General features: G+C 40.9%; 43 protein-coding genes. 27 read left to right on the top strand and 16 right to left on the bottom strand.

Translation table 11 applies throughout. The features are described from left to right. The first annotated feature begins 80 nt into the window (after window positions 1–80). The 3 genes from ABWK04_01520 (at window position 81) to rph (ending at window position 5420) form a co-directional block, all read left to right on the top strand. Entirely contained in the window at window positions 81–3173 is a 3093-nt protein-coding gene (locus tag ABWK04_01520) for a DEAD/DEAH box helicase family protein (GenBank protein ID MEZ0360565.1), read from the top strand. A gap of 67 nt (window positions 3174–3240) precedes the next feature. After that, on the top strand, window positions 3241–4662 hold the full coding sequence (gene atpD / locus ABWK04_01515; GenBank protein MEZ0360564.1) for a F0F1 ATP synthase subunit beta: 1422 nt from the start codon (window positions 3241–3243) through the stop codon (window positions 4660–4662). After that, window positions 4659–5420 carry a ribonuclease PH gene (gene rph, locus ABWK04_01510; protein ID MEZ0360563.1) on the top strand — a complete coding sequence of 254 codons (762 nt, stop codon included), beginning with the start codon at window positions 4659–4661 and terminating at the stop codon, window positions 5418–5420. Before atpD ends, rph begins: the two co-directional genes overlap by 4 nt. 1 nt (window position 5421) lies before the next feature. On the opposite strand, the gene hisIE is transcribed toward rph, so the two are convergent. Genes hisIE through ABWK04_01490 form a run of 4 tightly spaced genes read right to left on the bottom strand, consistent with a single transcriptional unit; the run spans window position 5422 to window position 8320 of the window. Beyond that, complete coding sequence (gene hisIE, locus ABWK04_01505; GenBank protein MEZ0360562.1) at window positions 5422–6039, bottom strand: bifunctional phosphoribosyl-AMP cyclohydrolase/phosphoribosyl-ATP diphosphatase HisIE; 618 nt, start codon at window positions 6037–6039, stop codon at window positions 5422–5424. A 4-nt stretch (window positions 6040–6043) separates the two neighbouring features. Continuing rightward, window positions 6044–6508, bottom strand: coding sequence for a hypothetical protein (locus ABWK04_01500; protein ID MEZ0360561.1), 465 nt, complete (start codon window positions 6506–6508; stop codon window positions 6044–6046). A 17-nt stretch (window positions 6509–6525) separates the two neighbouring features. Continuing rightward, window positions 6526–7875: an ATP-dependent protease ATPase subunit HslU gene (hslU, locus tag ABWK04_01495; GenBank protein ID MEZ0360560.1), complete on the bottom strand. Its 1350-nt coding sequence runs from the start codon at window positions 7873–7875 to the stop codon at window positions 6526–6528. Continuing rightward, window positions 7853–8320: a hypothetical protein gene (locus ABWK04_01490; protein MEZ0360559.1), complete on the bottom strand. Its 468-nt coding sequence runs from the start codon at window positions 8318–8320 to the stop codon at window positions 7853–7855. The genes hslU and ABWK04_01490 overlap by 23 nt, the downstream gene beginning before the upstream one ends. A 21-nt stretch (window positions 8321–8341) precedes the next feature. Here ABWK04_01490 and tsaE point away from each other — a divergent pair, with 21 nt between their 5' ends. Further along, the gene (gene tsaE / locus ABWK04_01485) at window positions 8342–8731 is read left to right on the top strand and encodes a tRNA (adenosine(37)-N6)-threonylcarbamoyltransferase complex ATPase subunit type 1 TsaE (protein MEZ0360558.1); all 390 of its coding nucleotides are present in this window, start codon (window positions 8342–8344) and stop codon (window positions 8729–8731) included. Here the strand turns inward: tsaE and ABWK04_01480 are convergent. Then, entirely contained in the window at window positions 8724–9335 is a 612-nt protein-coding gene (locus tag ABWK04_01480) for a histidine phosphatase family protein (protein ID MEZ0360557.1), read from the bottom strand. The two genes, tsaE and ABWK04_01480, sit on opposite strands and share 8 nt — an antisense overlap. Window positions 9336–9418: 83 nt before the next feature. Here ABWK04_01480 and ABWK04_01475 point away from each other — a divergent pair, with 83 nt between their 5' ends. Genes ABWK04_01475 through ABWK04_01455 form a run of 5 tightly spaced genes read left to right on the top strand, consistent with a single transcriptional unit; the run spans window position 9419 to window position 16849 of the window. Next, the gene (locus ABWK04_01475; protein ID MEZ0360556.1) at window positions 9419–9844 is read left to right on the top strand and encodes a DUF2231 domain-containing protein; all 426 of its coding nucleotides are present in this window, start codon (window positions 9419–9421) and stop codon (window positions 9842–9844) included. Next, window positions 9844–11010 (top strand): TolC family protein, encoded by a 1167-nt coding sequence (locus tag ABWK04_01470; protein ID MEZ0360555.1) that lies wholly within the window; start codon window positions 9844–9846, stop codon window positions 11008–11010. The genes ABWK04_01475 and ABWK04_01470 overlap by 1 nt, the downstream gene beginning before the upstream one ends. Then, window positions 11007–12035: an efflux RND transporter periplasmic adaptor subunit gene (locus tag ABWK04_01465; GenBank protein MEZ0360554.1), complete on the top strand. Its 1029-nt coding sequence runs from the start codon at window positions 11007–11009 to the stop codon at window positions 12033–12035. The genes ABWK04_01470 and ABWK04_01465 overlap by 4 nt, the downstream gene beginning before the upstream one ends. Further along, entirely contained in the window at window positions 12032–15067 is a 3036-nt protein-coding gene (locus ABWK04_01460; GenBank protein ID MEZ0360553.1) for a CusA/CzcA family heavy metal efflux RND transporter, read from the top strand. The genes ABWK04_01465 and ABWK04_01460 overlap by 4 nt, the downstream gene beginning before the upstream one ends. Continuing rightward, window positions 15068–16849 (top strand): SulP family inorganic anion transporter, encoded by a 1782-nt coding sequence (locus ABWK04_01455; protein MEZ0360552.1) that lies wholly within the window; start codon window positions 15068–15070, stop codon window positions 16847–16849. It abuts the gene before it with no gap. On the opposite strand, the gene nadD is transcribed toward ABWK04_01455, so the two are convergent. Beyond that, window positions 16827–17441 carry a nicotinate (nicotinamide) nucleotide adenylyltransferase gene (gene nadD / locus ABWK04_01450; protein ID MEZ0360551.1) on the bottom strand — a complete coding sequence of 205 codons (615 nt, stop codon included), beginning with the start codon at window positions 17439–17441 and terminating at the stop codon, window positions 16827–16829. The genes ABWK04_01455 and nadD overlap by 23 nt on opposite strands. After that, a complete protein-coding gene (locus ABWK04_01445) occupies window positions 17434–18825 on the bottom strand; it encodes an FAD-dependent oxidoreductase (GenBank protein MEZ0360550.1) in 1392 nt (463 codons plus the stop codon). The genes nadD and ABWK04_01445 overlap by 8 nt, the downstream gene beginning before the upstream one ends. Before the next feature lie 27 nt (window positions 18826–18852). On the opposite strand from ABWK04_01445, the gene ABWK04_01440 reads away from it, so the two are divergent. From ABWK04_01440 to ABWK04_01420, 5 genes are read left to right on the top strand one after another with little or no spacing between them, the layout of a single operon-like run. Further along, window positions 18853–19782, top strand: a complete 930-nt coding sequence (locus tag ABWK04_01440) for a histone deacetylase (protein ID MEZ0360549.1) — start codon at window positions 18853–18855, stop codon at window positions 19780–19782. A gap of 8 nt (window positions 19783–19790) precedes the next feature. Continuing rightward, entirely contained in the window at window positions 19791–19985 is a 195-nt protein-coding gene (locus ABWK04_01435) for a hypothetical protein (GenBank protein ID MEZ0360548.1), read from the top strand. Window positions 19986–20014: 29 nt separating this feature from the next. Beyond that, window positions 20015–21184: a hypothetical protein gene (locus tag ABWK04_01430; protein ID MEZ0360547.1), complete on the top strand. Its 1170-nt coding sequence runs from the start codon at window positions 20015–20017 to the stop codon at window positions 21182–21184. Further along, entirely contained in the window at window positions 21181–21639 is a 459-nt protein-coding gene (locus ABWK04_01425) for a TIGR00725 family protein (protein MEZ0360546.1), read from the top strand. The genes ABWK04_01430 and ABWK04_01425 overlap by 4 nt, the downstream gene beginning before the upstream one ends. After that, entirely contained in the window at window positions 21602–22030 is a 429-nt protein-coding gene (locus tag ABWK04_01420) for a hypothetical protein (GenBank protein ID MEZ0360545.1), read from the top strand. The genes ABWK04_01425 and ABWK04_01420 overlap by 38 nt, the downstream gene beginning before the upstream one ends. Here the strand turns inward: ABWK04_01420 and ABWK04_01415 are convergent. Together ABWK04_01415 and moaD are read right to left on the bottom strand one after the other, a co-directional pair. Beyond that, window positions 22022–22939, bottom strand: a complete 918-nt coding sequence (locus ABWK04_01415; protein ID MEZ0360544.1) for a glycosyltransferase family 9 protein — start codon at window positions 22937–22939, stop codon at window positions 22022–22024. The genes ABWK04_01420 and ABWK04_01415 overlap by 9 nt on opposite strands. A 7-nt stretch (window positions 22940–22946) precedes the next feature. Next, window positions 22947–23180: a molybdopterin converting factor subunit 1 gene (gene moaD / locus ABWK04_01410; protein MEZ0360543.1), complete on the bottom strand. Its 234-nt coding sequence runs from the start codon at window positions 23178–23180 to the stop codon at window positions 22947–22949. Window positions 23181–23301: 121 nt separating this feature from the next. On the opposite strand from moaD, the gene ABWK04_01405 reads away from it, so the two are divergent. Genes ABWK04_01405 through ABWK04_01370 form a run of 8 tightly spaced genes read left to right on the top strand, consistent with a single transcriptional unit; the run spans window position 23302 to window position 29129 of the window. After that, window positions 23302–24093: a pirin family protein gene (locus tag ABWK04_01405; GenBank protein ID MEZ0360542.1), complete on the top strand. Its 792-nt coding sequence runs from the start codon at window positions 23302–23304 to the stop codon at window positions 24091–24093. 29 nt (window positions 24094–24122) lie between these two features. Then, entirely contained in the window at window positions 24123–24650 is a 528-nt protein-coding gene (locus tag ABWK04_01400; GenBank protein ID MEZ0360541.1) for a phospholipase D family protein, read from the top strand. Between the two features lie 46 nt (window positions 24651–24696). Continuing rightward, window positions 24697–25233 carry an ATP-dependent protease subunit HslV gene (gene hslV, locus ABWK04_01395; GenBank protein ID MEZ0360540.1) on the top strand — a complete coding sequence of 179 codons (537 nt, stop codon included), beginning with the start codon at window positions 24697–24699 and terminating at the stop codon, window positions 25231–25233. Beyond that, window positions 25234–25941 carry a C4-type zinc ribbon domain-containing protein gene (locus ABWK04_01390; protein ID MEZ0360539.1) on the top strand — a complete coding sequence of 236 codons (708 nt, stop codon included), beginning with the start codon at window positions 25234–25236 and terminating at the stop codon, window positions 25939–25941. After that, window positions 25931–27037 carry a rod shape-determining protein RodA gene (gene rodA / locus ABWK04_01385; protein MEZ0360538.1) on the top strand — a complete coding sequence of 369 codons (1107 nt, stop codon included), beginning with the start codon at window positions 25931–25933 and terminating at the stop codon, window positions 27035–27037. The genes ABWK04_01390 and rodA overlap by 11 nt, the downstream gene beginning before the upstream one ends. Next, window positions 27034–28137 (top strand): radical SAM family heme chaperone HemW, encoded by a 1104-nt coding sequence (gene hemW / locus ABWK04_01380; protein MEZ0360537.1) that lies wholly within the window; start codon window positions 27034–27036, stop codon window positions 28135–28137. Before rodA ends, hemW begins: the two co-directional genes overlap by 4 nt. Before the next feature lie 4 nt (window positions 28138–28141). Next, the gene (locus ABWK04_01375) at window positions 28142–28687 is read left to right on the top strand and encodes a class II aldolase/adducin family protein (GenBank protein ID MEZ0360536.1); all 546 of its coding nucleotides are present in this window, start codon (window positions 28142–28144) and stop codon (window positions 28685–28687) included. Continuing rightward, window positions 28680–29129, top strand: a complete 450-nt coding sequence (locus ABWK04_01370; GenBank protein ID MEZ0360535.1) for a glycine cleavage system protein H — start codon at window positions 28680–28682, stop codon at window positions 29127–29129. Before ABWK04_01375 ends, ABWK04_01370 begins: the two co-directional genes overlap by 8 nt. Here ABWK04_01370 and selA read toward each other — a convergent pair. The 4 genes from selA to ABWK04_01350 are packed head-to-tail and all read right to left on the bottom strand — an operon-like array spanning window position 29124 to window position 34129. After that, window positions 29124–30470 (bottom strand): L-seryl-tRNA(Sec) selenium transferase, encoded by a 1347-nt coding sequence (selA, locus tag ABWK04_01365; GenBank protein ID MEZ0360534.1) that lies wholly within the window; start codon window positions 30468–30470, stop codon window positions 29124–29126. The genes ABWK04_01370 and selA overlap by 6 nt on opposite strands. Then, window positions 30467–32191, bottom strand: coding sequence for a selenocysteine-specific translation elongation factor (gene selB, locus ABWK04_01360; protein MEZ0360533.1), 1725 nt, complete (start codon window positions 32189–32191; stop codon window positions 30467–30469). Before selB ends, selA begins: the two co-directional genes overlap by 4 nt. A 6-nt stretch (window positions 32192–32197) precedes the next feature. Next, on the bottom strand, window positions 32198–33463 hold the full coding sequence (locus ABWK04_01355) for a nicotinate phosphoribosyltransferase (protein ID MEZ0360532.1): 1266 nt from the start codon (window positions 33461–33463) through the stop codon (window positions 32198–32200). 9 nt (window positions 33464–33472) lie between these two features. Next, the gene (locus tag ABWK04_01350) at window positions 33473–34129 is read right to left on the bottom strand and encodes a phosphoribosyltransferase family protein (protein ID MEZ0360531.1); all 657 of its coding nucleotides are present in this window, start codon (window positions 34127–34129) and stop codon (window positions 33473–33475) included. A gap of 105 nt (window positions 34130–34234) precedes the next feature. On the opposite strand from ABWK04_01350, the gene ABWK04_01345 reads away from it, so the two are divergent. From ABWK04_01345 to lpxI, 3 genes are read left to right on the top strand one after another with little or no spacing between them, the layout of a single operon-like run. After that, window positions 34235–35320 (top strand): cytochrome-c peroxidase, encoded by a 1086-nt coding sequence (locus tag ABWK04_01345; protein MEZ0360530.1) that lies wholly within the window; start codon window positions 34235–34237, stop codon window positions 35318–35320. A gap of 44 nt (window positions 35321–35364) precedes the next feature. Continuing rightward, window positions 35365–35925, top strand: a complete 561-nt coding sequence (gene folE, locus ABWK04_01340; protein MEZ0360529.1) for a GTP cyclohydrolase I FolE — start codon at window positions 35365–35367, stop codon at window positions 35923–35925. Continuing rightward, entirely contained in the window at window positions 35922–36704 is a 783-nt protein-coding gene (lpxI, locus tag ABWK04_01335) for a UDP-2,3-diacylglucosamine diphosphatase LpxI (GenBank protein ID MEZ0360528.1), read from the top strand. Before folE ends, lpxI begins: the two co-directional genes overlap by 4 nt. Here lpxI and ABWK04_01330 read toward each other — a convergent pair. Then, a complete protein-coding gene (locus ABWK04_01330) occupies window positions 36692–38356 on the bottom strand; it encodes an ABC transporter ATP-binding protein (protein ID MEZ0360527.1) in 1665 nt (554 codons plus the stop codon). The genes lpxI and ABWK04_01330 overlap by 13 nt on opposite strands. Before the next feature lie 24 nt (window positions 38357–38380). On the opposite strand from ABWK04_01330, the gene ABWK04_01325 reads away from it, so the two are divergent. Beyond that, a complete protein-coding gene (locus tag ABWK04_01325; GenBank protein ID MEZ0360526.1) occupies window positions 38381–38590 on the top strand; it encodes a hypothetical protein in 210 nt (69 codons plus the stop codon). 3 nt (window positions 38591–38593) lie between these two features. Then, on the top strand, window positions 38594–39805 hold the full coding sequence (locus tag ABWK04_01320) for a bifunctional 3,4-dihydroxy-2-butanone-4-phosphate synthase/GTP cyclohydrolase II (GenBank protein MEZ0360525.1): 1212 nt from the start codon (window positions 38594–38596) through the stop codon (window positions 39803–39805). Here ABWK04_01320 and ABWK04_01315 read toward each other — a convergent pair. Then, complete coding sequence (locus ABWK04_01315; protein MEZ0360524.1) at window positions 39793–40782, bottom strand: ATP-binding protein; 990 nt, start codon at window positions 40780–40782, stop codon at window positions 39793–39795. The genes ABWK04_01320 and ABWK04_01315 overlap by 13 nt on opposite strands. Continuing rightward, on the bottom strand, window positions 40783–43092 hold the full coding sequence (gene metE, locus ABWK04_01310; protein ID MEZ0360523.1) for a 5-methyltetrahydropteroyltriglutamate--homocysteine S-methyltransferase: 2310 nt from the start codon (window positions 43090–43092) through the stop codon (window positions 40783–40785). Window positions 43093–43114 lie beyond the last annotated feature (22 nt).

The following is a 43114-nucleotide window of genomic DNA, read 5'->3' as shown; positions in this document are numbered from 1 at the left end:
GGACAAAGTATTTTAACTCCTAAAAACTGGGAAATAAGATTCATAGAACCTGAACTTAAAAGGTTGATGGAGGTCGGATAATGAATTTAGAAAAGTACCTGATACTAAATAAATATCTACTTTCACTCTTTGGAGTAAATGAAAATGGAGAATTGTTTGGCAGGTTAAAAGGTGTGGAGGAGGGATACGATAGTGATGGGAGGAGTTATTATGTAAATGTTTTGAAAGGGCTAACGGGTAAATTACCCGAAGAAAAACTTTATATTTATGATGAAAATATTAAGACGTATGTGAATCAAATAAGCAGAATTCGTGGTCAGATAAGCCTAAAGTATTTTCAATACCTTGCAGTGCTTTTTACCGAAATTGTACTTGACAATCTCAAGAACAACAAAGATATATTCTTGAATGAACTGAATGGTTTTATTGAAAAAAACTACAAAAACCAAAACATCATAGACAAATTCACTGAAGATGATTTACGAAAACTTGCCTTTTGGATGGCAACGGGTGCTGGTAAAACCTTAATAATGCATATAAACTACTACCAGTTTTTTAATTATGATTTATTTACTCCTGACAATATTATTCTTATTACTCCAAACGAGGTACTTTCAGGACAGCATTTTGAAGAGTTAAAAAAAAGTGGAATTCCTTGTAAGCTCTATTCTAATAATTCCAGAAGTATTTCTTCAAACGGCAAAAATGGAATCCTGATTATAGAAATAACAAAGTTCGTAGAAGAAAAGAAAGGCAGTGGAATGTCCATCCCGGTAAGCACCTTTGAGGGGAAAACGCTTGTTTTCGTAGATGAAGCACATAAAGGTAGAAAAGCAGAAGACCAAAAATGGGCGAAAATAAGAGATGAGCTTGCCAAAGAAGGCTTTACCTTTGAATATAGTGCAACTTTCGGACAGATTCTTAGTGAAAAGAACCCTGAAACGCTTAGAAGGTATGCTAAATCAATTGTTTTTGATTATTCCTATAAATACTTTTACCTTGACGGTTATGGTAAGGACTTTTTTATCATGAACGTAAAACCGGGAGCAATGTCCGATGAAAAGTTTCAAGAGTTAATGTTTACCGCAAATCTTCTATCCTTCTACGAACAACTTCTTGCTTATGAGGAGAAAAAGGATTTAGCAAAGCAATATAATATTGAAAAACCACTTTGGATTTTTGTCGGTGCAACAGTTATTGGGAAAAACGGCAATAAAGGAAAACTCACAAAGGAAGAAAAAGAAACAATTTCTGATGTAATTAAAATATTAGAGTTTATCAAAAAGGCTATAGAAAACGAAGAATGGTTAAAAAGAATGGCAGAAGATATCCTAAGTGGAAGTCTAAAAATTAACGAAAATGGAAATCAAAAGGATATTTTTGAGAATAAATTTAATTATCTCAAAGGAAAGAATATTAAACTTGAAGATTTATATGAAAAGGTCTTTGGTGGAAAGGGTGCTTTTAGGCTATTTGAGCTAAAAAAGGCGGAAGGAGAAATAGGGTTAAAAGTAGGTGAAAATCCATATTTTGGTGTTATAAATATCGGTAATGTTTCTGAATTTAAAAAGCTCTTAGAGGCAAAGGGTATTTCAATTGAGCAAGATGTGATTTCCAATTCTCTCTTTAACGATATTAATAAAGAAAATTCAAGTATAAATATTCTAATTGGCTCAAAGAAATTTATTGAAGGATGGGATACATGGCGTGTTTCTTCAATGGGACTTTTAAACATCGGAAGAGGGCAGGGACCACAGATTATTCAGTTGTTTGGAAGGGGAGTAAGGCTCAAAGGACAAAACATGTCTTTAAAAAGAAGTGGTAATGAGGATATAAAGGTTTTGGAAACTCTAAACATATATGGAATAAAAGCGGATTATCTAAACAAATTTTTAGAAGCTATAAGGCGTGAAGATGTTGATTTTGAAAACATTGAAATACCAGTAAAACCCATGCACGAAGATAAATGGAAGGAGCTTTATATCCTTTCTAAATCAGAAAAGAAGTTTGAAGAAGAGAAATTTCTAAAGTTAGAAATTGATAATACTATAAATTATACAATCGACCTAACACCAAAGGTATCCATATACCAGTCAGAAAAGGAAGAGATACAAACAGAAAAAACAAAAATAAAAGCTGAAGGCTCAAAGTTTACAGAAGAAATTGTTAGCTTACTAAATTGGGAAGAGATTTTTTCAGAGATGGTAAGGTTTAAAATGCAGAGAAATTATTGGAATTTGGTTTTTGATATGAATATTCTCAAAGATATTCTTATATCTTCTCAATACAATATACTATTACCCAACAATGAAAATGTAGAAAATATAGAAAAATTAGAAGATATAGCACTTTTGGTTATAAAGAAGTATATTGACTTATTCTACAAGAAGAAAGCTAAGCGATTTGAAACAGAACATCTAACTTACAAACAATTAGATAGCCTTCCTATACCCTCTATATCAAGTGGAAAATACGGCTATGCGGTTAAGATAGAAAAGACAAAACAAAAATTAATTGAAGAGATAAGGGAATTAATAAAAGATTTTGAAAAATTACTCAAGGAAAATAGTGAAATTCTACCGCATATTTATTTTGATAGGTCTTTATACGTGCCATTATTACTACAGAGTAAGGAAATAGACGAGATGAAACCACAAGGTTTAGTTGAAAGTGAAAGAAAATTTATTGAAGGGCTTAGGGAATACATAAATGAAAATAAACAAAAATTTTCTGGTTTGGAAATATACTTGCTAAGAAATGTTCCATTTTCAGGAGTTGGTTTTCAGCTTCAATGGTCAGGCTTTTATCCAGATTTTATTGTGTGGGTAAAAGATAATAAGAAACAGATTATAGTTTTTATAGACCCAAAAGGTTTAGAACATATGAAGGAATTAGATAATGAAAAAATACGATTCTCAAAAGAGATTAAGGAAATAGAAAACGAATTAAAACAAAGAGGCATTATTGATAAAGAAATTATACTTGAATCTTTTATACTTTCTAATACTCCTTACCAAGATTTGATAAAGGGGAGAAGCAACCCCCCTACAAAAGAGGATTACAAAAATTGTCATGTTTTATTCCTTGAAGATAAAAACTGGGCTGAGGATTTATTTAACTATTTATTACACCTTGAACAAGGAGAAGGTAAGCCTTGCTTACAGGAAAAGTAAAGCATAAGCTCGCAATATTTACTCCTATTACGTGCTATAATATTTTCAAACCCTCAAGGAGGCGGTTATGAAAGGAAGAATAGTGCAGGTGATAGGTGCGGTCATTGACGTGGAGTTTTCTGAAAAGAACCTTCCACCCGTCAGGCACGGTCTAAAGACAAGGAGGAAGTTTATAGACGACAGGGGAAACTGGGCGGAAGAGGAGCTTTTCCTTGAAGTGGCTCAGCACATAGGAGAGAGCAGGGTGAGATGCGTGGCGATGGGTGCCACCGACGGGCTTGTAAGAGGTCAGGAGGTGGAATACCTTGGCGGTCCCATAAAGGTGCCTGTTGGCAGACCAACCCTCGGAAGAATATTCAATGTGGTGGGACAACCCATAGATGAGGCGGGACCTGTCAATGCAGAAGAATACTGGCCCATGTTTAGAGAGCCCCCACCCCTTGAGGAACAATCCACAAAGGTGGAGATACTTGAGACGGGTATAAAGGTGGTGGACCTTTTGGAGCCTTATGTGAAGGGTGGAAAGGTGGGTCTTTTTGGTGGTGCGGGCGTTGGAAAGACGGTTCTCATGCAGGAGCTTATACACAACATAGCCAAGTTCCACAAGGGCTTTTCTGTTGTGATAGGCGTGGGAGAAAGGACAAGAGAAGGGAATGACCTGTGGCATGAGATGAAGGAATCGGGCGTGCTTCCTTACACGGTGATGGTCTACGGACAGATGAACGAGCCTCCGGGCGTGCGTTTCAGGGTGGCTCAGACAGGCATTACCATGGCCGAATACTTCAGAGATGTGGAAGGTCAGGACGTGCTTGTCTTTATAGATAACATCTTCAGGTTCGTGCAGGCAGGTTCTGAGGTCTCCACCCTTCTTGGAAGACTGCCCTCTGCAGTGGGATACCAGCCCACTCTAAACACGGACGTAGGAGAGGTGCAGGAGAGGATTACCTCCACCAAAAAAGGTTCTCTTACCTCTATACAGGCGGTTTATGTGCCGGCTGACGACATTACAGACCCGGCACCCTATTCCGTCTTTGCCCACCTTGATGCCACCACAGTGCTGGCAAGGAGGCTTGCGGAGCTCGGCATATACCCGGCGGTTGACCCCCTTGAATCCACCTCCAAATACCTTGCTCCTGAGTTTGTAGGAGAAGAACATTATCAGACAGCTATGGAGGTAAAGAGGATACTCCAGAGGTACAAGGAGCTTCAAGAAATCATAGCCATACTGGGAATGGAAGAGCTTTCAGAAGAGGACAAGGCTATAGTCAACAGAGCGAGAAGGATTCAGAGGTTCCTGGCTCAGCCCTTCCACGTGGCGGAGCAGTTCACAGGTATGCCCGGAAAGTATGTAAGGCTTGAGGACAACATAAGGAGCTTCAAAGAGATACTCACAGGAAAGTATGACCACCTTCCTGAGATGGCTTTTTACATGGTGGGCACCATAGAGGAGGTTATAGAAAAGGCTAAGACTCTTGGAGCAAAGATTTGAGAAAGGACGGGCGAAAAGCCAACGAGCTAAGACCTATAAGAATAGTTAGGGATTATTTACAACATCCGGAAGGCTCTTGTCTTGTTGAGTTTGGAAACACAAAGGTGATATGTACTGTATCCGTGCAGGAAGGTGTACCTCCATTCCTAAAGGGTAAGGGGCAGGGCTGGATTACCGCCGAATACTCTATGCTTCCGAGGGCAACCGTCACAAGAAATATAAGAGAATCCGTGCAAGGGAGGATAAGCGGAAGAACTCACGAGATACAGCGTATGATAGGTAGAGCCATGAGAACCTCCCTTGACCTTACAAAAATAGGGGAAAGAACCTTTTGGGTGGATTGCGATGTGTTACAAGCTGATGGAGGCACAAGAACTGCCTCTATAACTGGTGCTTTTGTGGCTCTTGCTGACGCAGTTATAAAACTTTACAACGATGGTGTTCTAAGCGTTACACCTCTGAAAGACTTTGTAGCATCTGTAAGTGTAGGTATGGTAAATGGGCAGGTTCTCCTTGATCTCAATTACGAAGAGGATTCAAGTGCGAGCGTAGATATGAACGTTGTGGCTACAGGTTCAGGTAGAATATCCGAAATACAAGCTTTAGGCGAGGAGAATACATTTACGAGGGAAGAATTTGATAAAATGCTATCCTTAGCTCTTGGCGGTATATCACAGCTCGTAGAGCTACAGAGAGCTTTTTACGAAATTATAGGTGGTTTGTGGAAAAAAAAGAACGTAAAAGAAGCGAGGTTATAAGTTACCTGAACCTTTTTGAAAGCTCTTCAAAGACTTCCGATATGTCAACACCTCTTAAGGTAAGCATAACGAGCATGTGATAAAGCATGTCCGAAAGCTCAGCCTTTATATGTTCACGATGCCCATTTTTTAGAGCTATGAGGCTTTCCACAGCTTCCTCTCCAAACTTTTGAAGTACTCTGTCCTCACCTTGCATATATAATCTGTAAGTGTATGAATCTTCCCTTCTCTCTTCTATCCTGCTTTTTATGATCTCCTGAAGTCTTTGTAGAGTTTCAAAAGGTAAGACCTTCCTCGCAGGATCCCCTTTTATGTCTCTGAAAAAGCAGTTCCTTTCTCCTGTGTGACAGGCTTTATTCTTTTCCTGATCTATTATGTAAAGTAGTGAATCTTCGTCACAATCAACCCTAACTTCTATTACCTTCTGAAGTTCACCGGACGTCTCACCTTTTTTCCACACACTGCGCCTTGATCTTGAATAGTAGTGAGCGTAACCTGTTTCAACTGTCCTTTTTACGGCTTCCTCATTTGCCCATGCAAACATTCTGATCTCTCCAGTTCTGTAATCCTGAGCTACAACGGGAATAAGTCCATCTTTGTCAAATTTAAGTACAAGCATGTCTTCACGCCATGGTTTCGTAAGATCTCTTTACCATAAAAAGCTGGTATCTAATGGCTTTTGAGATCATATCAATAGTTTTTATTATCTCTTCGGAAGAAAAGACGTCCATATCTGAACCTAACCTTTCTATAAGGGAGACGATAGCCTTTATCCTCGATATTATCGGTTGACTTTCTATCTTTATATGCTCTATGAAGATGGGAGAAGACGATTCTATGTAAGGTAACATAAAGCCTGTCCAAGATAAAGCCTCAGCCGTAAGCGTGATTGCATACTCTCTGGTATAGTCATCAGAAATATCCTGAAGGGCATTTATTATATCGGATGTAAGGTCAAGCATCTCCATATGAGCGTAAAGCATATCTAAAGCTGTAGATACAGATAGTTTCATCCCTTCCGCAAGTAGCATAAAACTCGCAAGCTTTTGCTGAGCTGTGATAAGTTCTTCAAGGCGTTCTACAAGCATCCGCAAAGGAATGTCCCTCATAGTATGTACCTGGAAAGTTCCACATCTTTGACAATGTTTTCCAGCTTTGCTCTGACAAACCTCGCATCTATGATGATGTGTTGCCCTTCCATGTCCGGTGCGTTAAAGGATATATCTTCAAGAAGCTTTTCCATAACAGTGTGAAGACGTCTGGCTCCTATGTTTTCAGTTTTTTTGTTAGCTTCCTCGGCGATTCTCGCTATCTCTTCTACCGCATCTTCAGTAAATTCTATCTGGACTCCTTCTGTTCTTAAAAGTTCCACATACTGTCTTGTAAGAGCGTTTTTAGGCTCGGTAAGTATACGCACAAAGTCTTCTTTAGTCAGAGGATTCAGCTCTACCCTTATGGGAAATCTCCCTTGAAGCTCAGGTATAAGATCCGATGGCTTTGCCATATGAAAGGCACCAGCTGCTATAAAAAGTATGTGATCCGTTCTGACAGGTCCGTACTTGGTCTTAACCGTGGTGCCTTCAACTATGGGGAGGAGATCTCTCTGTACACCCTCCCTTGAAACACCTGGTCCTACACCTGGCGTTTTAACCGCTATCTTGTCTATCTCGTCTATAAATATTATCCCGAAATTCTCAGCTCTGTGTATGGCATCACGAGATACCTCCTCCGTATCTATGAGCTTCTCCGCCTCCTCTTGCTCAAGCAAAGAAAGAGCCTCTTTCACTTTAACCTTCCTCCTCCTTCTTGCAGGCACTATATTACCAAGCATACTCTTTATCTGTTCCTCAAGCTCTTCAAAGCCTGGAGGTCCAGCGATACCTATCATAGGAGTCATTTTTTCTTGTAGGTCTATCTCTATAACCTTTTCGTCAAGCTCACCGCTTCTGAGCTTTTCTCTCATCATCTCCCTTTTTCCCGTATCCTGCTGTTCTCTTATACCGAAAGTGAGCTGTTGAGGAACGAGATAATCCAACACCCTTTCTTCCGCTGCCCTTTTGGCTCTTTCTTTTACCTTCTGGATCTTTTCCTGCTTTACCATCTGGTAAGAGGCTTCCACAAGCTCCCTTACCATGGATTCAACATCCCTTCCTACGTAACCTATTTCCGTGTACTTAGTAGCCTCCACCTTTATAAAGGGAGCCTTTATGAGTTGAGCAAGCCTCCTTGCTATCTCCGTTTTTCCCACACCCGTTGGACCTATCATGAGGATATTTTTTGGAGCTACCTCATCCCTTATATGCTCTGGGAGCTTCTGCCTCCTCCACCTATTTCTGAGTGCCAAGGCAACCGCCTTTTTAGCCTGTTCTTGACCCACTATGTATTTGTCAAGCTCCTCAACTATTCTCTTAGGCGTCAGTTCCTCTAAAAGGTCAGAAAGGGATTTCGTCGTCATCGTTGAATTCACTCCTTGTTATTTCCTCTTCCATCTCCCTCACTATCCTGTCAAGAAACACATCTATATCCTTAGGGAAGGGTTCAAACTCAAAGCTCACAGGGAAGACCATCCTTATCACATCAAGGGGAGGGGTTCCTATACCCACAGATGGCAGTATGTTTTTGGGTAATTTCCTTGAAGCTTCCGTATATGCCATTTTATAAGCTGTTCTCAATGCGGTTTCTATATCCGTAAACCTCTCCACTTCGTCTCCAAACTCATAAAGTACTATATCGTAAACGTTTTCCCTAAAGCTCTGCCAGTCCTTTATCTCCGTTATATACTTCCTGCCTTCCCACTCTTTCGTGCTGACTACGTTCTGGTTTATAAGCTTAAAGGATACTATGTAGTAATCTATTAGGTGTCTGTCCGCATAAACATCAGTGAAGAAGAAAAATTCCATAGTTTTTATAATATAGCACACATGGAGATAATTTCCACTTCTGAGGAGGAAACTATAAAACTGGGAAGAAATATAGGTGAATCCCTTACTGGCAAAGAAGTTATATGTCTTTTGGGAGAGATAGGAGCAGGCAAAACTACGCTCGTTAAGGGTATAGCTCAAGGTATGGGTATATTTGAAAGCTATCAAGTTAGGAGTCCCACCTTTACGCTCGTCAATGAGTATCCTACGAAAAAGGGAAGACTCATACACATAGATCTGTATAGGGTTGATGAGTTTGATTTTAAAGAGTTTATAGGGGAGGGGGTTGTGGTTATTGAATGGGCAAAGGATATGGATTGCTGTGACATTATTATAAGCATTGAGTTCGTGCCAAAAGGTAGACTCCTTAGGATCACTCGTTTTAGGTGAGTCCCTTTGTGTGGCACAACCTGTTTAAATAAACTAAGATACCTTTATTACCTTCTATGCGAAGTTCAGTTATGCCTGTGTTGTCCATGTGTATGTTCCAAAGATTCTCAAGTCCCAGCCCAGTCACAAGACACACGATAGCATGAAGTGTCCCTCCATGTGCAACCACCAATATGTTATTGTAATGACTTTTCTTTACATCCTCTATAAAGTCACTTACTCTTCCTTTGAATTCTTCCATTCCCTCCTGTGTGGGTAACGGATACATGACAGGGTTTGTAAGCCAGTTTAAAAAAACCTCTCTGTACTCTTCTACCATACTCCAAAAGTGCTTCCCTTCATAATCCCCAAAAGACATCTCCCTGAGCCTATTATCCACAATAACGTCAAGACCGAGTATGTCACCTATGGTCAGGGCTGTTTTGTATGCTCTCCTCTGTGGTGAAGAGTAAATGACTTGTACTTCTTTATCCATAAACTCCATAGCCAGAAGTCTCGCTTGCACAAATCCAAGAGGAGTAAGATCGCTATCAAGCCTTCCTTGAAATATTCCCTTTTCGTTGTATTCGCTCTGCGCGTGTCTAACAAGATACAAACGTTTCATGGTAAATGTTCTTCAATAAGTAAATTTTACCGTATTAATGTTGTATTAATATATGATCCGTACAATAAAAGCGGAGGCGAGATATGGAGATTGTAAAACTTCATCCACCTGTAGTACATTTTGCTATAGCTTTTCCGGTGTTTTTGCTATTAACGGACATATACTACAGGATTAGGAAAAAAACTCCGGATGGTCTGCACGGTATGCTCACTTATGTGAGCGTCTTTGCAGTTTTGGGAGCTACAATTTCTGGCATAATAGCCCATGAGCCTATAGAAGAAAGACTACACAAAATTCCCGTTTTTGAGTCCCACGAGCTTCTCGGTTTCTTTCTGAGTTTTTTCTTCCTCCTCATTGGCGTCTTGAGGTTCTTACAAGGTAGAACTCAATCAGAGAAGATCAGAGACATATACAGCATACTGCTCTTTATAGGTGTTTTGCTTCTTTTCCTGCAGGGAAGGTGGGGTGGTAGCATTGTTTACGACTACCTTTTGAAGGGTGGGTTTTAATGATCATACTGCTCCTACTTATAGGACTCTCTTACGGTATTGATCTGAGAACCGCAATAGAAAAGGCTGTTTCTTTTTATCCCTCACTGAAGGCTCTTGAAGAGGAGGGCAAAGCTATAGAAGGAAAGACCTTAATGTACAGAAGCTATCTTAATCCGACCCTTGGGGTGGAACTGGGGAATTTGGGAACCTCAAAGGAAGGTGTTAGAACAAATCCTGTATATAGACTTTCTTACTCACAGCCTTTGCTTCTTTATCCTTTGGGTACTTTGATGGGTAAAGCGGTCAGGTACGAAGTGTTAGCCTTTCAAGAAAGGATAGCCCGTGAGAGGAACACGCTAAAAAGTGAAGTTTATGTAGCTTTTTACTCTGCTTTGCATAAAAGGGAGCTTTTGCGTATCGCTGAGGAGAATTATCGCATAAACGAAGATGTTTACAATTTTGTGAGAAAGCTTTTTGGTTTAGGTGAGGTGACAAAGCTTGAATTTTTCAGAGCTGAGAGGGAACTTGAGCTTGCAAGAAGTGAGCTTGAAATAGCTAAGAACGATTATGCGAATGCTCTCAAACGTCTCTCTTTTTTAATTGGTGAAAGTGTAAGTGATGTAGATGGAAGTTTGGAAGACCTCAGGGAGATGAAACCGTTGAATTTTGAAGATCTGCCTCAGATAAGGTACTATACCTACCTGATAAAGAGCGTAAAGGGAAGCATTGAGGTAGAGAAGACCTTAGCCAAACCGCAACTTAGTATAGAGGCTCTCAGTGAAAAAGTGTCCGAAAGCTCCTACGGTTTCAGAATCGGTTTTTCTGCCACCATACCCCTCTTTTACAGAAGGGAGGCTGAGATTCTCCAACTTTCTTCACAGGCGAGAAGTTTAGAAAACTTTAAAAAGCTGGAACTCATAAATACGCAAGGCGAATACGAGCGTATAATGAGCAGGTACAGTATACTGAAGGAGGAAGTAAGTAAGATAGACAACTATCTGCTTTCTAAGGCTCGTGATGAGTTGAGTTTGGCAATAAAAAGCTACAGGCTTAGAACTATCACAGCCCTTGAGCTTTCCGACACAAAAAGAAGATACATAGAGCTCCTCAGGTACAGATCAAACCTCCTCATGGAGGCTCATGGAGAGTATGCCAAATACCTGCTTTTGGGAGGTGATCTGTGAAAGTGTTGTTGATCTTTTTCGTACTTCCTCTCCTCGTTTTTTCTCAAACTTTGAAGCTTGATCAAAAGATCCAACAAAAACTCGGTATAAAACTCTACACGGTAAAGTTAGAGAAGGTAAAGGAAGAGCTTAGGCTTCCTGCAAAGGTAAGTGAGTATGCAGGTCTTGTGGCAGAGATTTACCCACCCGTCAGCGGTGTAGTAAAACGCATATTTGTAAAGGAAGGGGATAAAGTGAAGAAAGGCACACCTTTGGCTTTGGTTTATTCACCTCAGATAGCGGACCTTCAAGCTCAGATCAGAATGGCTAAGGTAAAGCTCAAAACCGCTCAGGAAACGCTTGACAGAGAGGAAATGTTATACAAAGAGGAGGTCATTCCTTATGCGAGATACTACAGTGCAAAGATAGATTACGAAAAGGCAAAAGGTGAGTACGAGGCTCTTTTAACAACACTTAGATCCTTCGGTGAGATAATAGGTGACGGGATTTTGGTAAGATCTCCCATAGATGGGTACGTGATAGAGCAGAAGATATATACCGGAAGTGGTGTTGATATATCCAAAGAGATGTTTAAAATTCACTCCCATGAAAAGCTCTGGGTTTACGCTTACGCAATGCCCGAAGATGTGGCAAAAGTGAAAAAAGGTATAAGGGGATACCTAATTTGGCAAGGACAGAGGATAGAAGGCAAAGTAGATTATGTATCCCACGAGGTAGATCAAAATACAAAGAGAGTTCCCGTTAGGTTGTTGGTGGGCAATGTAAAAGACCTTTTAAGACCTGGGCTTATGACGGAGGTTGTTCTTGAGCTTGGTACCACGGTAGGTACTTGGATTCCTGTTCAGGCTATCCAAAACATAGACGGCAGAGATGTAGTTTTCGTAAAAGTTCCTGAAGGCTTCAGCGTAAAAGCTGTCAGGAGGATAAAGGAGGAGGGGCAGATGGTGTTGGTAGACGGACTCAAAGATGGTCAACAAGTGGCAATCAGCGGTTTGATTTTCTTGAGATCACAGGTAGAAAAATGAGTAAATTGCTCCACTACAGGATTTTGATTTTGCTACTTCTCTTTTTTAGCGTGCTTATAGGGATCTGGAACTTTGTGAGACTTCCCATAGATACCTTCCCTGATCCAACACCCGTGCAAGTAGTTATATATACAGAAACGCCGGGACTCTCAGCCGAAGAGACAGAGGTGCTTGTGACCCGTCCCATAGAGTCCGTACTTTCCGGCATAAAGGATGTGGATCTTGTCAGGTCAGTAAGCCTCCCCGGACTTTCTTACGTTACCGCCTTTTTCAAGGACGGTACGGATGTGTATTTTGCGAGAAACTTGGTAGCCCAAAAACTGCCGGAAGCACAAGCGCAGATACCTCAGGGGTATGTGCCAAGAATGGGTCCAAACACTTCAGGTCTTGGTAACGTGCTCTTTTACGCCTTGGTAGATGAAAAGGGCAATTACTCTCTTGAGGATCTGAAAACCTTGCAGATGTGGAAGATAAAACCGCTTATCAAGTCTGTTGATGGCGTTGAAGAGATATCCCAGTGGGGACCCGAAAGGGCGTATGTAGTAAGTTTAAACCCAGACGTGATGACCCTTTACGGTATAACCCTTCAAGATGTTATACTATCTCTTGAGGATTATAACCAAATAGCTGGGGGTGGCTTCATGCTTTCACCTCAGGGGGATATGGTGGTCAGAGGACTTGGAAGGGTAAAAAGCGTGGAAGACATTGAAAACATACCCGTTAGAAAATCTGACGGCACATGGATAAAGCTCGGGCAGATAGCCAAGGTTATACCTTCGGAGCTTCCAAACAGGAGAGGAGCCTTTACTCTAAACGGTGAAGAAATACAGGGAAACATAGTCCTCAAAAGGGTAAGCACGAATACCATGAAGCTTGTGGAGGATCTCAGGAAAAAGATTGAACAAGTCCAAAAGATACTTCCTGAAGGTGTGAAGCTTGAAATTCTTTATGATCAGGCATATCTTACAAAAAAGGCTCTTTCCACTGTAGAAAAGGCTCTCCTTGAAGGGATAATTCTGGTATCCGTAGCTATAAGTTTGTATCTTTGGAACTTGAGAACAGCTCTTCTCGTAGTTCTTTCCATACCGCTCACCATGCTTTTTACTTTTACCTTCATGAAAATTGCAGGCATATCGGGTAATCTCATGTCCTTAGGTGGTCTTGCTATCGGTGTGGGACTTTTTGCCGATGCAACAGTTGTTGTGGTAGAAAACATATACAGACACCTATCCGAAACGAGAGAAAAGCACAGACTTTCTTTGATTGCAGACTCGGTCAGAGAAGTGATGCGCCCTGTGCTTTTTGCTATAGGTATAATAATAGTTGTCTTTCTTCCCATATTCACACTGGAATCTGTAGAGGGCAAGTATTACAAACCCTTAGCCATGACCATAATATTTGCCCTTCTTTCTTCGTTGTTAGTTGCCTTCCTCTTTATGCCAGTTTTGTCTTTTTATATTCTCAAGGCGGGAAAGGAGGAAACGTACCTGTTTCGCAAGATAAGAGAAGGGTACGTGAAACTTTTAGAGAAAGCGACAAAAGGAAGATGGGTACTTATAGGCATTGCTGTATGTTCCTTCTTTTTTTCCCTGTTTCTACTTTCAAGAGTGGGAACTGAGTTTGCGCCTCAACTTGAGGAAGGATCCGTGCTTGTAAAGTCCTTTTTAAATCCTAACACTTCCCTTGAAGAAGCCAAAAGGGTAGCCAAACTTGTTGAAAGTACAGCTCTTTCTTATCCTGAGGTTGTAAGAACCTTTTCCAATATAGGAAGAGCTGAGGTAGGGGAGCCTGAGGATGTAAGTTACATAGAGACTTTCATAATTCTCAAACCCATGTCCCAGTGGAAGAGTTTCAAAAGCAGGGAGGAGTTTGTAAATCTCTTGAGAGAAAGGCTAAAGGGTGTTCCAGGAGTAGAGTTTAGCTTTACACAACCCATACAGATGAGGATCGATGAGCTACTGTCAGGCGTAAAATCTACGATAGCCATAAAAGTGTTCGGAGATGATCTGCAAAAGATAAACCAGATAGCGTATCAGATAGAGACAATAGTAAAAGGCACAAAGGGTGCTGTAGATGTGGAGACAGAAGCTCAATCAGGTAAGTTACAACTTCGCATAATCCCAAAAATGGATATGCTAAAGAGATACGATTTGACAACTGCCGATCTCATGAAATTTGTCTCCTATGCTTTGGGAGGAAAAGAGGTAGGGCAACTCCAGAAAGATACCATCCTATTCCCCATAGTTATAGGACTTGAGAGAAAGGACATACTTGAACTCAAGAATATGCCCCTGCTTTTGAAAGATGGCAGCATTTTAACCCTTTCCCAACTGGCTAATCTGGAAGTAGCCGAAGGCTTTCAGAAGATAAGGAGGGAAAATGGTATGAGATTTGCCCTTGTTCAATCCAATCTATCAGGAAGGGATCTGGGTGGATTTGTGAGAGAGTTAAAGGAGAGGATATCAAAGGATATAAAGCTACCGCCGGGTTACTTTATAGCCTTCGGAGGACAGTTTGAAAACCAAGAGAGAGCTATGAAGAGACTTTCTATAGTCGTTCCTTTATCCGTAATGCTCATCTTTTTGCTTTTGTATATAAACTATAACTCCTTCAGGGATGCCTTCATAGTAATATTGAACGTACCGTTTGCTACTATAGGAGGGGTAGTGGCTCTTTACTTTTCGGGCTATAACCTTTCAGTGCCTTCGGCTTTAGGTTTCATAGCTGTTTTTGGCATAGCTACGCTCAACGGTGTCGTTCTCATATCTTACATAAGGTCCCTTTTGGAAAACGGCTATAGCGTGAGGGAAGCTGTCTTCTTAGGCGCGAGCAGAAGACTAAGACCTATACTCATAACCGCTACGGCTGCATCCTTAGGATTAGTTCCTATGCTTTTTGCTTCCGACATAGGCTCCGAGATACAAAAACCCTTAGCCGTTGTGGTAATAGGTGGAATTTTTACTTCAACGACTTTAACACTTTTGATTTTGCCACTCGTTTACGAAAGATTTGGTAAAATTTTTATCAGATAAATGAGGATTACCATATCTTTTGAGGTAGCTCCATTTTTACGATGGCTTAAGGATTACGACCGGGATAAAATCGCAAGAGATTTAATAGCGGGTCTTACAGTTGCAGCGGTTTTGGTACCTCAATCCATGGCTTACGCTCTGCTTGCAGGTATGCCTCCCATATACGGACTATACGCATCCTTTTTGCCTACCATTCTGGCTTCAATGTTTGGAAGTTCAAGATTTCTCGCTACAGGACCTGTTGCTATGACAGCACTTCTTTCCGCATCTGTGCTTTACTCTATGGCAGAACCTGTGTCAGATAAATGGATCTCACTTATGGGTGTTTTAGCTCTTATGGTGGGCTTTATAAGGCTCACCATAGGTCTGTTAAAGCTGGGTTTTGTAGTTGAACTCATATCAACGAGTGTTATAACAGGTTTTACCAGCGCTGGCGCGCTTGTAATAGCTCTCAGTCAGGCGGGACATCTGCTTGGCTTTAAGATAACTCAAAGCACGTTAATATATCAGGTAGTCGTTGATATTTTTCAAAAAATTCAAAATATCAATCCTTATACGGTGGGAATAGGACTCTTGGCTTACACAGTCATATGGATCTCCAAAAAAATACACCCTCTCGTTCCTGGCGCTCTTATTGCCGTCGTGATAACCTCATCACTTTCATACTTTTACGGGCTTGAAAAGTTTGGCGTAGCCATAGTGGGTAACGTACCTCAGGGTTTACCAACTCCATCTTTTCCTAAGGCAGACTTTTCAACTATTGCCTCCCTTTGGGGTGGTGCTATAGTAGTTGCCGCCTTTGGACTTATAGAGGCGGTTGCTATAGCAAAGCGCCTCGCTCTTCAAGCCGGTGACAAATGGGATGCAAATCAGGAACTTATAGGGCAAGGAATGGCAAACATTACAGCAGGCATTTTTAAAGGTTTTCCCGTAGGTGGATCTTTTTCCAGATCCGCTCTTAACTTTCAGCTTGGTGCAAAAACTCCCCTTGCGAGTATTATAACAGGCAGTGCGGTTGGTATAACTTTACTTTTCGTAGCTCCTGCCTTTTATTACCTTCCCAAAGCGACACTCTCAGCGATCGTCCTCTCTGCAGTCATAAACCTCATAAAGCCTCAGGAAATACTAAAGCTGTACAAGGTAAATAGAATTGATGGATTAGTTGCAGGTATAACCTTTGGAAGCGTTTTTTTTATGGAGCTTTGGGTCGCTCTAACTCTTGGAACACTCATAGCTCTTGGATCTTTCGTATATAAAACCATGTATCCCAGGCTCGTAGTACTTACCAGAAACCCTCAATCTCAGACTTTTGTCAATGCTGAAAGGGAAAGGCTTCCTCAATGCCCTCAAATACTTTACATAAGACCCAATATGCCTGTGTATTTTGCAAATGCTGAGTATGTTTACGAGTATGTGCTTGAGAAAGTCAAAGAAAGAAAAGAAAAGGGTAATCTGAAGTTCCTTTTACTTGATATGGAAGCAGTTCATTATATAGATGCTACCGGTGCATTTACACTCATGAGGCTTTTTGATGAATTAAGAAAACAAAAGATAGAACCCGCTATGGCAAATATCGCTTGTGATGTATATCCGATCCTTGAGAGAATAGAGTTTGAGAAGCATATAAATGCGGATCTCATCTTTGATTCAAAAGGTCACTCCATAGTAGAGCTTTTTAAGAGGCTTGACCATGAGTACTGTGCAAAAAGATGCCTTTATGCAGTCTTCAGAGAATGTTACAGTGTAAAATCTGCAGAATTTAAGCCGGTGGTGGTTCTCTAATATAGATACCTTTTTCCAGTATATACTCTTGTACATCTTCCGGGACGAGCCACTTTATGCTTTTCCCCTCCTTCAATCTCTGCCTTATCTCCGTTGAAGATACATCTATGTTTCTGGTCTCAAGAATAAAAAAATCCCTCTCTTCTCTCAGACTGGGAAAATTCAATTTGAAGTACTTTTTAACCTCTTGTGCTTTTTTGTTTCTGTCTGCTATAACAAATCTGGCGATTTGGGTGAGTCTTTGAGGATCTTTCCACATATGGAGCGTTAGAATACTGTCCGCTCCCACCAAAAAGGTTGGTCTTTCACCAAGATGAGAAAGCAGCTCCTGCGCTGTATCAATAGTGTAAGATATGCCTCCTCTCCTTATCTCTATATCACTTACGTCAAAGCATCCTTCACCCTTAGTTGCCATATGAAGCATGACCAGCCTCTGTTTGGGAGTTGCCCGGTGAGGTTCTTTAAGGGGTGATTGAAATGCGGGTACAAAAATTATCTTTTCAACTTTTAAATCTTCAAAAACATCCCTTGCTACGATCAGATGTCCGACATGTACAGGATCAAAACTACCACCAAAGAAGATCTTAAACATGGAATATGGGAATCTCGTATTTTGGATTTGCAAGAGCTCTTAACATACCCATCTTTATAGCCTTCAGCGCTTCCTTAGAGAGAACTCTTTCTCTGAATCTCACAAAGTGATGAAAAAGCACACCAGAAGCTTCAAGACCTAAACCTCTCTCATTTAGCACTTTCCTTAAAAAGTCTTGAGCTTGTATGTTTTGTAAAAAAGCGTTTCTTGTGTTTGATCTCAGCTCTCTAGGAATGCCAACAAACTGATATCCACAAACCCTTCCCTCTTTTAGAAACACCTTTATTAGATAGTTTTCGTATTCAGCCGTGAAAGCATCCTCAGCATCCTCAAAGGTACCACCGCTACCTGCAGTTACCCATCTGGTTTTTACCGCATTGTAATCCACAAGCCCCGGATTTTCAATCTTAAGTCCTACCATGTTGTAGCCAGCTATAGCCCCTCCTTGCTGAGCTGTAGGGAAAAGAGCTATCCATCTGTGATTCCCCCAGGCATCTTTTCCCGAACATATGTCACCCGCTGCGTACACATCTGGATCGGATGTTTGTTGATATTCATTTACAAGCACACCACCTATCAACCTTCCTTTACTCTCATCTATGTGTAGCTTTATGTCCGTATCCTGCACCAAATGGGTTCTCGGTCTTACGCCCGTTGATAGGATCACCATATCGGTTTTTATGAACTTACTTTTATCTGACTCTCTGTGCATTATCTCAACAGCTTCAACCCAACCGTCCTCCCCATGAATAGCCACCACCTGATGATTAAGGTAAAACTTTATCCCTTCCCGCTCGAGAACGTTCATATACCTGTCAGCCATAAACTTATCCAACATACGAGGAAGGACCCTATCAAAAAACTCTACCACATGTACCTCAATACCCATATGCAGAAGCGTCTCCGCATCTTCTACACCTATCGGACCTGCACCGACTATAACAGCTTTTTTTACCTTTCCCGAAGTTATCCAATTTCTTATCCTCTTTGCATCGTCCAGATTCTTTGCGGTCGTCACACCGCCAAGTTGATTGCCCGGTATAGGGGGTATAAAACTGTAAGCTCCCGCAGCAAGGAGACATTTATCGTAAGGCAGTTCCTCACCACCTTTCACTATCACTACCTTTCTTTTGTTGTCTATACTCACAACCTCCTTTTTAGGTCTAAAGTCCACTCTGTGCTTTTCATAAAAGGCATAGCCTCCCTTATAAAAAAGCGCCTTCTGAGATATATCCCCCCTTATGACATTCTCCATACAGTTCGGTGCGTAAGTAGGATAATCTTCATCAGAAAGCACTATCACGTGCGAATCCCTATCTACCTGCCTTATAGCCTCTACAGCACTCGCAGCAGCTGGTCCATTTCCCACTATGACTATTCTCATGGGATTTCTATTATATAATTTTTTCGCATGAGAACGGGTTTCGTTTATGATGATATATATCTTAAACATAACTGGAAAAATCACCCTGAAAATATGGATAGGCTAATCAGTATAATTCAGGAACTTGACAGGAACAAGCTTTTAAAGGATGTTATAAAAATAAAACCCAGAAGAGCTAATGTGAAAGATGTAGCCCTAAATCATGATCTCGCATACATACAGGAAGTGCATGACTTTTGTTCTGCGGGAGGAGGATACTTGGATCCTGATACCTATGTGGTCCCTGAGTCTTATGAGGTTGCACTTCATGCAGTGGGAGGAGTACTTGAAGGTATAGACACTTTGCTTATGGGCAATCTGGAAACCGTTTTCTGTGCAATTCGCCCTCCTGGTCATCATGCTGAGTACTCAAAGGCTATGGGTTTTTGTCTCTTTAACAATGTAGCCATAGGTGCCTGGTACCTTCTTACCAAAGGCCTGAGCAGGATCTTTATAATTGACTTTGATGCTCATCATGGAAACGGTACTCAGAAAAGCTTTTACGAAGAGGACAGAGTTTTCTATTTTTCCACCCACGAATACCCCTTTTATCCGGGAACAGGTTCTGACAGAGAAAAGGGTGCAGGGAAAGGATTAGGATACACTTACAACTTGCCACTTAATGCGGGAGCTGGTGACCAAGAGTATGAAAGTATATACAAAAGCTTGTTACCTAAACTCGTGCAGGAGTATAAACCTGAGTTTGTACTTGTTTCAGCGGGCTACGACATACACAGAGATGATCCTTTAACTTACCTGAACGTCACCACACAAGGGGTAAAGAGCATAGTTGAGAGTATCCTAACCACTTGCAAAACACTCGGAGTTCCGTCCCTATTCGCTCTTGAAGGTGGGTACAATCTCAGAGCGCTTGCAGAGTGTGTGAAGGTAACTATAGAGACCATGTTGGAGGTTTAACATTGAAAGTGTTAAGTAAATTGTGGCAAATCTTTTCTGTGCTTTTGGTGATCTATGGCTTTTATTTACTCTTTCTCTTTCTACTTGATACCTTTGAGAGGATCAACAGAGGATCAGCTTTGCCTATTTCTGTACTTATAACCTCACTCTTTGTTGGCTTTGTTATTCTCTTTTGGGTGAAAAAGGGGAGGCTCCCGCTGTAAAATATCTTTAAGAGGAGAAAGACATGTATATGCTTTGCGACGAAAAGAGAGTTTATGTACACACTGATTATAGGGTGGAGGCGTACGATAAAGAGTCTCTCGTAAAAGGTGAGGAGGTAAGGTTACTCTGGAAGAGTGGAAAACTTACCGAAGATCTCAGCAAGCTTGTGAACTCAAAGGACTATATATACGGCATAGGCAAAAATCTTTTCGTAAGAGTTAGCAAAATTGATGCAAGCACAGAAACTCTTACCATATCTGATGACTTAGTTGATCTGTCGTGTACTTACCGTGAGATTTACCTTCTTGGTAAGACAGGTCTTTTCCGAATACCTGTGGAAAAATTTTCTCCAGCGGAAATAAAGAGGATCACCGTTTCGGAGCTTATGGAAAAACCTTTCAGATGTTTGTGCGTATCTGATGATTACGTATATGTAGCTTCGGAAAGTTACCTTTACAAGCTTGAAAGGAACGGTGGTAAAGTTGGTGAGAAGGCTCTTGCTGGTGTACGCATATTGGTTATGAGCGAGGAAGGACCAGTTGCCGTGAGGGATGATGGAAAAGTTTTAAACATGAGCGAAGATATGGAAGTCACGTCAGCAGGCGAATTTGACGGAAAACCAATAAAAGCAGAGTACAACGTGTATCACACCTTCCTTCTTACAGTTACCGGACTGCACATTTTCGGTAAGGCGGGGGGGAGGATAGCTCATATAAGTGACAGTTCTTACCTATCCTTTTCGGAAGGTTTAAACCATCTGTATTTATACAAAAAGGAGGGTTTACAGGTAGCTTCAAAAGCTGACATACTTGGGGACAACTACCAAAAGATAGACCTAACCACCTTATCAGCCATAGTGTTTGCTTCCCTGATGCTTTTTGAAAGGGAGAAGGGATCAAAAGTAAGTATCAAAGAAAAACGTGGACTGCTTGATGTGAGATCCGATGAAAGGAACATCCAAATGGAGAAGCTCGTATTTAGACTTTCCAAATACTTCCCTGAGATATTTGTACTCTTTTCCAATCCCGGCTACTATGAGAGTCTGTTAGAGTATGGAAAACGCTTTGAGCTCATAAAAGGTGAAGGAGATCGTATCACTCTCAATACGGATATGCTTGACCATATCTTAAAAAAGCACTCAACTTTTAAAACCTTCCAAGAGGATATACCCTCTCTCGTTTCTTCTTGCATATCATGAAAAGGATCGTATCCGTTATAGGATCCTCTAAGGCTACAGAAGAAGAATATAGGATCGCTTACAAGTTAGGTTATGAACTTGCAAAAAGGGGTATCTGGATTGTATGTGGAGGTAGGGGAGGTGTAATGGAAGGCGTGTGCAAGGGAGTTAAAGAAGGTGGGGGTATCAGCATAGGCATATTGCCATCCTATACAGGGGAGGAAGCCAACCCTTTTGTAGATATAAAGATAAAAACGGGGATGAACTGGAATAGAAATCCTATAGTGGTAGCGAGCGGTGATATGGTGATCGCTATAGGAGGACATTGGGGAACACTTTCTGAGATAGCTTACGCCCTTATACTGGAGAAATACGTTGTAGGTTATAGAACTCATAACGTTGAAGGTGTTGAACACGTAAACAGTTTGGAGGAGATACTTGAAAGGGTTGATAGATTTTATGGAAGAAGGTCTTGAAAATTTTTATCACTTGACCCAAATTATATCTGAGGTTATAGCCATGGAAATAGCCTACCTTGAAGACCTGCTTTTTAGGAGTGTTGCAAAAGAGATAGAGGATCTCTATCAGGAGGTCCTTCAGATGTACAGTTTTGATGAAGAGGTGCTAAACATATCGAGAAGTATAAAAGGTATGTGCGAATACATATTGAGTATATACAGAGATATACCAAACCCTGAGAAGAAGCTGGATGAATCTCTTTATACCACGCTTTACAACGTACTGAAGGATATGAGTATAACACTCTACGATCTTACTGTGGCAGAAGGAGAACAGCTTTATTACGTTATATCCTCAGCTTACCAAAAGCTCAACGGAGCAAACAACTTACTTGAGAGACTAACTTAAGTGAAGAAGTTCTATTACTTTATCTTTTACCAGCTGAGGATCAATATCCAAACATTCGTAAGTCCCGAATCTGCATCTTCCCCTTCCGTGAAGGTCACAGGGCTGACACTTAAGTCCTTTAAGTAAAACTATACCTTCATCTTTAAAAAGGGAAAAGCCAAGAGTAGGATGCGTGCCTCCGTAAATCTGTATCGCTTTAGTACCTACAGCTCTCGCCATGTGTAAAAGTCCCGAATCGTTACCTACAAACACACGAGCAAGCTTTATAACCGCAAGGGTATCAATTAGTGAAAGCTCACCACAAAGATTGACGCAATTCCAATTTTCTGTCAAAAGTTTATCCCTTTTGTCCCCTACGAGGACAACCTTATGACCATCCATTCTGAGAAGTTCTGCCACCTTCCTAAAGTGGGGATATGTCTTTTTTATGTACCTTGCACCCGGACCTATACATAAAAAATCGTCTCCGATCTTCTCTTTCCAAAATCTTAGCCTCTCCTCCGATACTTCTATTTTGGGCTTTACACTGGCACTCCTCAGAGTCTCCAAATAGGCATCTATTACGCTGTACGGTTTTCTGAATATCCCAAAATGTATGGCAAGCCTTCTTCTTACTGTATGCTTTTTGTAAACCTTCCACCTTCCTCCCAAAAAAAACCTCAGAAGCAATGTTCGTAGGTTTTTGTGAAGATCAACGTAAAGATCAAATCCTTTAAGTTTCTTAAGCGTCTCTCTTTTAAATAGTTCCTCTTTTTTTATCTGTATGACGCTTAGCCTAGTATCGTCCTCAAATATACTTCCGTAAGGTTCAAAAGTTAAAAGATAGGGACTATACCCCATACTTCTGAGTGGATCTATAACGCACGAAGTGAGTACCACATCACCTAAAGAGGAAAGTCTTAAAATCAAAGCCTTTTTATCCACCGCTAACCGGAGGTATTAGGGCAACCCTTTCGTCACCTTTGAGTTCATAATCGTCACCTACATACTCCTCATTTACTGCGAATTTGATCCGCTCCAAGAGGTCTCTAAGTTCGGGATATTTTTGAGACAATACGAATCTAAGTTCACTCACTGTACCTTTAAAGTCCAGCTCTTCTTCGCCTTTCTTTATTCTTTCCTTCACCACAGAAAAGTAAAGAACCTTCATCTGAAATATAAATATAATACACCGACGAATTTTTCCGATCTTATCCGTTTCCCAGTGCAAACAAAATGGCTTCAAGATCCTAAATTGACACTTTCAGAAAGATTCACTAAGTTTAAAAAGTATGAAGTCCCTCCATACCTTCCCAGTCCTGGAGGTTTTTGACGGTGCTGGCGTCAAGATAAAGAGATACATAGGTACTCCGCATCTTCGTGAGCTTGACCCATTTTTGTTGCTTGATGAGATAAAGAGTGATAAAAAGGAAGATTTTAGTGCGGGATTTCCCGATCACCCACATAGAGGTTTTCAAACTCTCACTTACGTGATCAACGGAAGGATCAAACACAGAGACACTGCTGGAAACGAAGGGATATTAGCAGATGGGGAGCTTCAATGGATGAATGCGGGGAAGGGTGTGATACATTCTGAAGTTCCAACACCAGATACAGACAGATTGTGGGGTTTTCAGCTCTGGTTGAATAATCCTTCTATCCTGAAAATGTCCGAACCATTCTACTACACCTACAAAGCAACGCCGATTGAACTTTCAGAAAGAAGGAAAGTAATAAACCTTGCAACAGAACTCATAAAAGATAAGGGTTTTTACCCTCTTGAATATCTCCATATAGAACTTCAAGAAGGGGAAGAGTTTATATACCAACCACAAGCTAGAAATAATAATTTTATAGCCCTTTGCGAAGGTCAGGTGGTGGTGAATGGGAAAATCTTTACAGGAGCTGTTCTTATAGTTTTTGCAAATAAAATAAAAATTGAAGTACTAAAACCTTGTTTTTTACTCTTGGGTAGCGCAAAACCCTTAGGAGAACCTGTGGTTCGTTATGGACCTTTCGTGATGAACACGCAGGAGGAAATCTTACAAGCTATAAGAGATTTGAAAGAAAATAAACTAACATAACTAGCGTTGTCTTTTCATATAATATAGGTATGAAAAGGAGAATCTTTCTTTTGGGACTTGCTTTTCTCGTTTTCTCCTGCGGTAAGGATCAAAAGGTAGTCATTTCAGGTGAAAGCATAGATGTTTATTTTTCACCAAACGGTGGAGCTTTGTCCGCTATAGTGAGAGAAATAGATAGGGCTAAAGGGACTCTGGATATAGCTATGTTTTCTTTTACCTCAAGAGAGATAGGTGATGCGGTCTTAAGAGCCAAACAGAGAGGTGTCAAGGTGAGGATAATCCTTGATCAGGGGCAAGCCAAAGAGAGATTCTCCAGATATCCCTTGTTTTTGCAAGCTAACATTCCAGTTAAACTTCTCCCTGGTGGTGAAAAGAAGTTTATAAAAGGGCTTATGCACAACAAATTTGCAGTTATAGATGGTAAGGAAGTAATAACCGGATCTTACAACTGGACTGCTTCCGCAGAGAAGTTGAATTATGAAAATCTTTTGATTATACGATCTCCTGATCTTGCTAAAAAGTATGAAGACTATTTTGAAAAAATGTGGGAAAGATGATAATCAGAACTGGTACTCTATAGACATTTTTCCGTATAATTTTATTATGAACCTACTGCACTCTACTACGATCATCGCTGTTAGAAAAGATGACATCACTGTTATAGGTGGGGATGGACAGGTAACTATGGGACATACTGTGATAAAGCACGGAGCTAGAAAGATAAGGAAATTGTATAACAATTCGGTAGTTGTAGGTTTTGCTGGATCTGCAGCTGATGGGCTTGCTCTTATGGAGAGACTGGAAGCAAAATTGGAGGAGTTGAGGGGAAATTTGGTGAGGGCGTGTGTAGAGTTAGCAAAAGAGTGGAGGATGGACAAATACCTGCGAAGGCTTGAAGCTTTGCTTTTGGTAGCTGATAGGGAAAACATGCTCCTTCTTTCGGGTAACGGCGATGTAATAGAACCAGACGAGCCTGTGATAGCCATAGGTTCGGGAGGAGATTATGCAAGGTCAGCGGCACTTGCCCTTTATAGACACACGAATATGTCCGCTGAAGACATAGTGAGAGAAGCTCTAAAGATAGCAAGCGAGATATGTATATACACAAACTCAAATTTTGTGATAGAAAGAGTAACTTAAATGAAAAGAGAAGATTTAAAACTCCTTCTCAAGTTACAGGATATAGAAATGGGCATAAAAAGACTTGAAAGAACTGCCTTAAAGCTCAAAGATGAGGAAGAAAAATTTAGAAAAGAGATTTCAAAGCTTGAAGAAGAAGAGGCAAGTATACTTTTGGATCTAAAGAGATTAAATGAAGAAGCAAAAAAAATCAACGATGAGATCCTGATCTGTAGGGAAGGTATAAAAAGAGCAGAAAGTAGACTCAATATGGTGAGAAAGGCACAAGAGTATAAAGCACTTCTAAGAGAGAAAGCCAAGTGTGAGGATCGTATTATAAAGCTGAATGAAAGGTTAAAGAAACTTGAAATGGATAGAAAAGAAAAGGAAAGTACTTACGCAAGCCAAAAGAAGACTTTTGAGAGAAAATATAGGGAGTTAAAAGAGGAAATTGAACACATAGTTTTTGAAAAGGAAAGCATATCAAGGAAGCTTGAGAATTTAAAAAGGGAAGAGGCAAAGATCAGAGAGGAGATTTCCACGCAAGCACTTCGTGAGTATGACTTCCTAAAAAGGGAAGTGGAACATCCTGTAATAGTCCCGATTATAAGCTTTGGAGCATGCGGTGGTTGTGGTATGAGGCTTCCAGCTACACTATACTCAAAAGCCGTATCCGGACAAATAGTCAAGTGTCCTAATTGTGCGAGAATTCTTTATTATGAGGCTTAGAAAATTTTTAAAGGGTGTAGATCCCATCCTTTTGCTTACGTTACTTTTAATACAACTCATAGGATTGATAGGCGTTTTCAGTGCTACCTACAAAGGAGGTATATCCCCACTTTTTGTAAAGCAGGTTCTGTATATGCTATTCGGATGGCTCGTTTTATTTGCGCTTAGCCTAAGAAACTTTCGCTCTATTTACGATCTGGCAACAGTTATATACATGCTAAATCTTTTCTTTTTGGTTTTGGTACCTCTTTTTGGAAAGACTGTGTACGGAGCTAAAAGGTGGCTAGATCTGGGTCCTTTAAGTTTACAGCCCTCCGAATTTATGAAATTTTCCCTTCTCCTTTTTGCCACTTATGTACTCGGACACATAAAGAGAAGTGTGAGTAAAGAATCCTTTATACTTATACTTGCCTTTGCTATGCCTGCACTCCTAACGTTGAAACAGCCGGATCTCGGAACAGCCATATCTTACGGAATTATTCTCATGGCTTTACTCTTTTTTAAAGGTGTACGTCTGAGATTTTTCTTTATAATTGGGGCGACGTTTGGAGTACTCTCACCTCTGCTTTGGCACTTTCTCAAAGATTATCAAAAGGAGAGGATACTTGCGGTTATTGATCCTTATGCCGATTACTCCGGGAGCGGATACCAGCTAATCCAGTCTATAATAGCGGTAGGTTCGGGGGGGGTGAGCGGTAAGGGTTTTTTGAGGGGTACACAGGCACACCTTCTATTTCTTCCCGAGAAGCATACGGACTTCATATTTTCCGTTATAGCCGAAGAATGGGGATTTTTGTTGAGTGCCTTTCTTGTATCCCTGTATTTTCTCTTTATATATAGGCTTACCCTTTACGGTGTGCGCCTTTACGATGGAACGCAGAGGCTTTTTTTGGGTGGTGCTGTATCTCTTTTCCTCTTTCAGGTGTTTGTCAACCTTATGATGACTATGGGACTTATGCCAGTTGTAGGTATCCCTTTACCTTTTGTGAGCTTTGGTGGAAGCAGTATACTCACTTTTAGCCTTATGCTCGGGGTTTGTTTTTCTATAGTTAGGGAGTATAGATTAAAGGATATACACTTTGAGGAGAAAATATGATAGAGGCTCTTTATATACATATACCCTTCTGTTCTTATAAGTGTCCGTACTGTGACTTTGTATCTTTCACGCAATCTTTTGTCTCTCACGGGGAATACCTAAAGCTTCTCATAAAAGAGTTAGAACTTTATAAAGGAGCGAACTTTTCCCTCAGAACCATCTACTTGGGAGGTGGCACTCCCTCACTTTTGAATCCTTCCCTTTATGAAGAGTTTTTCAAGAATCTCTCTTCCATAGTGGATATCCGTAAGGTGGAGGAAATTACCTTAGAGTGCAACCCTGAAACGTACAGAGAAGATGACTTTAAAAGAATAGCTCAGATAGGGATAAACCGTGTAAGTATAGGTGTTCAGAGCTTCAAGGAGAAAGGACTTAAAGCTTTGGGAAGGAGGCACACCGTAAAAGACTCATTAGATTGCATAATGTCAGCTTTCAAAGCTCAAATAGATAACATAAATGTTGACCTCATATACGCTTACCCAAATCAGAGTATGAAGGACCTTGAAGAAGAACTAAAGTTTTTGGAGGATCTTCCTGTCAAACACGTATCCTGCTATCTTCTTACACCATACGAAGACACCCTTTTTGGAGAGCTTGTTGCAAAGGGAAGTTTAAAACTTTTAGGTGACGATCAAATAGCGGACATGTACAGCTTTCTCGTGAACGGACTCAAAGAACTCGGTTTTGAACATTATGAGATTTCCAACTTTGCTTTTTCAGGTTACGAGTGCAAACACAACCTCTCTTATTGGCTGGGAAAGGAGTTCTTGGGTATAGGTGTGTCCGCATGGAGCTTCATAGATAACGTAAGATTTGGAAATACCAAAAACCTTTTTAAATACATTGAGATGCTAAAAAGAGGTGAAAAACCTGCTATTTATAGGGAAGTGCTTGAAGGGGTAGAGCTTTTTAAAGACAGGCTTTTTACAAGGCTCAGAACCAGCCTCGGCATTCCGAAAGAGTATACACAGCTAATACCGGAAGATCTTCTGGTGTTTTTTGAAAGCACCGACAGTGGGCTTAGACTTAAAGAGGAAGGTATGCTTGTTATTAACGAAATACTCCTGAGAATTTTTGAGAGCTTGAGGATAAAATTGTAGTACGATGCTAAACCATTATGTGAAGAAGCTTATCGCTATTGGTAAGCTCCTCTTTGAGGAAGGGCTTGTGGATGCGAGAGCAGGCAACCTTTCCGTCAGGATAGGTACAAAGCTTCTCATTACAAGGAGGGGATCGCACCTTGGAATGCTCACAAAGGAAGATTTCATTCTGTTGGATGTAGAGAAGGAAAGTCTCCTCGATGAGAGGGCATCGTCGGAACTCACCGTTCATAGGGCGGTATATCTGAAAACGGATAAAAGAGCCTTAGTACACGCTCACCCGCCATTAACGGTAAAACTTTCCTTTACATCTGACCTCATAGTTCCCAAAGATAGTGAAGGAAGGGATCTTCTCAGAAGGGTGCATGTTATTCCTGAGCTTCCTTCTGGAAGCTATGAGCTTGCACAAGCTGTAGCGCAAATCCTGAAAAAGGAGAATATACTTTCGGTACGCGGTCACGGTGTTTTCTCAGCTGATACAGAACCTTTTTATGCTTACAGTCATATATCCGTACTTGAACATTCGTGTAAAATACTGCTTGATGAGTGACACAGTCTATAGGGGCTGTAGGATACCTTTGGATCTGTATTACGATATAGAAAATCAAGTATGGTATAGGCTTGAGTCTGATGGTAGTGTCCGAGTTGGTGCAACAGATATAGGACAGACAAGGGCAGGAAGGATGGTGAATGTTAGGATAAAAGCGCCGGGCAAGTACGTGCAGAAAGGGAAGCCTATCGCAAGCCTTGAGAGTGGCAAATGGACAGGTCCAGTTCCTGCGGTAATAGAAGGTGAGGTTATAGAAAGAAACGAGATTCTCTTTGATACTCCTGATCTCATTAACGACGATCCATACGGTAAAGGATGGATAGCCAGGCTCAAACCTACGAATCTTGAAAAGGATCTCAAGGATCTTACCACTGGTGAGGAAGCTCTCAGGAAGATGAAGGAATACATTGACAAGGAAGGAGTTGAGTGTAAAAGTTTATAGGATCTTCGCAAGCAAGTAAGGTATTAATTTCAACTCATCATCCAGTATAGTCCTCACATCAAGTAGAAGGTTGTCTTCTCTTATTCTACCTATTATAGGTGTGTCAAGATTTTTGAGTCTTTTGTCAAGCTCGTAAGGTGTGAGTTTCTTGTGTTTGATCGCAACGCAGTATGTTTCAAGCTTCAGCTCGGGAAGAGCACCTCCTCCGCATTTAGATGTATCTCTTACGAGTTGAACTTCAAATTCCGGCACACTTTTTTCAATAGATCTCATAAGCTTCAAAGCTCGCCTTTTCAGATGGGAAGTTTTGTAAGTGAGCATCTTTAAAATGGGGATGTCTAAATACCTTCCCTCCATATAAAACCTCAAAGTCATTTCAAGGGCTGAAAGGGTCATTTTGTCTATTCTAACTATCCTGCTGAGAGGATTCTTCTTTATAGGCTCTATCAGATCCCTCTTACCTAAGATAATTCCTGCCTGCGGACCTCCCAAGAGTTTGTCTCCGCTTCCGGATACTAAGTGTATGCCCTTTTGTATGCAACTTTTAAAGTCAGGCTCATTGAAGTTTACTCCCAACTTTTTTATATCCAAAAGCATTCCACTTCCAGCATCGTAATATACAGGTATACCGAGATCCAAAAGTTCTTCAGCTTTAACCTCATCTACAAATCCCTCCATATAGAAATTGCTTTTGTGAACCTTCATGAGCAGTGCTGTATTCTCAGTTATAGCTTTTTTATAATCCTCTATTCTCGTCTTGTTGGTGGTTCCTATTTCAACAAGCTTTGCACCGCTTGCTCTCATTATATCCGGTATGCGAAAACCCCCACCTATCTCTACAAGTTCTCCCCTTGAGACAACTACCTCCCTACCGTTAGCAAGCGTGTTAAGCACCAAAAATACCGCGCTCGCGTTGTTATTTACCACAAAAGCTGATTCACAGCCTGTAAGATGTATAAGATATTCCTCCACAAGCTTAGACCTTGAACCTCTTTTGCCTTCCTCAAGATCGTATTCCAGATTGGAGTAACCTGAAGCTATGTACTTTACAAATTCTGCCACCTCTTGTGCGAGCGGTGACCTCCCAAGATTGGTGTTTATAACGACACCGGTTGCATTTATAACTCTCTTCAGCTTAGTATGGGTTTTCTCATGTATGCGCCTTTGTATATGGTCATGAAGATCCCTTAAAGTGTTTCTCTTACCCTCCTTTATCTCTCTGCGAAAGGTGTCAAGCACCTCTTTTATAGCCTCTCTTATGTAAACCTCCGGATACTTACCTTTGTATAGTTCTAAGAGTTTTGATACCTGAGGTAGTGATCTTAGCAGATCTTCTTTCATCTTAAAAATCTCCTCACTTGTTCTTCCCTTACGGTAAGACCCTTTCTATCCATATACTCAAGCAAAGGTATGAGATACTTCCTCGTGAGTCCGAGCTTTTCCTTAGCCTGCTGTATATTAAAGGTTTCTCCCAACTGTCTGAGCTTGTTTACAAACTCGTTAAAAAGTGTATCGCTAATATACAGAAATTCACCTAAACTATGCACGTATCCCTTTCTAACAGCAAGACTCAGTATGTCTTTAAAAGCTATCAGTTCCCTCTCCTCCTTTATACCATCTTTCATAGCCTGGATGAGCTTCTTGAAGCTTTCAAGTGCCTCAATATCCGCCTTTTTCTCATTGATTATGTATCCCTCAACCACGGTGTAGCCTCTCGTCTCTTTAAGAAGATAGCTAAGTACCTCATCACTCACCCTAAGCTTGCTTTTAGCCTCAGCAAGTCTCATCATACCTTTGTGCATTTCAAGAAGTTGTACAAGCTTATTCCTAAGCTCTCCTATTATATGTGCTGAATATATAAACATACCTATGCGTACTCCATGCAAATGTTGAGGATTTATAGCTTTTCCTAAGGATGCGCTTATCTCTTTCAAATTTACACCCTTTAAACCCCCTTCAATAATTTGGTAATTTACCAGATCCTCTTTTAATAAGGTGATATGTCTTTTTATGAAGTTCTTAGAAAATTTCTTGGGATGAGGATGAACAAGGGTATAACTTCCCACATATCTACCTGAGGTATCAAGTATCGGACCCTTATCCTCTCTTGCACATATTACGAATTGAGAAAGTTTAATAGCATAAATGTCATCCTGTATGTGTTTTGCTATGCCCGACACACCCCTCATACCGAAGAAGAACACGTATTCCTTTCCAGGCTTTATATCTTTTGTGGATATAAGCAAAAACTTGGTTTTCATCAATTCTCCTTTTTTTACGAGCCAAAAGCCCCTCTCTATTAATTTGGTATCCATTTCGGGTATATTAAGAGCGAGCCTCTCTCCAGCCTTACCCTCTTTAACAAACTTTCCGTGATTCTGTATTCTTCTTACTTTACCTTCGATTCCTATAGGCTCTGCGATAAGTGTATCGCCTTCTTTTAATCTGCCTGATATACAACTTCCCCTCACTACAGTTCCGTAACCCTTCACGTGAAAAGCTGAATCTATATTCATCCTGAAGAAGGCATCCCAATCGGGTTCTTTCAAATCTCTCACATAACTCCCTATACCTTCTCTTAGTTCTTCAAGCCCCGTTCCTTCGGTTGATGAAACTGGGAAAAAACCAAAACACATTACTCCTTCCTTGCTTAAGAATTCCTCTACATACTCTTTAACAATCTGTACGAGCATAGGATCTGACCTGTCTATCTTTGTAAGCACAACCAGACAGTGGTATATCCCAAAACTTTTCATGAGGTTTACATGTTGGATCGTTTGAGGCATAATACCTTCGTTAGTATCTATCACGAGCAAAACCCCCTGAGCGCTTGAAAGTCCTGCAATGGCATTTTTGAGAAACCTTTCGTGTCCAGGTATGTCTATGATCTCCACTCTCGTATTTATCTGAGGATAGTCAATAAACGCAAAGCCTATATCTATGCTCATACCTCTTTCTTTCTCTTGGGGCAATCTATCGGTATCAATGTTTGTAAGTGCCTTTATGAGCGACGTCTTTCCATGATCCACATGCCCTGCAGTAGCTAAAGTAACGTACTTCATAGATATTTAAGGTATGTGTTCTATTTTTACCGTGTATTCGGATTTTTCAAGAGAAGCGAGACTTTCAGGAAGGCTTTTTAGTTCCTCCATAAGCGTTTCCCTTATCTCTAAGAGCGTAGGAAGTTTTTTTTTCAGTTTGCCTTCATGAAGTATTAGCCGAACTAAGCCATCTTCTGTGTACCGCACCACCTGATCATACTCCATCTTCTCACCAGCGTAATGTCTTATTACTTGCCTCTTGTATGGAAAAGTTTCCTTTCCCGGACTGAGCTTGTACTTAGGTTTTCCTTCATACTCAACCAGCTTATAAGCTATATCAAGGTAGGGGGCATCCTCGGATGTTATAAACTTGGTTCCAACACCGAAAGCATCTATGGGACAACCTGCGGAGAGCCACCTTTGTATGTCATACTCATCAACACCTCCACTCACTACTATTTTTACATCCTTAAAGCCTTCCGTATCAAATATCTTCCTAACACCCTTTGAAAGTTCCTCTATATCCCCGCTATCAAGTCTCACACCTACTATCTTGATACCTTCCTTCATTAGCTTGACTGCCTTTTTTGCTCCCTCCAGAGTATCGTAAGTGTCTACTAAAAGCACCGTTCTATCTGGAAAGGATCTGGCAAAGGCTCTGAAGGCGTCTATCTCCTCATCAAATACCATTACGAAAGAGTGTGCCATCGTGCCAAAGACAGGTATGCCAAACTTCATACCTGCAAGGAGGTTTGAACTACCTTCAAACCCAGCTATATAACCTGCCCTTGCCGCATAAAGCCCAGCTTCAGGCATGTGTGCCCTTCTCAAACCAAAGTCTATGAGGGTTTTACCTTTTGAAACTAAATAACTCCTGACAGCTTTTGAGGCTGAAAGAGTTTGAAAGTGTATCACGTTTATAACCAAGGTCTCAAGGATCTGAGCATCGGGAAGCGAAGCCTCTACCTGCACGATAGGCTCATTCTGGAAAACTATCCTCCCTTCAGGTATGGCGTATATGCTTCCTCTAAACTCGTACTCTCTGAGGTAATCAAGAAAGCTATCTTTGAAGATCTTCAAGCTTTTGAGATACATCAGCTCCTCATCTTTGAACCTAAACTTCTCTATGTATTCAAGTAAAGTCTCAAGTCCGCACGATACTAAAAAGTTCCTATTTTTAGGAAGCTTTCTTACAAAGAGACTGAAGACTGCCTTTCCCAATTTACCACTTTCTAAATAGCTCTGAGCCATTGTAAGCTCATAAAGGTCGGTGATCAAAGCTGTGGAAAGCATGAAAATAAATTATAAAGCTTCAGCGACAAAGAAGGCATGCACCTGTGATGCTCCTACGGAAAGTGCCAGCTCTGCAAGTCTTTTTATGGTTGCACCTGTTGTAAGAACATCGTCAAATATAAGCACCTTCTTATCCTCTAAAAGGTCTATAGTATTTTTTCTCAAATGATGGCTCTTTACTACCCTTAGCCTATCTTCACTCTTTAACCCAGCGGAAGCTGGATCAAAGCCAGTCCTCGTAAATACCTTTATGTAAGGTACATCAGCACCTTTTAGTATCTCTTCTGCGTGGTTAAATCCCCTTGACCAATAGCGCCTTACGTTTATAGCTGGACAGGTTATAAGGTCGGGCTTTAGGTTTTGTATATACTCCCATAGATAAGGAGATATAGTTTTCCCAAGCAGGTGAGCCAAAGGGATATTTGCGTGAAACTTTACATTTTGAATGATATCTTTGAGCGTTCCTTCATATCTTCCGAATACTCTGTAAGATCTTATGTAATCCAGCCTCTTGTATTGGACAGGATGGTAAGGCTTTAGGCTTTTGATGCATTTTTCACACACATAGCCTTGATCTAAGTAGTAGATCTTACCACCGCAGGAGATACACTTTTCTTCACAGATGCCTAAGGACTTTACAATGTTGGCAAGTATCCTTATCACCATCCCCTTACTCCCGCATTTTACCATTATAACAAAAATTTATTTTCATTTGATAATGAATACGTTTTATGTTATTCTAATATTACAATATGGATGGAGGTAAGAAGGATGAGGAAGGTACTTTTAGGTGCGGTTTTGTTAGCAGGTGGGATAAGTATCTACGCAAAGGCAAATGCTCAAAACGAGGATGAAAAACTCTTAACTCAAGCGAGGCAGTTTTTTGCACCTTTACCAAGTGTAGTTGAAAATCCGAATAATCCAATTACCAGTGAAAAGGTAATGCTTGGAAAAACGCTTTTTTACGACCCAAGACTGTCCAAAAGTGGAGTTATAAGCTGTAACACATGTCACAATTTGGCAACTTACGGAGTTGATAATCTTCCCACGTCAATAGGTCACAGATGGGCAATAGGACCCAGAAATGCTCCCAGTGTATATAATGCAGCGCTTCACATCGCACAATTTTGGGATGGAAGGGCAAAAGATGTGGAGGAGCAAGCGCTCGGTCCTATACTAAATCCTATAGAGATGGCTATGCCATCGGAAAAGGAAGTTTTACAAAGGCTAAAATCCATACCTGAGTATGTGGAGATGTTTAAAAAAGCCTTTCCCAATGAAAAAGACCCACTTAGATACGAAAATGTTGGAAAAGCTATAGGAGCTTTTGAAAGGACATTGGTTACACCATCAAGATTTGATGAGTTTCTAAAAGGTAACACCAGTGCTCTAACTAACGAAGAAAAGAAAGGATTGAAGCTCTTTATAGAAGTAGGCTGTGTTGCATGCCACAGTGGGACTGCTGTAGGTGGGAACGGATTTTTCAAGTTCGGTCAGTTCGTGGATTACTGGAAAGCAACCGCACCTTATGTAACTTTGGACAAACCGACTATTCCCGTTGACCTTGGAAGGTTTGGAGTTACGCATAAGGAAGAGGATATGTTCGTATTTAAAGCACCCTCACTCAGGAACATAGAAAAAACTTACCCGTACTTTCACGATGGTAGTGTGTGGAATTTGGAAGATGCAGTTAGAATAATGGCAAAAACTCAGCTAAACAAGGAATTGACGAATGAAGAAATAAAATACATAACAGCTTTTCTAAAGTCCTTAACCGGTCAAATCCCTAAACAGGCTCTTGAGGTTCCCGTGCTTCCAGCCTCCACAGAAAGTACACCAAGACCGCGGGCTGACTGATTTTAACCCCCCCGTTTTTGGGTTTATGCTTATAATAAACCATCATGGCTGTGGACAAAGAAAAGATAAAGCAGGCGGTAAGATTGCTTTTGGAAGGCATAGGAGAAGATCCAAACAGGGAAGGACTTAGAGAAACTCCTGATAGAGTGGCTCGCATGTGGGAAGAGTTCGAAAAGATAAGAGAGTTTGATTTCAAACTTTTTGAGGAGTTTGGTTCATACAACGAAATGGTTCTTGTAAAAGACATAAACGTGTATAGCATATGCGAACATCACCTTCTCCCCTTTTTTGGAAAGGCTCACGTAGCATACATACCAGATGGGATAGTTTGTGGTCTTTCAAAGCTTGTGAGAACTGTAAAGGCTTTTGCCCTGAAACCTCAGCTTCAGGAAAGACTCACCAATGAGATAGCTGACTTTTTGATGCAACAGCTGAAACCTAAAGGTGTAGCTGTTGTATTAGAAATGGAGCATCTTTGTATGTCAATGAGGGGTGTGCTATCTCCAGGACACATAACGACTACTTCAGCTCTTCGCGGTATATTCTTGAGTGACATAAGAACTAGGGAAGAATTTTTAAAGCTCATAAAAAGGGAAAGGGAATGAAGGTATGTCTAATAGCAGGGTGGGGTGATCTACCATCCGCTTTTCAGCGGGAGGCAACTAAAAGGGGTGTGGAGGTTTTCACCGTAGGTGTCAGAGGTATAACTACCGCTCATGCAGACGAACATTTACCTGTGGGTAAGGTGGGAAAGCTCATAAATCTCCTTGAAAAAAAGCAGATAAAGAAGATAGTTATGCTGGGAAAGTTTGAACATAAATTGATCTTTTCTCACATTTTTGCTTTTGACAGCATAGCTTTTTCCATATTGAGGAGATCCAAAGACAGAAAGCCTCAAACTATAGTCAAGGCATTCATGCAAGAACTCGAGAACAGAGGTTTTGAATTTATAGATCCAAAGCCTTACCTTGAAGACCTTCTCGCACCGATCGGGAAAATAGGTCTTGTAGAACCATCTAAGGAAGCTATGGAAGATGGTCTCTGGGGTTTTCCAATAGCTAAGGAAATAGCTAATCTTGATATAGGACAGACTGTAGTGGTTAAAGATAAATCCGTGGTGAGTGTGGAAGCTATGGAAGGAACACAAGAGGCTATTGAGAGAGCAGGAAAAGTTGCTGGAAGGAATTGTAGAGTTATAAAAGTTGCCAGGAAGCTTCAGGACTTTCGCATAGATGTCCCTACTATAGGACCTAAAACTGTGGAAGTGGTAAAAAAGATAAAGGGTGATGCCATATTCCTTGAAGCTGGTAAGATATACATAATTGATATGGAAAACACTTTAAGACTCGCCAACATTAGCAATATAGCTCTTTACGGGCTTTGAAGGAAAAATTTTATGACCTCTTGCGGTTTGCCTTCTGCAATTAGGCTTCCTTCTTTAAAAGCGAGTACACGGTCACACAAAAGTACATTGGAGAATCTATGAGCTACTAAGATCACAGTCCTATCCTTAAAAAACTCAAAAATATTCTTTAAAACTTCCTCCTCGGTCTTTACATCCATAGCTGACGTAACCTCATCAAGAAAGATTATGTCTGGACTTTTTAGGAATAATCTTGCGAGGGCAAGCCTTTGCATCTCACCTCCAGATAAATTCCTGCCACCTTCTTCCAATATCTGATCGAGGCTTTTTACAAAATCGCACATGGCAAGATCAAGGGCTTTTTTCATCTCCTCATCGCTCGCATCTTTTTTGGCTATAAGAAGGTTATCCCTTACACTACCTGCAAAGATGAAGGGCTCCTGCGTAAAGAAACCCACACAACTTCTGAAGCTTTCCTTATCTATATCCTTTAGATCAAAGCCATCATACCTTACGACCCCGTCATAAGGCAGTAATCCTGCAAGAACTCTCAGAAAGGTAGTTTTTCCCGAACCTGTACTACCTATAACTCCTATCTTTTCACCTTTTCTAACTTTCAAACTAACTCCTTTTAGAAGCTTTTCGTCTCCCAACGTAACTTTCAGATCCTGCACAGTTATGCTCTCCTTTAAAGTGGTGAAAAGGATGTTTCCTGACTTCTCCTGCGGTATATGTAGAAGCTCCCTTATCCTATTGAGTATGGGTATACCTGCCCTTACCTCCATCAAACCCTTTTGAACCTCTGATAGAGGTTGGTGAAGCAGGAATAATGCGGTTATGTAAGACACGAAGTCACCCGCGGTTATACTTCCCTGTATCACTCTTACACCACCATACAGGATTATGATGGATACTACAACGTATCCGAAGATAAAGTTGAAAACTGAGTTGGCGGTGGAGTAAACGACCGATTTCATACTGGCTTTGAAGACCTTTTCGTTGAATGAAGAAAACCATTCGGAAAACTTCACTTCGGAAGAGTACATCTTTATATTCTCGTATCCCCTAAGCACGTGAGCCAAGCTTTGCGTAAGCATACCTACATTTTCCTGAAGTCTTCTCGTGTGTTTACCCTTCTTGTAACCGAAATATCTTACCGCAAAAGCTAAGAGAGGCAAAAGTATACCCAGAAATAACGTAAGTATAAAATCCCTGTAAAGGAGTACACCAAGCAGTGCAAGTACGGTTAAAGGATCTCTAAAAAGTTTGGGAATGTGATCCCCAAGAAGGGATCTATACGACTGGATATCTGATAGGAGTCTTGTTATGAGGTCCCCGGAAGAGCTTTTTGATAAAAATCCGTAGGGTGCACCCAAAAGCCTGTCAAACACTTCCTTTCTTGTTTTCTTTATTTCAAGCTCAGAGTAAAGATTTATAAACAGGGAAGCGAGAAGATTTCCCGCCTGATTGAGTAAGGCAAAGGACAGCAAAAAAAATACAGTTTTAAAAAGCTCTTCGTAGCTTTTCATCAAGAACACATTATCAACGAGGTTTTTTGCTATGAGGCTTATACCTGTTGTCCCTGCAGATTCAAGAGCTGAACCTAATAGCGCCATAAGGATTAGGTGTATGTATGACTTTGTCCTCAAGAATAGCCACTTTACACTGTCCATACGTGGGAATATTTTAAATTACAAATGGTGAAGTATATAATATATCTACTTTTGGCTTTTTTACTCATAGATCACATGTGGACACATTTTGGTCCCAAAATCATAAACGCAATAGCTTCAGATCTCGCCGGGAAGGAGGTAAAAGTGGTACAAGAAGATGAAGAAAAAAAGAGTGTTATAGATAATACTTTAGAGAAGATCAAAGAACTTAAGGAAAATCTGATCAGGAGGTGACAAATGGAGGATTTCAGGTTTAGCAGTATTGAGGAAGCTATAGAGGACATAAGGGAGGGTAAGATGGTCATAGTGGTTGACGATCCAGATAGGGAAAATGAAGGTGATCTGGTTATGGCTGCCGAGAAGGTAACGCCTGAGGCTATAAACTTCATGACTAAGTATGGGCGTGGACTTGTCTGCCTTACGCTTACTCCGGAAAGGTGTGAAGAGCTTGATCTTTACCCTATGGCTACCAGAAATACGGATCCTAAGGGGACTTATTTTTGCGTGTCTGTAGATGCTCATCCCAAGTTTGGTACAACAACAGGTATATCCGCATACGATAGAGCGATCACCATAAGATTAGCTATAAGCCACGAAGCGAAGCCTTCCGATTTTATAAGACCTGGACATGTCTTTCCTCTCAGAGCAAAGCCAGGAGGTGTACTTGAGAGGGCTGGACATACAGAGGCTTCCGTTGATCTTGCAAAGCTTGCGGGACTCTATCCTGCAGGTGTTATATGCGAGATCATGAATGAAGATGGGACTATGGCAAGACTTCCCGATCTTATTAAGTTTGCAAAGAAATTTGGACTTAAGATAATTACCATAGCCGACCTTATAAGATACAGATTAAAGAGGGAAAGACTTGTTCTAAAGGAGGCTACTGCGAACCTTCCCACGAGATATGGCTTTTTTAAGATACATGCCTACAAGCACGCACTCACGGGTGAGGAGCAAGTAGCTCTAACTATGGGAGAGTGGAAGGAGGATGAGCCGGTGCTTGTAAGGGTTCATTCAGAGTGCCTTACAGGTGACGTATTTAGATCTCTCAGATGTGACTGCAGATCTCAGCTTGAAACCGCTATGGAGATGATAGCCAAAGAGGGTAAAGGTGTCCTTGTGTACATAATGGGTCACGAAGGAAGAGGTATAGGGATAGTTAACAAAATAAAAGCTTATCATCTTCAAGATATGGGATACGATACTGTAGAGGCTAATGAAAAGATAGGTTATCCCGCAGACCTTAGGGATTACGGTGTTGGGGTGCAGATCTTACTTGATCTCGGGGTAAGGAAAATGAGACTTTTGACGAATAACCCAAGGAAGATAGTGGCTTTAGAAGGCTATGGGCTTGAAGTTGTAGAGGTTGTCCCTCTCAAAATTGAGCCAAATCCTCACAACAAGGTGTATCTTGAGACTAAGAAGAAAAAACTCGGTCACATGCTTTGAGGTATGTACACCCTAAAAGTACTGCCTTCTCCCTCTTTGCTATCCACCTCTACTTTTCCACCGTGCGAGAGAGCTACGTGTTTAACTATGGAAAGTCCAAGTCCAGTACCGCCAAGCTCTCTTGACCTTGATCTATCAACCCGATAAAACCTCTCAAAGATAAAGGGTATATGCTCTTTGGGAATGCCTATACCCGTATCGGAGACTTCTATAAGAACATGATCCCCTTTTCTGCATCCTCTTACAATCACTTTTCCATTTTTTCTGTTGTACTTTATAGCATTATCCACAAGGTTCAAAAGTAGGAGGCTCATCTTTTCTTCATCAGCGTAAATATTCACATTCTCATCCACGGTATTTAGAAGTTCAACTTTTGAGCTGTCTGCTATCTCTTTTAACATATCAAACACTACATTCACAAGTTCTTTCAGATTTACGATCCTTTTGTGAAGTTTCTCCTCTCCAGATTCAAGCCTGGTGATGATCAGAAGATCATCCACTATGTTTTTCATCTCCTGAGTTCTTCGTAAGGCTCTCTCTATCATTCTCCTTTTTTCATAACCCTTTTCTTCTTCCAGAAGAGTTTCAAGTATGCTGTTTATAATAGCGATGGGTGTTTTAAGCTCGTGAGAGATGTTAGCTATAAACTCCTTTTTTGATCTTTCGTACCTTTTGAACTGTGTTATGTCTGTGAGACGAACGAGAATTCCATCACCTGTGGGGAAAATGTCGGCTTTGTACTCAACATCTTCATGTTCAAAGGACACGCTTACCCTTCTTTTTTCACTGAGCCCTTCGGCTACCGCCGATATTAGGCTAAGCACCTTGATACATTCGTAATAAGGCTTCCCTTCGCAATCCCTCTTTAGTATGCTCTTGCTGATCATAAAACTGTTGGCGTAAATCAGCCTTCCGGAAGTACCAATTACCGCATAACCTTCATCTACCTCTCTCAAAAACTCACTGAGTATGCTCATTCAAACTACCGCATACTTCTCTCTTATCTCCTTTGCCACCTCTACCATGTTTTTAAGAGATGGTATGACTTCTTCCCACCTTCTCGTTTTTAGTCCGCAGTCTGGATTTACCCACAGAAGATCTTTGGGTAGAACCTTCATAGCCCTTTCTATCACGAACCTGATGCTCTCCTTTGTCGGTACTGCAGGTGAGTGAATGTCGTACACACCTATACCTATCTGTCTGTCCCATTTTTTAAACTTCTCAAAGGCTTCTATTATTTCACCTTTACTTCTTGAAGCCTCTATTGATATGACGTCAAAGTCCATTTGATATATGTAATCTATAACATCATTAAACTCGCTATAACACATGTGTGTGTGTATTTGAGTTTGCGGTTTTGCCTTCGAACAGAGCCTGAAAGCCTTTACAGCCCAGTCAAAGTACTCATCCCAGTCCTTCCTCTTGAGAGGCGCACCTTCCCTGAAGGCAGGTTCATCGATCTGTATTATCTTTATACCAGCATTTTCCAGATCTCTGACTTCATCAAGGAGAGCTAAGGCTATTTGATAAGCTATCTCCTTTTTGGGTATGTCTTCTCTGTGGTAGCTCCAGTTTAGTATGGTTACAGGTCCAGTAAGCATACCTTTAACAGGTTTTTCCGTCAATGACTGGGCGTAAGTTATCTCCTCCACCGTCATAGGTGCTGATCTATACACATCTCCGTAAATGATGGGAGGTCTATAAACTCTTGAGCCGTAAGATAGAACCCAACCATGTTTGGTGGTTGCGACACCTTCCAGCTTTTGAGCGAAAAACTCTACCATATCTGTTCTCTCAAATTCTCCATGCACCAATACATCAAGACCTATTTCTTCTTGAACCTTTATCACATGCTCTATCTGTTTCTTGATAAACTCCTTATACTCCTGATCGGAAAGCTTACCTGTGCTGTATAAAGCTCTCATCTTTCTAACTTCCTCAGTTTGAGGAAAGGAACCTATTGTAGTTGTAGGAAACATCGGAAGCTGTAAAAGATCCTGTTGCAGTTTCGTTCTATCTTTGTAAGTAAGATCCCTACCAAAGTCACGATCTGTAAGATCTTTGAGTCTCTTTTTCACATCTTCCCTTTCACCAAAAGGTATACTAACAAGTTCTTGAATTCTCTGCAGTTCCATTCGGGCCTGCTGATCACCTTCTATAACTTCCTTAATGAGTTTTAGCTCTTCCAGCTTCTCTTTAGCGAAGGATAGTCTTTCTTTCAAACTCATGACGGGTAAACCTTCTATCTGCACGCTATGAACGGGAAGATCCTCTTCTGACTGCTTGCTGACGGGAAGATGAAAGAGAGGGCACGAGTTGGATATTATAACTTGTTGGGATATTTTCATAAGCTCTTCCACGAGCTTTACCTTTTCCACAAGGTTTGCTCTCCACACCTGTCTACCATTTATGACGCCAGCTATAAGCTTTTTATCAGCGGGAAAGCCGAACCTTCTTATGTTCTCTAAGTTTTCGCTGTTTGATACAAGGTCAAGACCTAAGGCTTTCACAGGAAGTTCCACAAATCTTCTGTAGTTAGATACGCTGTCGTAATAGGTAATCACATATATGTCCGCATGCTTACTCAAACCTTTATACATCTCGCTGACGATGTCCCATTCATCATCTTCCATCTCGTAGCAAAGAGCTGGATCCTCTAAGAGGATCTCCTTAGCACCTTCTTGTCTGAGCTGTTTGATGGCTTCTTCGTAAACGGAGAGTAGAGTATTCATATACCTCTCTAAGTCTGCGCTTTTATCTATTTTGGACAGCCGATAAAGAGGCAGATCAGATCTTTCTTCTTTAATAAGTGCCTTAGAAAGCTTCAAAAAGGTATAGGGGGATATCATCTTGGGTAGGGTTTCTATACCCTTGCTTTTAAAGTAGAGGTAATCCTCAAGGGGGTAGTTCCTTAGCAATTTGAAGTTTGTGTTTTCAAGCTCCGGAACTATGTAGTGGTAATTAGTATTAAAGTACTTGGTCAGCTCCATTGCTTGCTTTCCACGTGCCATTTCAAAATATGTACTGAGACCTTCAAAGTGCCCAAACCTTGAAGGTATAGCTCCAACCATTACAGCGGTATCCAACATAAAATCGTAGTAAGATAGCTCATTAGAGGGAAAAAGATCCACATTGGCTCTATAGTTTTCCACCATCCAATCTCTAAGGGAATTCATACCTTTTAGAAATTCTCCTTCTAATATCTTACCTTTCCAAAAGCTCTCCAAGAGATTTTTGAACTCTCTCTTCTCTCCCAGCTTGGGAAATCCATAAGCTAAGGTCTGCATAACTAAACCTCCGAAAATTAAT

The sequence above is a fragment of the Hydrogenobacter sp. genome (assembly GCA_041287335.1).
Taxonomy (GTDB): domain Bacteria; phylum Aquificota; class Aquificia; order Aquificales; family Aquificaceae; genus Hydrogenobacter.
This window is presented reverse-complemented; position numbering and strand designations above follow the sequence as displayed.

Coding starts and splice junctions, on each gene's coding strand:
- ABWK04_01520 (MEZ0360565.1), top strand. CDS start 81: ATGAATTTAGAAAAGTACCTGATACTAAATAAATATCTACTTTCACTC.
- atpD (MEZ0360564.1), top strand. CDS start 3,241: ATGAAAGGAAGAATAGTGCAGGTGATAGGTGCGGTCATTGACGTGGAG.
- hisIE (MEZ0360562.1), bottom strand. CDS start 6,039: ATGCTTGTACTTAAATTTGACAAAGATGGACTTATTCCCGTTGTAGCT.
- ABWK04_01500 (MEZ0360561.1), bottom strand. CDS start 6,508: ATGCTTGTAGAACGCCTTGAAGAACTTATCACAGCTCAGCAAAAGCTT.
- hslU (MEZ0360560.1), bottom strand. CDS start 7,875: ATGACGACGAAATCCCTTTCTGACCTTTTAGAGGAACTGACGCCTAAG.
- ABWK04_01490 (MEZ0360559.1), bottom strand. CDS start 8,320: ATGGAATTTTTCTTCTTCACTGATGTTTATGCGGACAGACACCTAATA.
- tsaE (MEZ0360558.1), top strand. CDS start 8,342: ATGGAGATAATTTCCACTTCTGAGGAGGAAACTATAAAACTGGGAAGA.
- ABWK04_01480 (MEZ0360557.1), bottom strand. CDS start 9,335: ATGAAACGTTTGTATCTTGTTAGACACGCGCAGAGCGAATACAACGAA.
- ABWK04_01475 (MEZ0360556.1), top strand. CDS start 9,419: ATGGAGATTGTAAAACTTCATCCACCTGTAGTACATTTTGCTATAGCT.
- ABWK04_01470 (MEZ0360555.1), top strand. CDS start 9,844: ATGATCATACTGCTCCTACTTATAGGACTCTCTTACGGTATTGATCTG.
- ABWK04_01460 (MEZ0360553.1), top strand. CDS start 12,032: ATGAGTAAATTGCTCCACTACAGGATTTTGATTTTGCTACTTCTCTTT.
- ABWK04_01455 (MEZ0360552.1), top strand. CDS start 15,068: ATGAGGATTACCATATCTTTTGAGGTAGCTCCATTTTTACGATGGCTT.
- nadD (MEZ0360551.1), bottom strand. CDS start 17,441: ATGTTTAAGATCTTCTTTGGTGGTAGTTTTGATCCTGTACATGTCGGA.
- ABWK04_01445 (MEZ0360550.1), bottom strand. CDS start 18,825: ATGAGAATAGTCATAGTGGGAAATGGACCAGCTGCTGCGAGTGCTGTA.
- ABWK04_01440 (MEZ0360549.1), top strand. CDS start 18,853: ATGAGAACGGGTTTCGTTTATGATGATATATATCTTAAACATAACTGG.
- ABWK04_01430 (MEZ0360547.1), top strand. CDS start 20,015: ATGCTTTGCGACGAAAAGAGAGTTTATGTACACACTGATTATAGGGTG.
- ABWK04_01425 (MEZ0360546.1), top strand. CDS start 21,181: ATGAAAAGGATCGTATCCGTTATAGGATCCTCTAAGGCTACAGAAGAA.
- moaD (MEZ0360543.1), bottom strand. CDS start 23,180: ATGAAGGTTCTTTACTTTTCTGTGGTGAAGGAAAGAATAAAGAAAGGC.
- ABWK04_01405 (MEZ0360542.1), top strand. CDS start 23,302: ATGAAGTCCCTCCATACCTTCCCAGTCCTGGAGGTTTTTGACGGTGCT.
- ABWK04_01400 (MEZ0360541.1), top strand. CDS start 24,123: ATGAAAAGGAGAATCTTTCTTTTGGGACTTGCTTTTCTCGTTTTCTCC.
- hslV (MEZ0360540.1), top strand. CDS start 24,697: ATGAACCTACTGCACTCTACTACGATCATCGCTGTTAGAAAAGATGAC.
- ABWK04_01390 (MEZ0360539.1), top strand. CDS start 25,234: ATGAAAAGAGAAGATTTAAAACTCCTTCTCAAGTTACAGGATATAGAA.
- rodA (MEZ0360538.1), top strand. CDS start 25,931: ATGAGGCTTAGAAAATTTTTAAAGGGTGTAGATCCCATCCTTTTGCTT.
- hemW (MEZ0360537.1), top strand. CDS start 27,034: ATGATAGAGGCTCTTTATATACATATACCCTTCTGTTCTTATAAGTGT.
- ABWK04_01375 (MEZ0360536.1), top strand. CDS start 28,142: ATGCTAAACCATTATGTGAAGAAGCTTATCGCTATTGGTAAGCTCCTC.
- ABWK04_01370 (MEZ0360535.1), top strand. CDS start 28,680: ATGAGTGACACAGTCTATAGGGGCTGTAGGATACCTTTGGATCTGTAT.
- selA (MEZ0360534.1), bottom strand. CDS start 30,470: ATGAAAGAAGATCTGCTAAGATCACTACCTCAGGTATCAAAACTCTTA.
- selB (MEZ0360533.1), bottom strand. CDS start 32,191: ATGAAGTACGTTACTTTAGCTACTGCAGGGCATGTGGATCATGGAAAG.
- ABWK04_01355 (MEZ0360532.1), bottom strand. CDS start 33,463: ATGCTTTCCACAGCTTTGATCACCGACCTTTATGAGCTTACAATGGCT.
- ABWK04_01350 (MEZ0360531.1), bottom strand. CDS start 34,129: ATGGTGATAAGGATACTTGCCAACATTGTAAAGTCCTTAGGCATCTGT.
- ABWK04_01345 (MEZ0360530.1), top strand. CDS start 34,235: ATGAGGAAGGTACTTTTAGGTGCGGTTTTGTTAGCAGGTGGGATAAGT.
- folE (MEZ0360529.1), top strand. CDS start 35,365: ATGGCTGTGGACAAAGAAAAGATAAAGCAGGCGGTAAGATTGCTTTTG.
- lpxI (MEZ0360528.1), top strand. CDS start 35,922: ATGAAGGTATGTCTAATAGCAGGGTGGGGTGATCTACCATCCGCTTTT.
- ABWK04_01330 (MEZ0360527.1), bottom strand. CDS start 38,356: ATGGACAGTGTAAAGTGGCTATTCTTGAGGACAAAGTCATACATACAC.
- ABWK04_01325 (MEZ0360526.1), top strand. CDS start 38,381: ATGGTGAAGTATATAATATATCTACTTTTGGCTTTTTTACTCATAGAT.
- ABWK04_01320 (MEZ0360525.1), top strand. CDS start 38,594: ATGGAGGATTTCAGGTTTAGCAGTATTGAGGAAGCTATAGAGGACATA.
- ABWK04_01315 (MEZ0360524.1), bottom strand. CDS start 40,782: ATGAGCATACTCAGTGAGTTTTTGAGAGAGGTAGATGAAGGTTATGCG.
- metE (MEZ0360523.1), bottom strand. CDS start 43,092: ATGCAGACCTTAGCTTATGGATTTCCCAAGCTGGGAGAGAAGAGAGAG.